Origin of the sequence: Mycobacterium shimoidei (assembly GCF_900417275.1) — a bacterium.
In the GTDB taxonomy this organism is placed as follows: Bacteria; Actinomycetota; Actinomycetes; order Mycobacteriales; family Mycobacteriaceae; genus Mycobacterium; species Mycobacterium shimoidei.
Genome location: NZ_UEGW01000001.1, coordinates 3,333,703 through 3,389,887, shown reverse-complemented (window position 1 = coordinate 3,389,887; position 56,185 = coordinate 3,333,703). Strand labels below are relative to the sequence as shown.

At 66.9% G+C, this 56,185-nt stretch carries 57 protein-coding genes (1 of these 57 cut by a window edge); 16 read left to right on the top strand and 41 right to left on the bottom strand.

Annotated elements, in window-relative coordinates:
* The 3 genes from lnt to MSP7336_RS16350 all read right to left on the bottom strand — a co-directional run.
* Positions 1–511 carry the 5' end (the start) of an apolipoprotein N-acyltransferase gene (gene lnt / locus MSP7336_RS16360; RefSeq protein WP_181786802.1) on the bottom strand. The gene continues 1,403 nt to the left of window position 1, outside the view, so only the first 511 of its 1,914 coding nucleotides appear in the window; its start codon is at positions 509–511; the stop codon falls past the left edge of the window.
* Positions 504–2,036: an amidohydrolase gene (locus MSP7336_RS16355; RefSeq protein ID WP_084226629.1), complete on the bottom strand. Its 1,533-nt coding sequence runs from the start codon at positions 2,034–2,036 to the stop codon at positions 504–506. The genes lnt and MSP7336_RS16355 overlap by 8 nt, the downstream gene beginning before the upstream one ends.
* Positions 2,037–2,106: 70 nt before the next feature.
* The gene (locus MSP7336_RS16350) at positions 2,107–2,553 is read right to left on the bottom strand and encodes an FxsA family protein (protein ID WP_372507685.1); all 447 of its coding nucleotides are present in this window, start codon (positions 2,551–2,553) and stop codon (positions 2,107–2,109) included.
* Between the two features lie 71 nt (positions 2,554–2,624).
* Here MSP7336_RS16350 and MSP7336_RS16345 point away from each other — a divergent pair, with 71 nt between their 5' ends.
* Positions 2,625–3,320 carry a dienelactone hydrolase family protein gene (locus MSP7336_RS16345; RefSeq protein WP_069398002.1) on the top strand — a complete coding sequence of 232 codons (696 nt, stop codon included), beginning with the start codon at positions 2,625–2,627 and terminating at the stop codon, positions 3,318–3,320.
* An 8-nt stretch (positions 3,321–3,328) separates the two neighbouring features.
* On the opposite strand, the gene MSP7336_RS16340 is transcribed toward MSP7336_RS16345, so the two are convergent.
* From MSP7336_RS16340 to MSP7336_RS16330, 3 genes are all read right to left on the bottom strand, one after another.
* Positions 3,329–3,712, bottom strand: coding sequence for a PPOX class F420-dependent oxidoreductase (locus MSP7336_RS16340; RefSeq protein WP_069398003.1), 384 nt, complete (start codon positions 3,710–3,712; stop codon positions 3,329–3,331).
* Positions 3,713–3,721: 9 nt separating this feature from the next.
* A complete protein-coding gene (locus MSP7336_RS16335; RefSeq protein WP_113964969.1) occupies positions 3,722–6,265 on the bottom strand; it encodes a helix-turn-helix transcriptional regulator in 2,544 nt (847 codons plus the stop codon).
* Positions 6,266–6,589: 324 nt separating this feature from the next.
* A complete protein-coding gene (locus MSP7336_RS16330; protein WP_113964133.1) occupies positions 6,590–9,208 on the bottom strand; it encodes a helix-turn-helix transcriptional regulator in 2,619 nt (872 codons plus the stop codon).
* A 166-nt stretch (positions 9,209–9,374) separates the two neighbouring features.
* Here MSP7336_RS16330 and MSP7336_RS16325 point away from each other — a divergent pair, with 166 nt between their 5' ends.
* Positions 9,375–10,766, top strand: coding sequence for an FAD-dependent oxidoreductase (locus MSP7336_RS16325; RefSeq protein WP_113964132.1), 1,392 nt, complete (start codon positions 9,375–9,377; stop codon positions 10,764–10,766).
* A gap of 37 nt (positions 10,767–10,803) precedes the next feature.
* Here MSP7336_RS16325 and dprE2 read toward each other — a convergent pair whose 3' ends face one another.
* Positions 10,804–11,553 (bottom strand): decaprenylphospho-beta-D-erythro-pentofuranosid-2-ulose 2-reductase, encoded by a 750-nt coding sequence (gene dprE2 / locus MSP7336_RS16320; RefSeq protein ID WP_113964131.1) that lies wholly within the window; start codon positions 11,551–11,553, stop codon positions 10,804–10,806.
* Between the two features lie 35 nt (positions 11,554–11,588).
* Here dprE2 and MSP7336_RS16315 point away from each other — a divergent pair, with 35 nt between their 5' ends.
* Positions 11,589–12,002, top strand: coding sequence for a F420-dependent biliverdin reductase (locus tag MSP7336_RS16315; RefSeq protein WP_113964130.1), 414 nt, complete (start codon positions 11,589–11,591; stop codon positions 12,000–12,002).
* Here MSP7336_RS16315 and MSP7336_RS16310 read toward each other — a convergent pair.
* Together MSP7336_RS16310 and MSP7336_RS16305 are read right to left on the bottom strand one after the other, a co-directional pair.
* Complete coding sequence (locus MSP7336_RS16310; protein ID WP_113964129.1) at positions 11,999–12,673, bottom strand: GNAT family N-acetyltransferase; 675 nt, start codon at positions 12,671–12,673, stop codon at positions 11,999–12,001. The two genes, MSP7336_RS16315 and MSP7336_RS16310, sit on opposite strands and share 4 nt — an antisense overlap.
* A 38-nt stretch (positions 12,674–12,711) precedes the next feature.
* On the bottom strand, positions 12,712–13,836 hold the full coding sequence (locus MSP7336_RS16305) for a M24 family metallopeptidase (RefSeq protein WP_244917480.1): 1,125 nt from the start codon (positions 13,834–13,836) through the stop codon (positions 12,712–12,714).
* Positions 13,837–13,945: 109 nt separating this feature from the next.
* Between MSP7336_RS16305 and MSP7336_RS16300 the strand changes: the two genes are divergently transcribed.
* Positions 13,946–14,902 carry a 5'-3' exonuclease gene (locus MSP7336_RS16300; RefSeq protein WP_113964127.1) on the top strand — a complete coding sequence of 319 codons (957 nt, stop codon included), beginning with the start codon at positions 13,946–13,948 and terminating at the stop codon, positions 14,900–14,902.
* Between the two features lie 12 nt (positions 14,903–14,914).
* Here the strand turns inward: MSP7336_RS16300 and MSP7336_RS16295 are convergent, their stop codons facing one another.
* From MSP7336_RS16295 to dop, 12 genes are all read right to left on the bottom strand, one after another.
* Positions 14,915–15,721 carry a DUF4333 domain-containing protein gene (locus MSP7336_RS16295; protein ID WP_069398011.1) on the bottom strand — a complete coding sequence of 269 codons (807 nt, stop codon included), beginning with the start codon at positions 15,719–15,721 and terminating at the stop codon, positions 14,915–14,917.
* 71 nt (positions 15,722–15,792) lie between these two features.
* Positions 15,793–18,591, bottom strand: a complete 2,799-nt coding sequence (locus MSP7336_RS16290; RefSeq protein ID WP_181786800.1) for a DEAD/DEAH box helicase — start codon at positions 18,589–18,591, stop codon at positions 15,793–15,795.
* 99 nt (positions 18,592–18,690) lie between these two features.
* Positions 18,691–19,599, bottom strand: coding sequence for a twin-arginine translocase subunit TatC (gene tatC, locus MSP7336_RS16285; RefSeq protein ID WP_113964125.1), 909 nt, complete (start codon positions 19,597–19,599; stop codon positions 18,691–18,693).
* Between the two features lie 37 nt (positions 19,600–19,636).
* The gene (gene tatA, locus MSP7336_RS16280) at positions 19,637–19,858 is read right to left on the bottom strand and encodes a Sec-independent protein translocase subunit TatA (RefSeq protein ID WP_069398013.1); all 222 of its coding nucleotides are present in this window, start codon (positions 19,856–19,858) and stop codon (positions 19,637–19,639) included.
* A 29-nt stretch (positions 19,859–19,887) separates the two neighbouring features.
* On the bottom strand, positions 19,888–20,850 hold the full coding sequence (locus MSP7336_RS16275) for a helix-turn-helix transcriptional regulator (RefSeq protein ID WP_113964124.1): 963 nt from the start codon (positions 20,848–20,850) through the stop codon (positions 19,888–19,890).
* The gene (locus MSP7336_RS16270) at positions 20,847–21,836 is read right to left on the bottom strand and encodes a helix-turn-helix transcriptional regulator (RefSeq protein WP_113964123.1); all 990 of its coding nucleotides are present in this window, start codon (positions 21,834–21,836) and stop codon (positions 20,847–20,849) included. The genes MSP7336_RS16275 and MSP7336_RS16270 overlap by 4 nt, the downstream gene beginning before the upstream one ends.
* A gap of 44 nt (positions 21,837–21,880) precedes the next feature.
* Entirely contained in the window at positions 21,881–23,239 is a 1,359-nt protein-coding gene (gene pafA / locus MSP7336_RS16265; protein ID WP_113964122.1) for a Pup--protein ligase, read from the bottom strand.
* Positions 23,240–23,309: 70 nt separating this feature from the next.
* Positions 23,310–23,753, bottom strand: coding sequence for a riboflavin biosynthesis intermediates N-glycosidase (locus MSP7336_RS16260; protein ID WP_181786798.1), 444 nt, complete (start codon positions 23,751–23,753; stop codon positions 23,310–23,312).
* Positions 23,754–23,794: 41 nt separating this feature from the next.
* Positions 23,795–24,547 carry a proteasome subunit alpha gene (gene prcA / locus MSP7336_RS16255; protein WP_069398017.1) on the bottom strand — a complete coding sequence of 251 codons (753 nt, stop codon included), beginning with the start codon at positions 24,545–24,547 and terminating at the stop codon, positions 23,795–23,797.
* Positions 24,544–25,428, bottom strand: a complete 885-nt coding sequence (gene prcB / locus MSP7336_RS16250; RefSeq protein ID WP_069398018.1) for a proteasome subunit beta — start codon at positions 25,426–25,428, stop codon at positions 24,544–24,546. Before prcB ends, prcA begins: the two co-directional genes overlap by 4 nt.
* The gene (locus MSP7336_RS16245) at positions 25,425–25,619 is read right to left on the bottom strand and encodes a ubiquitin-like protein Pup (protein ID WP_069398026.1); all 195 of its coding nucleotides are present in this window, start codon (positions 25,617–25,619) and stop codon (positions 25,425–25,427) included. The genes prcB and MSP7336_RS16245 overlap by 4 nt, the downstream gene beginning before the upstream one ends.
* Positions 25,620–25,714: 95 nt before the next feature.
* Positions 25,715–27,223, bottom strand: a complete 1,509-nt coding sequence (dop, locus tag MSP7336_RS16240; protein WP_181786795.1) for a pup deamidase/depupylase — start codon at positions 27,221–27,223, stop codon at positions 25,715–25,717.
* Between the two features lie 249 nt (positions 27,224–27,472).
* Here dop and MSP7336_RS16235 point away from each other — a divergent pair, with 249 nt between their 5' ends.
* Positions 27,473–28,090, top strand: a complete 618-nt coding sequence (locus tag MSP7336_RS16235; RefSeq protein ID WP_113964965.1) for a hypothetical protein — start codon at positions 27,473–27,475, stop codon at positions 28,088–28,090.
* A gap of 94 nt (positions 28,091–28,184) precedes the next feature.
* Here MSP7336_RS16235 and arc read toward each other — a convergent pair whose 3' ends face one another.
* A complete protein-coding gene (gene arc / locus MSP7336_RS16230) occupies positions 28,185–30,023 on the bottom strand; it encodes a proteasome ATPase (RefSeq protein WP_069398028.1) in 1,839 nt (612 codons plus the stop codon).
* 151 nt (positions 30,024–30,174) lie between these two features.
* Here arc and MSP7336_RS16225 point away from each other — a divergent pair, with 151 nt between their 5' ends.
* Genes MSP7336_RS16225 through MSP7336_RS16215 form a run of 3 tightly spaced genes read left to right on the top strand, consistent with a single transcriptional unit; the run spans position 30,175 to position 31,584 of the window.
* Positions 30,175–30,669, top strand: a complete 495-nt coding sequence (locus MSP7336_RS16225) for an MTB12 family secreted protein (protein WP_113964121.1) — start codon at positions 30,175–30,177, stop codon at positions 30,667–30,669.
* Between the two features lie 18 nt (positions 30,670–30,687).
* The gene (lppK, locus tag MSP7336_RS16220; protein ID WP_113964963.1) at positions 30,688–31,281 is read left to right on the top strand and encodes a lipoprotein LppK; all 594 of its coding nucleotides are present in this window, start codon (positions 30,688–30,690) and stop codon (positions 31,279–31,281) included.
* A 9-nt stretch (positions 31,282–31,290) separates the two neighbouring features.
* Positions 31,291–31,584: a DUF503 domain-containing protein gene (locus MSP7336_RS16215; RefSeq protein ID WP_069398021.1), complete on the top strand. Its 294-nt coding sequence runs from the start codon at positions 31,291–31,293 to the stop codon at positions 31,582–31,584.
* 7 nt (positions 31,585–31,591) lie between these two features.
* On the opposite strand, the gene trmI is transcribed toward MSP7336_RS16215, so the two are convergent.
* Entirely contained in the window at positions 31,592–32,419 is an 828-nt protein-coding gene (gene trmI, locus MSP7336_RS16210; RefSeq protein WP_069398022.1) for a tRNA (adenine(58)-N(1))-methyltransferase TrmI, read from the bottom strand.
* A gap of 75 nt (positions 32,420–32,494) precedes the next feature.
* Here trmI and MSP7336_RS16205 point away from each other — a divergent pair, with 75 nt between their 5' ends.
* Together MSP7336_RS16205 and MSP7336_RS16200 are read left to right on the top strand one after the other, a co-directional pair.
* A complete protein-coding gene (locus MSP7336_RS16205; protein WP_113964120.1) occupies positions 32,495–33,370 on the top strand; it encodes a RecB family exonuclease in 876 nt (291 codons plus the stop codon).
* Complete coding sequence (locus tag MSP7336_RS16200) at positions 33,367–34,158, top strand: thioesterase family protein (RefSeq protein ID WP_113964119.1); 792 nt, start codon at positions 33,367–33,369, stop codon at positions 34,156–34,158. Before MSP7336_RS16205 ends, MSP7336_RS16200 begins: the two co-directional genes overlap by 4 nt.
* A 9-nt stretch (positions 34,159–34,167) precedes the next feature.
* Here the strand turns inward: MSP7336_RS16200 and MSP7336_RS16195 are convergent, their stop codons facing one another.
* The 6 genes from MSP7336_RS16195 to MSP7336_RS24700 all read right to left on the bottom strand — a co-directional run bounded on the left by MSP7336_RS16195 (position 34,168) and on the right by MSP7336_RS24700 (position 37,733).
* Complete coding sequence (locus MSP7336_RS16195) at positions 34,168–34,644, bottom strand: glycine zipper 2TM domain-containing protein (protein WP_069398111.1); 477 nt, start codon at positions 34,642–34,644, stop codon at positions 34,168–34,170.
* 73 nt (positions 34,645–34,717) lie between these two features.
* Positions 34,718–35,566: an ATP phosphoribosyltransferase gene (gene hisG, locus MSP7336_RS16190; RefSeq protein WP_069398130.1), complete on the bottom strand. Its 849-nt coding sequence runs from the start codon at positions 35,564–35,566 to the stop codon at positions 34,718–34,720.
* 5 nt (positions 35,567–35,571) lie between these two features.
* Entirely contained in the window at positions 35,572–35,853 is a 282-nt protein-coding gene (locus tag MSP7336_RS16185; RefSeq protein ID WP_069398112.1) for a phosphoribosyl-ATP diphosphatase, read from the bottom strand.
* Positions 35,854–35,895: 42 nt separating this feature from the next.
* Positions 35,896–37,311: a sugar porter family MFS transporter gene (locus MSP7336_RS16180; RefSeq protein ID WP_069398113.1), complete on the bottom strand. Its 1,416-nt coding sequence runs from the start codon at positions 37,309–37,311 to the stop codon at positions 35,896–35,898.
* A 9-nt stretch (positions 37,312–37,320) separates the two neighbouring features.
* Entirely contained in the window at positions 37,321–37,620 is a 300-nt protein-coding gene (locus MSP7336_RS16175) for a VOC family protein (RefSeq protein ID WP_425325751.1), read from the bottom strand.
* The gene (locus MSP7336_RS24700; protein ID WP_425325750.1) at positions 37,587–37,733 is read right to left on the bottom strand and encodes a VOC family protein; all 147 of its coding nucleotides are present in this window, start codon (positions 37,731–37,733) and stop codon (positions 37,587–37,589) included. Before MSP7336_RS24700 ends, MSP7336_RS16175 begins: the two co-directional genes overlap by 34 nt.
* Before the next feature lie 68 nt (positions 37,734–37,801).
* Between MSP7336_RS24700 and MSP7336_RS16170 the strand changes: the two genes are divergently transcribed.
* Positions 37,802–38,578, top strand: a complete 777-nt coding sequence (locus tag MSP7336_RS16170) for an enoyl-CoA hydratase/isomerase family protein (protein WP_069398115.1) — start codon at positions 37,802–37,804, stop codon at positions 38,576–38,578.
* Here MSP7336_RS16170 and MSP7336_RS16165 read toward each other — a convergent pair.
* Both MSP7336_RS16165 and metH read right to left on the bottom strand, forming a co-directional pair.
* The gene (locus MSP7336_RS16165) at positions 38,575–39,600 is read right to left on the bottom strand and encodes an SAM-dependent methyltransferase (protein WP_113964118.1); all 1,026 of its coding nucleotides are present in this window, start codon (positions 39,598–39,600) and stop codon (positions 38,575–38,577) included. The genes MSP7336_RS16170 and MSP7336_RS16165 overlap by 4 nt on opposite strands.
* A gap of 9 nt (positions 39,601–39,609) precedes the next feature.
* Positions 39,610–43,188 carry a methionine synthase gene (gene metH / locus MSP7336_RS16160; protein WP_113964960.1) on the bottom strand — a complete coding sequence of 1,193 codons (3,579 nt, stop codon included), beginning with the start codon at positions 43,186–43,188 and terminating at the stop codon, positions 39,610–39,612.
* Positions 43,189–43,209: 21 nt separating this feature from the next.
* Between metH and MSP7336_RS16155 the strand changes: the two genes are divergently transcribed.
* Positions 43,210–44,148: a PAC2 family protein gene (locus tag MSP7336_RS16155; RefSeq protein ID WP_372507610.1), complete on the top strand. Its 939-nt coding sequence runs from the start codon at positions 43,210–43,212 to the stop codon at positions 44,146–44,148.
* On the opposite strand, the gene MSP7336_RS16150 is transcribed toward MSP7336_RS16155, so the two are convergent.
* From MSP7336_RS16150 to MSP7336_RS16105, 9 genes are all read right to left on the bottom strand, one after another.
* Complete coding sequence (locus MSP7336_RS16150) at positions 44,145–45,047, bottom strand: SDR family oxidoreductase (RefSeq protein ID WP_069398117.1); 903 nt, start codon at positions 45,045–45,047, stop codon at positions 44,145–44,147. The two genes, MSP7336_RS16155 and MSP7336_RS16150, sit on opposite strands and share 4 nt — an antisense overlap.
* Before the next feature lie 154 nt (positions 45,048–45,201).
* Entirely contained in the window at positions 45,202–46,080 is an 879-nt protein-coding gene (locus tag MSP7336_RS16140) for an SDR family oxidoreductase (protein WP_113964116.1), read from the bottom strand.
* Complete coding sequence (gene mshC / locus MSP7336_RS16135) at positions 46,080–47,318, bottom strand: cysteine--1-D-myo-inosityl 2-amino-2-deoxy-alpha-D-glucopyranoside ligase (protein WP_069398119.1); 1,239 nt, start codon at positions 47,316–47,318, stop codon at positions 46,080–46,082. The genes MSP7336_RS16140 and mshC overlap by 1 nt, the downstream gene beginning before the upstream one ends.
* Before the next feature lie 23 nt (positions 47,319–47,341).
* On the bottom strand, positions 47,342–48,118 hold the full coding sequence (locus MSP7336_RS16130; protein ID WP_113964115.1) for a 3'(2'),5'-bisphosphate nucleotidase CysQ: 777 nt from the start codon (positions 48,116–48,118) through the stop codon (positions 47,342–47,344).
* 73 nt (positions 48,119–48,191) lie between these two features.
* On the bottom strand, positions 48,192–49,007 hold the full coding sequence (locus MSP7336_RS16125; RefSeq protein ID WP_276001931.1) for an SCO1664 family protein: 816 nt from the start codon (positions 49,005–49,007) through the stop codon (positions 48,192–48,194).
* Complete coding sequence (locus MSP7336_RS16120) at positions 48,991–49,578, bottom strand: DUF3090 domain-containing protein (protein ID WP_069398122.1); 588 nt, start codon at positions 49,576–49,578, stop codon at positions 48,991–48,993. Before MSP7336_RS16120 ends, MSP7336_RS16125 begins: the two co-directional genes overlap by 17 nt.
* Before the next feature lie 43 nt (positions 49,579–49,621).
* The gene (locus MSP7336_RS16115) at positions 49,622–50,314 is read right to left on the bottom strand and encodes a histidine phosphatase family protein (RefSeq protein ID WP_069398123.1); all 693 of its coding nucleotides are present in this window, start codon (positions 50,312–50,314) and stop codon (positions 49,622–49,624) included.
* Between the two features lie 46 nt (positions 50,315–50,360).
* Positions 50,361–51,191 carry an undecaprenyl-diphosphate phosphatase gene (locus MSP7336_RS16110; RefSeq protein WP_113964958.1) on the bottom strand — a complete coding sequence of 277 codons (831 nt, stop codon included), beginning with the start codon at positions 51,189–51,191 and terminating at the stop codon, positions 50,361–50,363.
* 60 nt (positions 51,192–51,251) lie between these two features.
* Complete coding sequence (locus tag MSP7336_RS16105; RefSeq protein ID WP_069398125.1) at positions 51,252–51,563, bottom strand: hypothetical protein; 312 nt, start codon at positions 51,561–51,563, stop codon at positions 51,252–51,254.
* A 97-nt stretch (positions 51,564–51,660) separates the two neighbouring features.
* Here MSP7336_RS16105 and MSP7336_RS16100 point away from each other — a divergent pair, with 97 nt between their 5' ends.
* The 3 genes from MSP7336_RS16100 to MSP7336_RS16090 are packed head-to-tail and all read left to right on the top strand — an operon-like array spanning position 51,661 to position 54,040.
* The gene (locus MSP7336_RS16100; RefSeq protein ID WP_244917478.1) at positions 51,661–52,722 is read left to right on the top strand and encodes an SMP-30/gluconolactonase/LRE family protein; all 1,062 of its coding nucleotides are present in this window, start codon (positions 51,661–51,663) and stop codon (positions 52,720–52,722) included.
* Positions 52,719–52,976 (top strand): DUF5703 family protein, encoded by a 258-nt coding sequence (locus MSP7336_RS16095; protein WP_113964114.1) that lies wholly within the window; start codon positions 52,719–52,721, stop codon positions 52,974–52,976. Before MSP7336_RS16100 ends, MSP7336_RS16095 begins: the two co-directional genes overlap by 4 nt.
* Positions 52,973–54,040 carry a quinone-dependent dihydroorotate dehydrogenase gene (locus MSP7336_RS16090; RefSeq protein WP_113964113.1) on the top strand — a complete coding sequence of 356 codons (1,068 nt, stop codon included), beginning with the start codon at positions 52,973–52,975 and terminating at the stop codon, positions 54,038–54,040. The genes MSP7336_RS16095 and MSP7336_RS16090 overlap by 4 nt, the downstream gene beginning before the upstream one ends.
* On the opposite strand, the gene MSP7336_RS16085 is transcribed toward MSP7336_RS16090, so the two are convergent.
* On the bottom strand, positions 54,037–54,567 hold the full coding sequence (locus tag MSP7336_RS16085) for a YbhB/YbcL family Raf kinase inhibitor-like protein (protein ID WP_069398128.1): 531 nt from the start codon (positions 54,565–54,567) through the stop codon (positions 54,037–54,039). The genes MSP7336_RS16090 and MSP7336_RS16085 overlap by 4 nt on opposite strands.
* Positions 54,568–54,937: 370 nt before the next feature.
* Here MSP7336_RS16085 and MSP7336_RS16080 point away from each other — a divergent pair, with 370 nt between their 5' ends.
* Entirely contained in the window at positions 54,938–56,164 is a 1,227-nt protein-coding gene (locus MSP7336_RS16080; protein ID WP_181786972.1) for an IS110 family RNA-guided transposase, read from the top strand.
* Positions 56,165–56,185 lie beyond the last annotated feature (21 nt).

Sequence of the window (56,185 nt, the reverse complement as noted above, 5' to 3'; positions counted from 1 at the left end):
GCCCGAAGATGCCGGGAAACACTGCGGAGACTGTCGCCAACGCGATCCACGGGATCGCGCCGACCAGCATGGCAATCCAGGGCAGCAGCGGCAGGTAAAACACCAGGCCCAGCAGAAAGCCGTATCCGAAACCGCCCACCGGCCTGGTTGCGGCGCGGGTCAACACCCAGGCCAGCAGCGCGAATGCGACGACTGCGGCCCACCACCAGTCGGTCGGCGGGAAGCTGGCACAGAGCAACAGCCCGGAGGCGATGGTGGCGCCCAACCGGGTCGCTCGTGGCCGCAGTGCCTTGGCGGTCTTGGGCAGCACACGCTCGCGCAGGATGGGGCCGACCTTCCCAAGTTGCCGGCGCGCCGCCGCCCCGAGTCGCGCAGCAACACTCGGCGATTCGTCGTCGTCGGCGTCCGGTATCGGGACATCCCCGGTGTCGTCGACGTCAACCGCCGGGATGATCTCGGTGACATCGTCGAAGCGCCCCCGCCGAGAAAACCGGCGCTCTCGGTCAGCCATAGATGACCGCACCCCGGCGCACGGTCTGCCGGCAGTGCGGCATAGCGTCGGTGTGACTCAGCCGTGGCAGAGCGGGCACCCGCGAACGCGGGTCCGTCGACCACCGCTGAACGGCGGTATTCGGCGCAGCGACATCGAGCTCACCGACCTCCCACACGGCGTACGACGCGGGCGCGCCGGGCACCAAGGTGCCGGTCAACCCGTCGTGGACCCCGGCCGCTCGCCAACCACCCCGAGTGGCGGCAGCAAATGCCGCCCGCGGTGACACCGCGCTGTCGGGTGTCTGATGACAGACCGCCGCGCGAACACCCAGCCAGGGATTGAGGTCCGTCACCGGAGCGTCGGACCCGAACGCGAGAGGCACGCCTTGGGATGCTAACAGCGCAACTGGATTGAGGGATCTACCTCGATCGATGCCCAAACGTTGGGCATACATGCCGTCGGCGCCGCCCCACCGGGCGTCGAAGTTGGGCTGGATGCTGGCCACGACGCCCCAAGCGCCGAGTCGGGCGGCCTGCTCGGCGGTCACCATCTCCACATGCTCCAACCGGTGCCCGCACCGGGCCACCGCGGCGACGCCGAGCTCCTCGACCACCCGCTCGAAGGCAGCGACCGCCGCCGACACCGCGGCATCGCCGATGACGTGGAAGCCGGCCGTCACACCCGCCTGCGTGCAGGCCCGCACATGCGCGGTGATCGCTTCGGGCTCGAGGTAGCAGTTACCGACGCACTCTGGAGCGTCGGCGTAGGGCTCGCACAGCCAAGCCGTGCGCGAGCCCAGCGCGCCGTCGATGAACAAGTCACCCGCCAACCCGTGCGCCCCGGTTTCAGCTATCAGCTCACGCGCCCGCGCCGGGCTGGTCACCGCCTCTCCCCAGTAGCCGATCACCTCGACTCCGGACTGCTCGGCGCGCAGCTCACGCCAATCGTCCAGTCCGCCGATGTCAGGTCCCGCGCATTCATGCACTGCGACGATGCCGGCCGCGGCGGCGGCCGCCAGTGCTGCGGCACGGGCTGCGGCGCGTTGCGTGCTGGTCAGTAGGTCGCGGGCGGCGGCGCGGATCAGGTGGTGGGCGTCGCCGGACAGCGGTCCGTGTTCGCTGAAGCCGCTGGCCGCCGCCAACTCAGGTACTCGTCGCCGCAGGCCGCTGGAGGCCAGTGCGGAATGCAAATCCACTCGGGTCAGGTAGGCGGGCCGATCGCCGAGCAGCGCGTCCAGCTCGGCCGCGGACGGCGCAGCGCTGTCGGGCCAGCGTGATTCATCCCAGCCGTGGCCCCACACCAGCGGATCGGGATGGCTGGCGGCGTGCTCGGCGATGAGCGCCAGGCAGTGCTCGCGTGATGTTGCCGCGCCCAGATCCAGCCCGGTCAGCAAAAGCCCGGTCGCGGTGAGATGGATGTGGCTGTCGACGAACCCCGGCGCGACGAAGGCGCCGTCGAGGTCGACGACGGTGGCGCCGGGAAACTGGTCGCGGCCGACGGCGTCACTGCCCAACCAAGCGATCACCCCGTCGCGCACCGCCATCGCGGTGGCATCAGGGTGGCTCGGGCTGTGTATCCGCCCGTTGACCAACAAAGTTGTCACAGCCGCAAAACTAAGGCAGCGCAGGTGGCTCTGGATCAGTGGCGTCAGTGACGTCAGTGACCTCGCCGTCGATGACGTCGCGGGTGCGGCGCCGGCCGGCGAACCAGGTTGCGGCTACCAGCGGCCAGCCCAGGCCGCGGGCAGCGATCGCGGCCACCACCGGACGGGCGGCCGTTCGAGTGGGTGGCAACAACAGCAGCAGACCCATCGCGCTGCTGACCAGTCCCGGAACGACGAGCAGCACGGCACCGATAGCGGTCACTGCGGTGTCTGTCACCGGACTTCTGCCTGCCAACACCTCGATTACTTGCCGTTTGATCCGCGAACCGGCCACAGCTATCCCGACGAGGAAGGTGCCGAGCAGCACGAGCAGGGTCCATCCGAGCCCGATCGTGGACGCCAACGCCACCACCACCGCCAGCTCGACGACCACGTAAATCAGAAACAGTCGCGACACCATGCAATGGCAACGTGTCGAGCGTGCACCGGAGTTCCGTCGCGCTCCGGCGCACGGTTAGATATCTTTTCGTGACGACAATCGAAATGGCCGCTCCGGCCGGGCCCATCGACGCGTTGCTCGACATCCCCGACGGGCCGGGCCCCTTTCCCGGCGTGGTGGTGGTCCACGACGCGATCGGCTACGGGCCGGACAAAGAGTCAATCAACGCTCATGTGGCCGCAGCGGGATACATCGCCATCACTCCGAATCTCTTCGCGCGGGGTGGACGTGCGCGCTGCGTCATCAAGGTGATGCGGGAGTTGCTGACCCAGCGTGGCCACTCTCTCGACGACATCCTGGCCGCCCGGGACTACCTGTTGTCGATGCCCCAATGCACTGGAAAAGTCGGCATCGCAGGGTTCTGCATGGGCGGTCAGTTTGCATTAGTCATGTCGCCCAAAGGATTTGGTGCCTCGGCACCATTCTATGGCGCCCCGCTGCCGCGCAACCTCAGCGAAACACTGGACGGCGCCTGCCCGATCGTGGCCAGCTTCGGCGCCCGCGACCCACTGGGCATCGGGGCGCCCAAAAAGCTGCAGCGGGTGCTCGAGCAAAAGGGCATCCCCAGCGATGTCAAGGTCTATCCCCGCGTGGGGCACAGCTTTGCCAACAAGCTGCCCGCTCAGCCGTTGCTGCGAGTCACCGGATTCGGATACAACGAGACGGCAACCCAGGATGCCTGGGCCCGGGTTTTCGGGTTCTTCCGGGAGCACCTGCAGACGTAACGAACTGCCTAGGGACTCAGCCTCAGTTCCACACCCACATTGTTTTGCATGCCGCCGCGCAGCTTGCTGAAGAGGTTGAACACCCGACCGATCAGTCCGTACCGCTTGCCAATGGCGTTGTAGACGGCGCCGTTGTGTGACTTGTCGAGAATCCTCGCCGTGGCCTCGACGGCCTCGCTCTTGGGCCGACCGCGTAGGTCGCACGCCGCCAGCGTCACCCGTGGGGTGTTGCGGATCCGCTTGACCTTCCACGACGTCTCCGGCGTGATGACCAACAACCGCTCGCCGTCCGCAGCGGCCCAAACCGGTGTCGGCTTTTCTCGACCGTCTTTGGTGAACGTGGTCAACAGCACGTATTGGGACTTGGCGAGGTCGGCGAAGGTCGGTTGCATGGGATAAATCTACGGGGTTCGGCCCGCGCTGATAAGGCGCGCGAGCTGGTCGCGTCGTTTGATGTCGAGCTTGGTGAAAATGCGATAGAGGTGTCCTTCCACCGTTCGCACCGATACGGACAACTTGTCCGCTATCTGCCGGTTCGACAGTCCGGCGGCGACCAGCAGCGCTACCTGGTATTCGCGATCACTGATCGGCAGCGGCTGTGCGGCCGCGTTGACTGCAGGTGTTCGTGATTCACTCTGGCTGGCCAGCCAGTACGCACGCGTCGACGACTCTAATTCCTTGCCGCGATGGCCAATCCGTGCATGCTCGCGGGCAGCCTCCGCCGCCGCATCCGCAGCCAGTGCCAAGGCGCCGAGTTCCGCGAACCGTTCGGCCGCGGCGTTCAGCACGTCAGGATCGTGGCCGGCCAGACCACGCGCGTGGTCTGCGACCGTTTGCGCTAATGCGGTGCCGAGGATTTCAGCGAGCTCACCCAGCCGGGCGGCGTGTGAGCCGTCGCCAAGCCGTACGGCGGTATGCAACGCCCGCATCTCGATGGCGTGCATCCCCGCGTTTCGCGCGATCTGCGCTGCGCACACCGAATGATGTTGGGCTGCTGCCGTTTCGCCGGCAGATGCTCTCTCCCACGCGCGGGCGATTTCGAGTTCGGGCGCGAATACCGCCACTTGCGGCCCGTAGGCAGCCTCCGCGCTTTGCAGCGCCGCCGCGGCGGCGGCGCGGTTGCCGCGCGCGCCTTCTGCCTGGGCGTGCCAGGCAGCCACCAGCATCGTCCACGGAGGCGGAACACCTTGCGATAGCGTGGATATCGAATCATCGAATGCGGAGGACGCGTACTGCAGTGCGCCGCCCGCGAGGTGCACGAGGCCAAATATCGCAGCCACCATGGCTTCTGCCGCGGGCGTGCCCGCCGCCATCCGGGCATAGCGTTGGGCGGCCTGTTCGGCTGCCGGATGATCACCGGCGGCCGTGAGTGTCATCACCTCGACCATGCCGAGCGCGAACCGTTGCGCTCCCGCCTCGCCGGACGTCGCGGCCTGCAAGCCCACGTCGATGATGCGCTTGGCTTCACCGAAGCGACCCCCGAAGGTCAGCGCGCAAGCTGTCGGCACTGCCGTCCATACGGTTGCCAGCGGCAACGCGCTGGTTGCGCACAGGTGCGGGCCCATTTCGCTTGTCCCCGCGGCATCGCCGGAAAAGAAGGCAAACGAGAGTTGAATGGCGTTGACCATCGCGGCGCCCAGTTCGGATCCGATGCGAGCCCGCAGGTCTGTCAATACCTGCCGCGCGGGACCGACGCGCCGGCAAACCCAGAACAGGTTTGCCGCGCGCAGACAACCCCATCGCATGGTCATCCGTTCGTCGTCGCCGTTGGGGTTGAACGCCGACAGCACCTCTTCGGCCTCTTCGCCGGCACCTTGCCAACTCAGCGATTCGGCGAGCACGATCGCGGCCGGCAAGCCGGCGCCGCAGTCGTAGGCGAACCGGGCCAATTCCTCGGCGTAGCCATGGTTTGACATCGTCGTCGCGCTTGCCGCGGCAGTGACGATCGCGGCGAGGTCGGGTTCGGCGTCGCTGCGCATCATGTACTGGGCGAGGCGAATCTGGCCGCGCAGGTCGGGTATTCTGCGGTCCCGCCTTTTCGAGCGCAAGTGCTTCTGAAGAGCTTGCGCCAGCTGACCATTGAGCTGTCGCGAACGCGCCACACCGGCGCGTCGGAGTGCCGCGTCACCAAGGACGGGATGATTCAAGCGCACAACGGTGTCCGGCCCGTCATCGGTCAGCTGGATGAGGCCGCGGTCCCGCAACCGACTCAATGCTTCCGACTCGCACAGGACGCGCAAGACCTCCCAATCGAGTAACTCTGCGGTGGCCAGGATTTCTATGGCTTCCAACTCTTTTGGAGCGAGAGACTCCAGTTGTGAGTCGAGCAGGTTGTAAAGCTCGCGATCTGCGCGCAGCGGACCCCGGAGTTGCCAGCGCCCTTCGGTCTGGACCAGAACGCCATTTTCTCGGCCCGCGTTCAGCAGACCGCACAGTAGTAGCGCGTTGCCCCCGCTGCGGTCGTACAGTTCGTCAACCAGGTGAGCATCGGCGGGGCCGCCGAGCGTCTGGCTGGCAAGCTGTCCGGTCTGCTCGCGGCTGAATGGCTGGATATGCAAGCTCAGCAAGAGTCGCTCGTTCAGCAGCGCGCTCACCGGGTCGCGCACCGCTTCGCCCGAACAGATTGTCACGATCAGCCGAGCACTGCGGCTGGCCGCGAGCCGGTACGCCAAGCTGGCCGATGCCGAATCAAGCAGGTGGGCATCACCGACGACGACAACGAGATCGGCTTGCTGCGTGAGAATTTCGTCATATTCGGTTTCGGTGCCTAGCCCGAATCGTACGGTCCGTCCGCTGGCCTCGATCGTCTCGGCGAGCCTGCCGGCAAGGGTTGACTTGCCCACCCCTCTGGCGCCTGTCAGCGCGACGCCCCGAAACTCCCCGTTGTCGTCGAGTGCCGCCAATGCCTGGCGGAACTCGCCGTCGCGGGCCACCGTCAACCACATCGACGCGGTTTCGCTCTGCACCGTATTCAGGAACCTTTCAGCTACGAAGCCTGCGCAGAACGTACCCAAACTTCGCGCCCGGGTTGCCCGGATGTCGATATTGGGAAGAAATTGTGTGGCGCTAGTCCTCGAAATGTCGCTCGCGGTCCCAGCGTTCCAGCCACGACTGCAGGCTATTGAGCCCGAATAGAATAAGAACCAGCATCGCAATTATTAATGCGTCCAATAAGGCGGTCATGGTCGGTCCATCCGTTTGTCGCTGACGAAAGCAACGTATGGCCGTCAATTGACGCCGAGCACGCGTAGTGGACTACCTGTTTTTGCTCAAGGCTGTGCCAGGCCGGCGCGCACGACGCTGCCCAATTCGTCGCGGTTGTTCACGCCGACCCGCTGACAGGCTCGGTACACGTGCCCCTCAACCGTACGCACCGACATCATCAGCCGCTCGGCGATCTCCCGGTTGGTCAAACCCGCCACGACCAGTTCGATCACTTCGCGCTGACGCCCGCTCAACGGAAGCCCGACCGCGCTGCGCAGCGCCGGTGTGCACAAGCCGCCACATTCATCGGACAGTTCGCGCGCTACCGCAGCCGCGTAGAGCCCACGCTGGCGGTGTTGGCTGCTCAGCAGGACCGCGGCCGCCTGCGCAGCGGCGTCGGCGGCCGCCGCCCGATCACCGATCGCCCGGTACCCCGATGCCGCGGCAAGCAAGCCTTCCCCATCGCTGTCGGCCAACGCATTAGCGTGTCGCGCAACGGTATTGGCGAGCGGGAGTGCTAAGGCATCGGCAAGTTCGCACGCTCGGCCGGCCGCCGATGCGTCGCCCCATTGAGCCGCCGCTTGGATGCATGCCAATTCGTGGGTTGGTTGACCACGGTCATGTGCTTCCCGCGCGGCATTGCTCACCTCGGCGACCGCATCGCCGATGAGCCCTTTGGCCGCCAACGTCCACCCAATCGCCAGTGATAACGCGGTCTGCATGAAAAGATAGTCGGGCGGTACGGCCCGCCTCGCCTCGGCGAGCGCTTCCTCCGCAGCATCCGGTTGCCCCAACTTGGCGTAAGCCTCGGCCAACCCAAAGCAACTAGCTGGACGCAAACCAGTCGTCGCACCGTGCTTTTCGATCCCAGCACGAGCTTCCCGCAGCAATCCGACGGCTTTACCGACATCACCGCGGACCAAGTGGGCGTGGCCCACCAAAAAGGCCAGATTAGCGTAGGCGAAGCCGGGAACGTCGCGCGCCGACTCGGCGATCCGCTTCGCCGATTGGACGCCCTCATCGATGCGACCGGTCAATCGGCATGCGCGGGCGTAGACGGCCCCGAACCAGAACCGAGTCGGCGACGATTCGAACGCTGTGATCGCCCGGTTGATCGCTTGTTCGGCGACAACGGTCAGGTCGTCGACATGACCGAGTGCGCCCATCGCCATAACCAGCGCGACCGATGCCATCATTGCGTGAAAGTCCGATAGGGTTTCGGAATCCAGTGCCGCCCTGGCGTTTTGCTCAGCCAACGCACAACGGCCGAATACCGCGTCGACGCATGCCTGCACCGCCAGGCGCGCGTCGCGATCGGCCGGTGTCTCAGCCTGCCCGGTCAGGCCGTCCAGAATCGCGGCGGCTTCGGCGGGGCGGCCGAGCATCCACACCAAGTTGGCGGCACGAACGGTCGACCATCGGTGCTTGTCGGGACGATCGCTTTCACACAGCTCTTGCAGGACTTCCTCGGCCTGCTGCCCAAGGCCGCGCATAACGAGGGACATGCCCCGCATGGGCGCGGCGTCGGGCGCCCCGCAGGCGGCTGCCGCCGCCGCGAAACGGTCGGCCGACTCCGGATCCAGCAGCGTCATCGCGCAGCGCGCGGCCGTCAAGTACAGGTCGGGGTCGGGCGGGAGATCGGATTCGAGAGTGAGTAAGGCCCGTCGTACCGTTGCGCGCATGTCCCGGTCGGTTTCCTGGCCGAGTCGCTGTGCCAGCCGACCGCGCACCTTGGAAAGGTGCATCTCTCCGGCGGTCGCGCGGCGAAGCTCACCGATCAACGGATGGGCGAGCCGGGCCAACCGGTCGCCATCGACTCGCTCGACGGTGACCAGATGCATCTGCTCGGCCGCCTCGAGGTCCGCGCGGCTCACGACGTCGCAGAGCACCGTCACGCTCAACGGCTCGCACTGTGAGAGGGTGTCGACGACACGCGCCACGCCCGGGGTTACCCGCCCAAGCTGTCGGGCCACCATGTCGCTGAGATTCTGCGAGACCGCGACGTCTCCGTCCCACATCCACACTCCGGCGACTTGCCGCATCCGGCCGGCCGCAAGCTGGTCGGCTATCAGCTGCCGCAAAAACAGCGCGTTGCCATCGGTCAGCGTCCAGAACCGCTCGGCGCTACGGGCATCCACCGGCCCGCCGACGCTGGCTTCGATCAACGCGCGGGTCGCCTCAGCGGACAGCGGTTCGAGATCCAGCCGAGTGAGCAGCCCGTCCTTCCACAACGCCGTCACCGCATCGGGTTCTTCAGCGCCGGTGCGTACGGTCACCACCAACCGCGGGCCTCTGGTCTGCGCCAGCTGGTGCACGACGTGCGCGGACAATCCGTCCAGAAGATGCGCGTCGTCGACGCCCACCAAGACTCGGCCCTGGCGCTGTTGGGCCACAAAGGTTTTGATCAACCGTTGCACGTTGGGCACCGGATCAGTGATCGAATCGGTGAGCAGAGCCGTGAACGCACCCAGCGGAAGGGGCCGCGCCGATTCGGTCCCGATGATCCAGTTGGTGCGGTCGCCGGCGGCCGCGGCGCGGGCCAGTACCTCGCGGGCGAGCCGGGTTTTGCCCACACCGGGTGCTCCGGCGATGATCACGCCGGAGTAATTGCCGGACCCTCGCAGTACCCGGCCGATATTGCGCAGTTCGCTGTCTCGGCCGGCCAGCGGATCACCGCTGATCACGCCGGGACTATAACCTCGTTTACCTGCCTGACGAGGCATTTCAGCACCTATTCAAAACCTATTCAAACCAGGGCGCTCAAGGTCGAGTAGTCGGCTACGCTGTCCGGCGCCGCTCACCCACCTGACCATTGCTTTTGTCAGACAACTCGACGAAAGCGGGTGCGCAATGGCCAAGGTTGGTGACCACGCGGTGGTACTGGGTGCGAGCATGGCAGGGCTGGTGACCGCGCGGGTGTTATCCGACTTCTTCGACACGGTCACGGTAGTGGAACGCGACACGCTGCCCGACACGGCCGCCAACCGCCGCGGCGTTCCGCAGGGGCGCCATCTGCATGCCCTATTAGCCAGGGGCGCCGATGTTTTGGACGAGCTGTTCCCCGGCATCTTGAACGAACTCACGACCGGCGGTGTGCCGTACTTCGACGGCCAGGACTTGTCGAAGTTGCACTACAACCTGGGCGGTCACCGGGCCATCAGCGCGGGCTCAACCGAAAAGTTCAACCTCTATCTGACCAGCAGACCCTTCCTGGAGCACCACGTCCGCCGGCAGGTGCGTCACATCGCCAACATCACCGTGGCCGAGGAACACGATGTGGTGGATCTGACGTCGACACCGGACGGCGCCCGCGTCACCGGCGCCCGGATCGTCGACCGGCGTAGCCGGCACGAAGCGACCTTGGCGGCCGAACTGGTCGTCGACGCCACTGGTCGTGCCGCCCGGACGCCGACGTGGCTGGAGCAGCTGGGCTATGGCCGTCCAGTCGAAGACCACGTAACGATGCAGCTGGCCTATTCCAGTCAGCTGATGCGGATACGCCCCGGCGCGCTGCACGAAATGGGCGTGATCGTGGGCGTTGTGCCCGGCCGACCCACCGGAATGGGCCTTTTCGACTGTGAGGACGGCAAGTCGGTCATGACCGTGATGGGAATGGCCGGCCGGGTTCCGCCTCGCGAGTTCTCCGCGTTGTGCGAATGGGTGGAGGAATTCGCGCCCCCGCATGTGCTGGCCGCGGTGCGCGACGCCGAACTCATCGGCGACGTAGCCCATCACCGCACTCCGTGCAGCCAGTGGCGCCGCTATGACAAGATGCGGCGGTTCCCAAAGGGACTGCTCGTCATCGGTGACGCGATCTGCAGCTTCAACCCGATCTACGGGCAGGGTATGACGGTTGCCGCGCTGGAGGCTCTGGCCCTGCGTGACTGTTTGGCCTGCGGCACAGACGATCTGGCGCGGCGATTCTTCAGGGCCGCGGCACGGCCGATCCGGCAGGCCTGGCAACTGGCGGCCGGCGGTGACCTCGCGCTGCCCGAGATCCCGGGCGAACGGTCACTGATCACACGGCTGCTCAACGGTTACGTGGATCGGGTTCTCGCCGCCGCAGAATTCGATGCTGCCGTATTCAGTCAGTTCGCCAGGGTAACCAGCCTGATGGATCCGCCGACCAGACTGCTGCGGCCGGCCATGTTGTGGCGGGCAGCATCAGCCGACTACCGCCGGCGGCATCGGCGCGGCGAGGCTGTGGAGCCGGTCGGCGTGGCCGAGACGATTCCGATTTGAGGGGTATCGGCGTCGTCTCGGCCATTCGATCGGTGGATCATCGCGGCATCCGTCGCCAAATGAACTGGGGCAGCATTCGCATCACCACCGACGCAGGCCGCAACGTCCGCGGGATCCACACCGTGCGGCGACCTTTGGCGAGCGCCCGCGCCGTCGCCGCCGCGACTTGCGCGGGAGTGCTGGGCAGCGGTGCCGGCGTCATACCCTGCGTCATGCGCCCGATCACGAATCCCGGTCGCACGATAAGCACCCGAACGCCGGTGCCGTGCAACGCATCAGCCAGTCCGCTGGCGAAGCCGTCCAACCCGGCTTTGGCCGAGCCGTAGACGTAGTTGGCGCGACGGACCCGCACCCCGGCGATCGAGGAGAACACCACCAGCGTTCCGTGGCCGGCCGTGCGCATGGCCGCCGCCAGATGGGTCAGCAGGCTGACCTGAGCGACGTAGTCGGTGTGCACGATGGCCACCGCATGCCTGGCGTCGGTTTCGGCGCGGGCCTGCTCGCCGAGGATGCCGAAGGCGAGCACCGCGATATCGATCGGCCCGTGGGCTGCAACGACCGAGGAGACGAGCGGGCCGTGGGAGTCCAGGTCGTCGGCGTCGAACTCGCGAGTATGCACCGCCACCGCCCCGGCGGCGCGCACCACAGACACCTGATCGGAGAGCCGGTCGGCGCCGCGCGCTGCCAGCACCACCGTCGCACCGGGTGCGAGGCGAAGCGCGAGTTCGGTTCCGATTTCGCTGCGGCCGCCGAGGATCAGCACCGTGCCGGCGCCCGTGTCTTTCACGGAAGCGATTATGTCCTGCGCTAGCGTGAGCAGTAATGGCGAACACCACCACCCGCTTGACCAACGACGCGTTGGCGTTCCTCACCGAACGCCATCTGGCCATGCTGACCACGCTGCGTGCGGACAACTCGCCGCATGTGGTGGCGGTGGGTTTCACCTTCGACCCCAAGACACATATCGCCCGGGTGATCACCACCGGCGGTTCTCAGAAGGCGGTCAACGCTGAGCGGGGCGGAGTCGCGGTGCTCAGCCAGGTCGACGGCGCGCGGTGGTTGTCGTTAGAGGGCAAAGCCAGTGTGAACAAAGACATCGACGCCGTCCGCGATGCCGAACTTCGCTATGCCCAGCGTTACCGCACACCACGGGAGAATCCGCGCCGGGTGGTCATCGAGGTGCGGGTGGAGCGGGTGCTCGGATCAGCGACCCTGCTCGACCACCGCAAGCGCTAGCTGGTGCGGGCGTCGCGGGCGCCGGGTGCCCGGATGACGAGCGGCACTGCCGGGAAGTAGGCTGCCATCTCCGGCCGCGACTTCGCCAGTGCGGCGGTGCCGTAACCGCGGTGCCGGCACTCCGGGTGGATCCAGATCCGGACATGCACCTCGTGGCCGATCAGCTCACCGAACACCATGCCGACCTTCTTGGTGCCGTCGACCGCGACAAACCAGGCGGCGTCCTCGGCGTCGATCCTTGCCAGCGCCGAGCGGATCTCGTCGTCGAGGCTCCCGGCCGGGCCGCCTGAGCCGTCGCCGGCGCCGCCCATCTCCTCGGTGCGGGCGGCGAAGATGTCGCGATCGGGTTCCCCGGCGAAGGGGCGTAGCACCAACGTGTCCCCGGAGCTCGCCGGCCGCTCCTTGAGGGTGAAGCTCAGCTGGGTGTTCAGATCTTCGAGCTCGGCGGCGATCCTCTTACGCGAGTCTTTGGTGAGCTGATCGAATGACATCCCCATCACCGCTTCGCTACCCCGCCGCGAGGTCCCCAGCAATTCCGCGATTGCGTCGACTGCGGCCGGCCGATCGTCGGCTTCCACGATGGCGTCGAGCACCTCGTGGCGACGTTCGAGGGCGACGAGCAGCGCGTCGGCGATCTCCCGACGGGCAGCTGCGCGGTCGTGATTGCTCATCGCTTGAGCGTACGCCGACTGGGCGCACGCCGATTCGCTCAGCTGATCGGCACCACGATCAGCTCGTGCGGTCGGTTGTTGACCGGCTCCGCGCCGTTCTCGGTGACCACGACGATGTCTTCGATGCGGGCCCCCCACCGGCCGGGGAAATAGATGCCCGGCTCCACCGAGAACGCCATGCCGGCGGTCAACGGCAGAGTATTGCCGGCGACGATGTAGGGCTCTTCGTGCACCGACAAGCCTATTCCGTGTCCGGTGCGGTGCACGAAATACTCGCCGAGCCCGGCCTCGGTCAACACGTCGCGTGCGGCGGCGTCCACTTGTTCGGCGGTCACTCCCGGGCGCACCGCATCGACCGCTGCTTGCTGAGCCCGCTGTAACACCGAATAGTGTTGCGCTACTTCAGGGCTGGGCTCTCCCAAGCTGTAAGTGCGCGTCGAGTCGGACTGATATCCCGGTTCGTAGCACCCGCCGATGTCGACAACCACGATGTCGCCGGCGCGCAGTTGCCGGTCCGAGCACCCGTGATGCGGGTCGGCACCGTGCGGCCCGGAGCCGACGATGATGAATGCCACCTCCGAATGGCCTTCGGCGACAATCGCTTCCGCAATATCGGCGGCGACGTCGGCCTCGGTTCGGCCGGGAGCCAGGAACTCCGGCACCCGGGCGTGCACCCGGTCGATGGCCGCACCGGCTTTGCGCAACGCGTCGATTTCGGCGTCGTCCTTGACCATCCGCAGCTCGCGCAGCACACCGGTGGCCAAAATCGGTACCACGCCAAGGACATCGGCGAGCGGCAGCAAGTGCAGCGCAGGCATCGAATCGGTGACCGCAATGGCCGCCGGTGCGCCGCCGAGTGCGGTGGCGACCAGTTGATAGGGGTCCTGGCCGTCGACCCAGTCGGCCACCGCCACACCCAAGTCGGCGGCGGCGGATTCCTTGAGCGCGGCCAACTCCAACCGCGGCACCACCACGGTCGGCTCACCGGCGACGGGCAGCACCAACGCGGTCAGCCGCTCGAAGGTTTGCGCGCGTGAACCGATCAGATACCGCAAGTCGTAGCCCGGGGTGATGACCAGGCCGGCGAGTCCGGCGTCGGCGGTGGCAGCGGCCGCCGCGGCCAACCTGCGGGCATACACGTCTGTGGGGAATCGAGGGTTCACCTCAGCAAGGCTAGCGAGCGCCGCATTGCAATGACTCTGCGCACACCGCGGAGAAGTTCGAGTAGCCCGCGCGGTGAACGCAGAGTCAGCGCGAAATAGGCTCACCCGCATGTCTGCTCCCCTGCTGTTGCTGGACGGCGCCAGCATGTGGTTTCGCTCTTACTACGGAGTGCCGTCGTCGATCACGGGCCCGGACGGGCGCCCGGTGAACGCGGTCCGCGGCTTTTTGGATTCGATGGCGCTGGTGATTACCCGGCAGCGGCCGACCCGATTGGTGGTGTGCCTGGATCTGGACTGGCGCCCTCAGTTCCGGGTTGACCTCATCCCGTCGTACAAGGCGCACCGAGTCGAGCAACAGAAGCCGGCGGGCGAACCCGACGTCGAGGAGGTGCCAGATGAGTTGTCCCCGCAGGTGGAGATGATCGAGGAAATTCTCGACGCGTTCGGCATCTGTACCGGCGGGGCGGCAGGTTTCGAAGCCGACGATGTGATCGGCACGCTGGCCGCGCGGGAACGTCGCGACCCCGTCGTCGTTGTCAGCGGCGATCGCGACCTGCTGCAGGTGGTCGCCGACGATCCGGTGCCGGTGCGGGTGCTCTACCTGGGCCGGGGGCTGACCAACGCCACGCTACTGGGGCCGGTCGAGGTGGCCGAACGTTACGGGGTGCCCGTCGAGCGGGCCGGACCGGGCTATGCGGAGCTGGCGTTGCTGCGCGGAGACCCCTCCGACGGCCTACCCGGGGTACCGGGTGTCGGCGAGAAGACCGCCGCCATGCTGCTGGCACACCATGGCTCGTTGGCGGCGATCCTGGCCGCGGTGGATAACCCGAAATCGTCACTGTCTAAGGGTCTTCGGCGAAAACTGCGCGAGGCGGCCGACTATCTCGAGGCCGCCGAAGCGGTCGTGCGGGTGGCGACCGACGCGCCGGTCGAGTTGTCGACGCCGACCGATGCGCTGCCGTTGACGGCGGCCGATCCCGCGGCCACCGCAGAGTTGGCCGGCCGCTTTGGCGTCACGTCATCGATCGCCCGGCTGCAAAAGGCGCTCGATTCGCTGCCCGGATGAGCTAGTCGTCAGCTACTTGGGCCGGCCGACCTCGTAGGTGCCCTTGTTGTCCTGAAAGGTCACCGTCAACTGCCGCTTGGCGCCGTCGATGCTGACGCTGCACTCGAAGCTGTTGCCCTTTTTCACGACGGGGTCTTCCCCGTCGTTGCACTTGACGTCTTTGACGTTCTTGGCGCCGTAACCGTTGGTCTCGTCGGACAGGATCTGCTGCACGCCGGCCTGCGCCTTGTTGATGTCGAGCTTGGTGGTCACGAAGAAGCCGGGCTGCCAGAAACCCAGCACCAAGACGACCGCGACCACGATCGCGGCGAACACCCCGATCACCGTGCCGATCACCGCGCGCGAACGCGGGGAACCGGCGGGCGTCGGACCGTATTGACCGGGCTGCTGTGGATATTGGCCGGGTGGGCCGTACGGGGCCGGCTGCGTGTACTGGCCGGGTTGGGTGTACTGCCCCGGCTGACCGTACTGGCCCGGCTGCGTGTATTGGCCGGGCTGCGTGTACTGGCCCGGTTGCGCATATGCGCCTTGCTCGCCGTATTGGCCGGGCTGCGCGTAGGCGCCCGGTTGCGGATACGCCGGGTAGTACTGCCCCGGCTGCTGATACGGCGAGTACTCGGTGGGCGTGTACGCGGGCTGCTGCCAGGCCGGCTGCTCACCGGTTGGCTGCTGCCAGGGCGATCCCTGCGTGGTGGGCTGTTCGCCGGACGGCTGCTGCCAGGGCGACCCCTGCTCGGTTGACTGGTCGTTGGTTTGCTGATCGTCACCCTGGGGCGGCTGCCACGGCTGCGTCGGGTCAGGTCCTTGTGGTCCGCTCATCGGTGTTCTGGGTCCTCTCAGTCCTGGCAGTACCTAAATGCAGGCCTATCTAACCGTAGCCGCGGCACAGCCTACCCGGCATCAACCGCGACGACGCCGCGCCGAATTGCGTCGATCGCCCGTTTGGCGCAGACACTGAGCTCCGGTTGCGGAGCGGCGTTGCGGACCTGGTCCAGCAGGTCGAGCACCTGCCGGCACCACCGCACGAAATCCCCGGCGGACAATGGCGAGCCGCTGCTCTCGGCGTCGGCGGCGGACAGCGCCGCAGCCAGGTCACCGCTACTGGCCCACCGGTAGATCGCGGCCACAAAACCCTCGTCGGTCTCGCGGCTCGGCGTGATGCGGTGTCGTTGCTCGTCGGCGCGCAGCTCCTCAGACAGCCGGCGTGTTCGATTCAGCGCCCGTCGCAGCGGCGCGGGCAGCGACTCCGGGCGCCCCGCCGGCCCCCGACCGTCGCCACCGCGGGATTCGTAGAGCACCGCGGAGAGCACCGCGGCCAATTCCGCGGGGCGCAGATCGGTCCACGCCGCAGTGCGCAGGCACTCGGCGACCAGCAAATCGCTTTCGCTGTAGATCCGGGCCAGCAGCCGGCCATCCTCGGTCACCCGCGGATCGTCGCCGGCAAGCTCATTGCGCCGCTCTCCCCCGCAAGCGGGAGGTGCCCCCGCCTCATCGCTGCGCTCTGCATCGTCGCCGGCGCGCTCGATGAATCCACGCTCGGTGAGCAACCCGACGATGCGGTCGAAGGTGCGGGCCAACGAATTGGTGGCGGCGGCCACCTTCTTCTGCAGCTGGGCGTTGTCCCGTTCGATGCGCAGGTAACGCTCGGCGACCCGCATGTGGGCCTCGCGGTCGGCCATCCGGTGGGCCGGGTGGCGGCGTAGCTGTTCGCGCAGCGCCGCCAACTCCGGATCGATGTCGGGACCATCGGATGCGGCGCCCTTTCGTCGGCCGCGGTTAGGTGCGGGCACCAGCCCGGCGGCCGCCGACCGCAGCGCCGACGCCAAGTCCCGGCGTACCCGCGGCTGACGGTGTTCGACCCGCTTGGGCAACGTCATCGAGCCGACCGGTGTCGCGGCGCCGGAGTAGTCGGCCGACGAAATCCGGCCCGCCCAGCGGTGTTCGGTGAGCACCAACGGGCGTGGATCCAGGCTGTCCTTGTCCGACTCGAGCACCACGGCCAGACCGTTGCGACGGCCGTGCGGGATAGTGATGATGTCGCCGCGGCGCAGCGCCGCCAGCGCATCGTTGGCCGCCTGCCGTCGCTGCAACCGCGACGCGCGGGCCTGCGCACGCTCGCGTTGCGAGATCTGTTCGCGCAGCCGGGCATAGGAGAGGATCGGCGCGTCCTTACCGCCTAACTCGGCGGCGATCTCGTCGAGCATCCGCTCGCCGCGCTCAACGGCGCGGACCAGGCCGACAACCGAACGGTCGGCCTGATATTGCGCAAACGACCGTTCCAGTAGCCGGTGGGCTTGTTGCGGCCCCATCCGGTGGACCAGGTTGATCGTCATGTTGTACGACGGGGCGAACGAGCTACGCAGCGGAAAGGTGCGGGTGGAGGCCAGCCCGACGACTTCGGCCGGTTCTATATCGGGATGCCAGATCACCACGGCGTGGCCCTCGACGTCGATACCGCGCCGGCCCGCCCGCCCGGTCAGCTGGGTGTACTCCCCCGGTGTCAGCGGCACATGCTGCTCACCGTTGAACTTGACCAGCCGCTCGAGCACCACGGTCCGCGCCGGCATGTTGATTCCCAACGCCAAAGTCTCGGTGGCGAACACAGCCTTGATCAGTCCGGCGGTGAACAGCTCCTCGACGGTGTGCCGGAACACCGGTAGCAGCCCGGCATGATGGGCTGCCAAACCCCGCAACAGACCCTCGCGCCACTCGTAGTAGCCGAGCACATCCAGATCGTCGTCGGCCAGATCGCCACAGCGGTGGTCGATTACCTCCGCAATCCGCGCCCGGTCCTCTTCGGTCGTCAACCGCAACGACGAGCGCAGACACTGGGCGACCGCAGCGTCGCATCCAGCGCGAGAGAACACGAACGTGATCGCCGGCAGCAGGCCGTCGCGGTCCAGTGCCGCAATGACATCCGGCCGCGACGGCGGACGGTACATGCTGGGCCGACCGCGGCGCCGAGGCCCACGCCAATCGGCCAACCGCTCCGCTTCCCGGCGATGTGCGATGTGGCGCAACAAGTTTGGATCGACCCGAGGTTTGGCCTTGGTGTCGGCGGCGTCGTAGTCGAACAGGTCGAAGAGACGCTTGCCGACCAGCATGTGCTGCCACAGCGGCACCGGGCGGTTCTCGTCGACCACCACCGTGGTGTCGCCGCGCACCGTCTGAATCCAGCCGCCGAACTCCTCGGCGTTGCTCACCGTTGCCGACAGGCTGACCAGGCGCACCTCGTCGGGCAGATGCAAGATGACCTCTTCCCACACCGCGCCGCGCATCCGGTCGGCGAGGAAATGCACCTCGTCCATGACCACATGCGAAAGCCCTTGCAGCAGAGGTGAATCAGCGTAAAGCATGTTGCGCAGCACTTCGGTGGTCATCACCACTACCGGCGCATTGGCGTTGATGGACAAATCGCCGGTAAGCAGCCCGATGCGGTCTTTGCCGTAACGCGCGACAAAGTCGGTGTGCTTCTGATTGGACAGCGCCTTCAGTGGCGTGGTGTAGAAGCATTTGCCGCCCGCGGCCAACGCCAGGTGCACCGCGAATTCGCCGACCACGGTCTTGCCGGCTCCGGTGGGCGCGCATACCAGCACACCGTGGCCGCGTTCGAGGGCCGTGCACGCCTGCTGCTGGAAACCGTCGAGCGGAAAAGGCAGCTCGGCGGTGAACCGGGCCAGTTCGCTCACGGGGCTTCCCTCCCCGGCCAGGGGGCACAGTTGTACGTTGCCACCGGCGTGTCGGCGTACAAACACGCCCGCTCGCGGCAATGGCGAAGGGGAACGGGCTTAGGTGACGTCTTCATGCAGGACCGACGGAGGCTCGATGGTGGAGGCTTCCTCGTCGGGGATCGCAGCGAGCGCCTCGCGCTTGGCTTTCCGCTTGTCGTGCACCCGGGCGATCTGGATGGACAGTTCCAGCAGCAGGGTCAGTGCCAGCCCCAGCGCCGTCATCGAGAACGGGTCGGATCCGGGTGTGAAGACCGCCGCGAAGCAGAACATCGCGAAGATCAGCCCGCGCCGCCACGACCGCAGACGTTCATAGCTGAGCACCCCGACCAGATTGAGCATGACGATCAGCAGCGGGAATTCGAAGCTGATCCCGAACACCAGCAGCAGGTTGATCAAAAAGCCGAAATACCGGTCGCCGGACAGCGCGGTCACCTGCACGTCGCTGCCGACGGTCAACAAGAAGCGCAAGGCTTTGGCCAGCACCAGGTAGGCCAGCACCGCCCCGGCCACGAACAGCACCGCCGCCGGGACCACGAACGCCACCGCGAACCGGCGCTCCTTGCGGTACAGGCCCGGCGTGATGAACGCCCACAGTTGATACAGCCACATCGGGCAGGCCAGCACGATGCCGGCGGTCGCCGCCACCTTGAGCCGCAACATGAATTGGTCGAACGGGGCGGGGGCCAGCAAGCGGCATTGCCCGTCGGCGCTGATGTCCGCGCGCGCCGACGGCGGTAACGCGCAGTAAGGGTGGCGCAGCCATTCGCCGAGGCTTTCCAGCCCGAACGGTCCGTGCGAATACCAGACGAATCCGACCGCGGTGGTGGCCAGGATGGTGCCCAGTGAGATCAGCAGCCGGGTGCGCAACTCCGTCAAGTGGTCGACCAGCGACATCGTTGCGTCGGGATTGGTGCGGCTGCGCCGCAAGCGCGGATCGAGCCGCCTGAATAAACCGGTGGTGCGCACGGTCAGTTAGGCGCGACAGCGCCGTGGCGATGCCGGGCTATGCCGATCGCCCGTCGGCCGCCGGCGGATCGACCCGCTCAGCCTGCACGTTGGCGGTCGTTTCCGACTTGTGTTCGTTCTGCAGCTCACGGACCTCGGATTTGAAGATTCGCAACGACTTGCCCAGCGAACGCGCGGCGTCAGGGAGCCGCTTGGCACCGAACAGCACGACCACGACGACCGCGAGGATCGCCCAGTGCCACGGACTTAGACTGCCCACTTTGGTTACCTCCAGACGTCCACTCGATGCTACCGCGCCGCGGCCTGGTAGACCGTCAGGGCGGCCGCGGCGGCGTCGCGCACCCGCTGGGCCAGCCCCTCCGGGGCCAGCACCTGCACCGTCGCCCCGAGCCCCAGCACCAGGCGTGTCAACCAGTCGTCGGAGGCATAAGTCATTTCGGCCTCGCAGTAACCGTCAGGGAGGTCGCGCAGCAGCCGCATCGGGTAGTACTCGAACATCCACGACGCCTGCGGCGCCAGTCGCAGCGTGGCCGACGGCAGCGACGGATCAGCGTTAAACAGCGAGGTGTCCGGGGGTGCCTGCAGCGTGGGCTCCGGGGGCGCCGCCGGCTCGTCGAGGACGGTGGCGTCGACGATCCGGTCGAATCGAAACAGCCGGACCCCTTCGGCTTCCCGTGACCAGGCCTCCAGGTAGCTGTGGTCGCCGATCACCACCACCCTGATGGGGTCGACGACCCGGGTGGACAGCGTGTCGTGTGAGGCGGCGTAGTAGTCCATCGTCAACGCGTGGTTGGTGCGCACCGCTTCGCGTACCGCGGCGGCGGCCTGGCTTTCGATGGGCGCCTGCTCATCGACCGCCGCCGCGGCGCCGCGGGCGGCGACGCCGGCCGCGGTTTCGATCTTGGCGATGGCGCTGCGGGCCGCGTCCGGATCGAGCACGCCGGGGATATCGGCGAGTGCTCGCAGCGCCACCAGCAGCACGGTTGCTTCCGGCGACATCAGCCGCAGCGGCTTGTCGACGCCGGCCGAGAACGTCACCTCGACGGTGTCGCCGGAGAAGTCGAAATCGATCAGGTCGCCGGGGCCGTAGCCGGGCAGGCCGCACACCCACAGCTGATCGAGGTCTTTCTCGAGTTGCTCGACGGTCACGCCGAGGTCACTGGCGGCCTCTGCCTTGGTGATCCGCGGGTTGGCCTGAAAATACGGCACCATGTTGAGCAGCCGCACCAGCCGCGTCGACACGGGGGTCATGTAGCCGCCTCCAGGTGGGCTTGGAGGCGCGCCAACACTTCCTCGCGCAGCGACTCCGGTTCCAGCACAACCGCATCGGCGCCGTAGCCGGCGATTTCGCGGGTCACCCGATCGGTGGATCCGACGTCGAGTTCGATCACTTCTCCGTCGCGGCCCGCCAACTGGCGCGGCCCAAGCGATGTCCCGGCGCGCCGCAGCGCGGTGGCCCGTCCGTCAGCGACCCACACTTGGGCCCGCACTCCGCTGGGCGTCTCAGCCACCGCGTCGCGCACGATCGCGCGCACGTCGACGCCGTCCGGGCGGATGACGGCCCCGCGCGGGCCGACCGGTGTGACGGGTTCGCCGATTCGGGACAACCGGAACACCCGGGTGGCGTCGCGGTCGCGGTCGTGCCCGACCAGATACCAGCGACCCTTGTCGGTGACCACTCCCCAGGGTTCGACGGTGCGGACGGTGTAGGGATCGGTGCGCGACGACCGGTGCGGAAATTGCACGGCTTGACCGGCGTCGATCGCCGACAGCAGGGCGCCCAGACAGCTCTCGGATCCGCGCACGCCGGCCGGCGCGCCCGCCGACGCGATGGTCACCGGCGCGTCCGGGTCGACATCGACCCCTGCGGCCCGCAACTTGAGCAGCGCGCTCTGGGTGGCGGTGATCAACTCCGGCGACTCCCACAGCTGGGTGGCCACCGCCACCGCGGCGGCTTCTTTCGGGGTCAGCTCGACGGCGGGCAGCGCATAGGCGTCCCGGTTGATGCGGTAGCCCTCGACGGGATTCAGCGGGGACACCTTGCCCGTCTCCAGCGGGATGCCCAGATCGCGCAACTCGTTCTTGTCCCGTTCGAACATTCGCGAGAACGCTTCGTCGCTGGGGCTGTCGCCGTAACCGGCCACGCTGGAACGGATCTTCTCGGCGGTGAGATAGCCGTGGGAGGACAACAAAGCGATGACGAGATTCACCAACCGTTCGACTTTGGAGATCGCCACGGACCCACCTTAAATGCCCGTGCTCTGCATCGTCGCCGGGCGAGTTACATGCTGGCGATCAGGCGCTTGACCCGTTCATCGACGGCCCGGAACGGGTCCTTACAGAGCACGGTGCGCTGCGCCTGGTCGTTCAGTTTGAGGTGCACCCAGTCAACGGTGAAGTCGCGGCCCGCGGCCTGTGCCGCACTGATGAACTCACCGCGCAGCCGGGCGCGAGTGGTCTGCGGCGGCGTGTCGACGGCGTCCTCGATTTCCTCGTCGGTGGTGATGCGTGCCGCCAGCCCCTTGCGCTGCAGCAGATCGAACACCCCGCGGCCGCGTTTGATGTCGTGATATGCCAGGTCGAGCTGCGCGATCTTCGGATCGGACAGCTCCATGTTGTAACGGTCCTGGTAGCGCTGGAACAGCTTGCGTTTGACCACCCAGTCGATCTCGGTGTCGACCTTGGCGAAGTCCTGGCTCTCCACGGCGTCGAGCTGCCGGCCCCACAGGTCGACGACCTGCTCGATCTGCGCGTTGGGCTCACGGGTCTGCAGGTGTTCGACGGCGCGGGCGTAGTACTCGCGCTGGATGTCCAGCGCGCTTGCCTGGCGACCGCCGGCCAGCCGCACCGGGCGCCGGCCGGTGATGTCGTGGCTGACTTCACGGATGGCCCGGATCGGGTTGTCCAGCGAGAAATCCCGGAAAGCCACGCCGGCTTCGATCATCTCCAGCACCAACGCCGCGGTGCCCACCTTGAGCATGGTGGTGGTTTCACACATGTTGGAGTCGCCGACGATGACGTGTAGGCGCCGGTACTTCTCGGCGTCGGCGTGCGGCTCGTCCCGGGTGTTGATGATCGGCCGGCTGCGGGTGGTCGCGCTCGAAACACCCTCCCAGATGTGCTCGGCGCGCTGGCTCAGGCAGAAGGTGGCCGCCTTGGGCGTCTGCAGCACTTTGCCGGCTCCGCAGATGAGTTGGCGGGTGACCAGGAAAGGCAGCAACACATCGGAGATCCGGGAGAACTCGCCGGCCCGCACGATCAGGTAATTCTCGTGGCAGCCGTAGGAGTTACCCGCCGAGTCGGTGTTGTTCTTGAACAGGTAGATATCGCCGCCGATGCCCTCGTCGGCGAGGCGCTGCTCGGCGTCGACGAGCAGGTCTTCCAGCACCCGCTCGCCGGCGCGGTCGTGGGTGACCAGCTGGACCAGGCTGTCGCACTCGGCCGTCGCGTACTCGGGGTGGCTTCCCACGTCCAGGTACAGCCGCGCCCCGTTGCGCAGAAACACGTTGGAGCTGCGCCCCCAGGACACCACCCGGCGGAACAGGTAGCGAGCAACCTCGTCGGGGCTGAGACGTCGATGCCCGTGAAACGTGCAGGTGACACCGAATTCGGTCTCGATGCCCATGATTCGCCGCTGCACGTGATCGAGCGTACTGGTTGTCAGACGGCGGCGGTGGCGCGCCGCGCGCGGAAGCGTGTTTTCGTGCCGGTCAGGGCGCCGCCGCCAAGCGCATCCGGACGGCCATCAGGATGACGCCGAGCGCGTTTCCGCCGGGAAGGGCCCGGTGCTCCTCGCAACTACACGACCCCCACACCTGGTCGTGCCAGGTGTTCCCCTCGACCAGCAGCGACCCCTGCGTCGCCAGCAGCCGGCGCGCCAACTCGGGGTTGTGGTCGAACTTGGCAGTGACCACCTCTTCCATCACCGCAAACTTCTGAACGTCCCAACCGTCGACATACGGCGCGGCCCGGCCGAGGGCCTTGGCACGGGCCGGGTCGTCCGCGGCGCGGATGGCCGCGATCGCGGCGGGATCACGGGTTTTGGCGGCCGCGAAAGCGTGCTCACTGGTCGGGTACAGCCAGCCCCGATGCGGCGTGGGCGCCGGCGCGAAGTTCGACAAAAACAGGTATTCCCCGCTGAAAGAGTCGATCACCGGGATGCGCAGCGTGCTCGTCGGGCGCCTCCAGGTCGTGTCTAGCCGTCCGCTTTCTCGTCCTGCGCCGATTTCTTCGACGCCGAATTCGATTCGGGCAGCAGCGCTTCCAGTGCCGACCCGGTAATGCGACGGAATGCGCGGCGCGGCCGGTTGGCATCCAAGATCGCCACCTCTAAGAGCGACACGCCCAGCGCGGGCTGATCACCGCCGTTGCCGCTGCCCGCCCGCAGCGCCCCGACCGCCATGCGCACGGCGTCACCCAAGTCGGCGTTTTCGGCGTAGGAGTCTTTGAGCGCGGCAGCGATCGGCTCCGTCGTGCCGCCCATCACCACGAAGTGCGGCTCGTCGTTGATCGACCCGTCGTAGGTAATCCGGTACAGCTCAGGCGGCTTCGACTCGCCGTAATGCGCGACCTCAGCCACGCACAACTCCACCTCGTAGGGCTTGGCCTGTTCGGTGAAGATGGTGCCCAGGGTTTGCGCGTAGACGTTGGCCAACTGCCGGCCGGTGACGTCACGCCGGTCGTAGGCGTAGCCGCGGGTGTCGGCGAATTGGATGCCGCCGCGACGCAGGTTGTCGAATTCGTTGAACTTGCCGGCGGCGGCGAAACCGACCCGGTCGTAGAGTTCGCTGATCTTTTGCAGTGAGCGCGACGGGTTTTCGGCCACGAACAACACCCCGCCTGCGTAGGCCAACGCGACTACGCTCTTGCCCCGGGCGATGCCCTTGCGCGCGAGCTCGCTGCGCTCGCGCATCGCCTGCTCGGGTGAAATGAAATACGGGAAGCTCATGAGTCACCACGCTTCGCGTCGGGGCCGAAAGTATCTGCACGAGACCGACTTTCGATGACCTCACGTGCCAGTTCGGCGATACGCGACTCGGGTACGTCGACGGCACCCTCAGCTCCGATGGTGACCGCGGTGGGATAGATCCCGCGGACCAGATCCGGTCCGCCGGTGGCCGAATCGTCGTCGGCGGCGTCGTAAAGGGCTTCGATTGCGACCCGCAGCGCGGAGTCGACGTCGGTGACCTGCGAGTACAGCTTCTTCATCGACGACTTGGCGAAGATCGACCCCGATCCCACCGCCTGGTAGCCCTCTTCCTCCAGGTTCCACCCGCCGGCTGCATCGAATGACACGATTCGGCCGGCCTTGTCCGGCTCCGGGTCGTCGATGTCATAGCCCACCAGCAGTGGCAGCGCCACCAGGCCCTGCAGCGCCGCCCCGAGATTCCCGCGCACCATGATCGCCAGCCGGTTGACCTTGCCGGCGAACGTCAGCGGCACACCTTCCAGCTTCTCGTAGTGCTCGAGTTCCACCGCGTACAGCCGGGCGAACTCGACGGCGACTGCGGCCGTTCCGGCGATCCCGGTCGCGGTGTAGTCATCGGTGATGTAGACCTTTTTGACGTCCCGGCCGGCGATCATGTTGCCCTGCGTCGAGCGCCGGTCCCCGGCGATGAGAACCCCGCCGGGATATTTCACCGCGACGATCGTGGTGCCGTGCGGGAGCGGTCCGGCACCACCGGGTTCGGCACCGGACGCGCCCGTCGGCAGCAATTCGGGCGCCTGACGGCGCAGCAAGTCAGCGAACGAGGACAGGTCTATTGGGGTAGCGGGAACTCCGGGGAGTGCTGAATTGGTGGCCGGGCGATTCTGAAACGGCCAGGTCACTGTCCGCCCTTTTGGACGTACGCGCGCACAAAGTCCTCGGCGTTCTCTTCGAGAACGTCGTCGATCTCGTCGAGCAGATCGTCGGTTTCCTCGGTCAGCTTCTCGCGACGCTCCTGGCCCGCGGCCGTGCTGGCGATCAGGTCGTCGTCCTCACCGCCGCCACCGCCACGCTTGGTCTGCTCCTGAGCCATCGCTGCCTCCTGCGTTGTCATCGGCGGGCGCATCACGCGCCCACCGGTCCTTCTAGCCTACCGGTCGACTACGACCTTTCCCCGGGTAACGAAGCTCACGTCGTCAGTTGTTCCACCAGTTCCACGGCGCTGTCCACCGAGTCCAGCAGCGCTCCGACGTGCGCCTTGCTGCCCCGCAGCGGTTCCAGTGTCGGGATACGGACCAGCGAATCGCCACCCAAATCGAAGATCACCGAGTCCCAGCTGGCTGCCGCGATGTCGGCCCCGAATCGGCGCAGGCACTCACCGCGAAAGTAGGCCCGGGTGTCCGTCGGAGGGTTGTCCACCGCGTTGAGCACCTGCTGTTCTGTGACCAAACGGCGCATCGAGCCGCGGGCCACCAGGCGGTTGTACAGCCCCTTGTCCAGCCGCACATCGGAGTACTGCAGATCGACCAGGTGCAGCCGGGGCGCCGACCAGCTCAGGTTTTCCCGGTGCCGGAACCCCTCGAGGATTCGCAGCTTGGCCGGCCAGTCCAGCAGTTCGGCGCAATCCATCGGATCGCGCTCAAGCTGATCGAGGACCTGAGCCCAGGTTTGCACGATGTCCGCGGCCCGCGGATCCGGGTCGCGAGAGTCCACCAGCTTAGCCACCCGATCCAGGTAGATCCGTTGCAGCGCAAGGCCGGTCAGTTCACGTCCGTCGGCCAGCGCAACAGCGGTGCGCAGCGACGGGTCCCGGCTGATGGCGTGCACCGCGTGCACGGGCCGGGCCAGCGCCAGGTCGCTCAGGTCTAGGTTGTGTTGCGGGCCTTCCTCGATCAAATCGAGGACCAGCGCGGTGGTGCCCAGCTTCAGATATGTCGAGGTTTCGGCGAGGTTGGCGTCGCCGATGATCACGTGCAGCCGGCGGTACCGATCGGCGTCGGCGTGCGGTTCGTCTCGGGTGTTGATGATGCCGCGCTTGAGCGTGGTTTCCAGCCCCACCTCGACCTCGATGTAGTCCGCGCGCTGCGACAGCTGGAAGCCCGGCTCGTCGCCGGACGGCCCGATACCGACACGACCAGACCCGGTGACCACCTGGCGGGACACCAGAAACGGGGTCAGCCCGGCGATGACGGCCGAAAACGGCGTCTGGCGGCTCATCAGGTAGTTCTCGTGTGAACCGTAGGAGGCGCCCTTGCCGTCGACGTTGTTTTTGTACAGCTGCAGCTTGACCGCCCCCGGCACGCTGGCGACGTGGCGGGCCGCGGCCTCCATGACCCGCTCGCCGGCCTTGTCCCAGATCACGGCATCCAGCGGGTCGGTGCACTCCGGGGCCGAATATTCCGGGTGAGCGTGGTCGACGTAGAGCCGTGCGCCGTTGGTGAGGATCATGTTGGCCGCGCCGACCTCGTCGGCGTCGACAACCGGTGGCGGGCCGGCCGAGCGGCTCAGGTCGAAGCCGCGGGCGTCGCGCAGCGGCGACTCCACCTCGTAGTCCCAGCGGGTGCGTTTGGCCCGCTGAATGCCGGCGGCCGCGGCGTAGGCCAATACCGCCTGGGTGGAGGTCAGGATCGGGTTCGCGGTCGGGTCTGACGGCGACGAAATGCCGTACTCGACCTCGGTCCCGATAATCCGTTGCATGCCATAAAGCCTAGGCGTGGCGACGACGCGGGCCGGTTGCGGCCCGCTGAGAAGCCGCGCAATCCAATCCAGCGTGGCGACGACGCGGGCCGGTTGCGGCCCGCTGAGGAGCCGCTGTGGGGGTACCGCCCAGCGTTGCGCCGGCCTGTGAGCTGGCAACAGTTTGCGAAACCTTCGCTAACGGGTGAGCGTAACCATTGACGCAGGTGACACGGATTGATTACCTTCGCGCTGGTGTCCGCAGACGCGCTGCGCGAACCCGTAACCGGCTTGTCGGGGAAGCGTTACGGCGAGGTGCTCCTGATAACCCCCGGTGAAGCGGGCCCACAGGCGAGCGTGTACAACAGCTTCCCGCTCAACGACTGTCCCGCCGAACTGTGGAATGCCCTCGATCCGCGCGCCATCGCGGCCGAAAACGGGGTGGCCGCAGCCCTGCTCAACGGGCCGCGGTATTGGCTGATGAACAGCATCGAGAAGGCGCCCCAGGGTCCGCGGCTGATCAAGAATTTCGGTGGCATCGAGATGGAGCTGCAAGCCACCGTCTTGCTGACAGCACTGAACCCGGTGCCCTACACCGCAAATCAGGTCAACCGTCACACCGTCTTCACTTTTGACGCCGGCGAAGAGATCTACGAACTGCACGACCCCGCTCTGCGGCGCTGGGTGATGCAGACCTGGAGCCAGATCGTGGATCCCAACCTGTCGCGGGCCGACTTGCCCAAGCTCGGCGAGCGGCTCAACCTGCCGGAGGGATGGACCTACCAGTCACGAGTGCTGGACAGCCCGTTGCGGATTGACACGACCACCCACGCCGCCCAAGTCCTGCAGGACGATCTGGCCAACAGCTATTCGCTGTTCAGCGGCTAGGCGCGCGACCGCCCTTCGCCGCGAGCGTGCACAACCGTACGGGATTTACGGCGTGCCGGCGTGCAACCGCGCACGCTCGCGGGGAAAAGGGGCGCTACAGGTACTGGCCCAGGTTCGATTCGGTGTCGATCGCGCGAGACGCGCTCGAGCTCTTGCCGGTGACCAGGGTGCGGATGTAGACGATCCGCTCGCCCTTCTTGCCCGAAATCCGCGCCCAGTCATCAGGATTCGTGGTGTTGGGCAGGTCTTCGTTCTCGGCGAACTCGTCGACGATCGAGTCGAGCAGGTGTTGGATGCGCAGACCCGGCTGCCCGGTTTCCAGCACCGACTTGATCGCGTTCTTCTTCGCCCGATCGACGACGTTCTGGATCATCGCCCCGGAGTTGAAGTCCTTGAAGTACATGACTTCCTTGTCGCCATTGGCGTAGGTGACTTCCAGGAACCGGTTGTCGTCGATCTCGGCGTACATGCGGTCGACGACCTTTTCGATCATCGCCTTGATGCACAGCGAGCGGTCGCCGCCGAACTCGGCCAGATCGTCGGCGTGCACCGGCAGATCCTCGGTCAGGTACTTCGAGAAGATGTCTTGCGCGGCCTCGGCGTCCGGGCGCTCGATCTTGATCTTGACGTCGAGACGGCCCGGCCGCAGGATCGCCGGATCGATCATGTCCTCGCGGTTGGAGGCGCCGATGACGATGACGTTCTCCAGGCCCTCCACACCGTCGATCTCGCTCAGCAACTGCGGAACGACCGTCGTCTCCACATCGGAACTCACCCCGGTGCCGCGGGTGCGGAAGATCGAGTCCATCTCGTCGAAGAACACGATCACCGGCGTGCCCTCCGAGGCCTTCTCGCGGGCCCGCTGGAAGATCAGCCGGATGTGCCGCTCGGTCTCGCCGACGAACTTGTTCAGCAGTTCGGGCCCTTTGATGTTCAGGAAGTACGACTTGGCCTCGCGCGCGTCGTCACCGCGGACCTCGGCCATCTTCTTGGCCAGCGAGTTGGCGACGGCCTTGGCGATCAACGTCTTCCCGCAGCCGGGCGGGCCGTAGAGCAGCACGCCTTTGGGCGGGCGCAGCGCATACTCGCGGTACAGCTCCTTGTGCAGGAACGGCAGCTCCACAGCGTCGCGGATCTGCTCTATCTGGCGGGTCAGGCCGCCGATGTCTTCGTAGGTGACATCCGGCACCTCTTCCAGCACCAGGTCTTCGACCTCGGCCTTGGGGATGCGCTCGAATGCGTACCCGGCCTTGGTGTCCACCAAGAGGGAATCGCCTGGCCGCAGCTTTCGCGGCCGGGTGTCGTCGTTGAGCGCGTCCGGAACGCCGTCGGGCAAGTTCTCGGCCACCAGCGGCTCAGCCAGCCAGACAATGCGCTCCTCGTCGGCGTGCCCCACGACCAGTGCCCGATGGCCGTCGGCCAGGATTTCACGCAGGGTGGAGATCTCGCCGACCGATTCGTAGTTCCCGGCCTCGACGACGGTCAGCGCCTCGTTGAGCCGAAGCGTCTGTCCCTTCTTGAGCGTCTTGACGTCGATGTTCGGCGAGCACGTCAACCGCATTTTGCGCCCGGAGGTGAACACGTCGACGGTGCCGTCGTCGTGGGCGCCCAACAGCACGCCGTACCCGCTGGGCGGCTGCCCGAGCCGGTCGACCTCTTCGCGCAGCGCCAGCAGCTGCTGCCGGGCTTCCTTGAGCGTTTCCATCAACTTGGAGTTGCGTGCCGCGAGCGAGTCAATGCGTGCCTCGAGCTGGTGCACGTCGCGCGCGCTGCGTGCCGCACCTTGTGACCCGACGGCGTTCTCTAGCTGCTCGCGCAGCATCGCCGCCTCGCGCCGCAACTCTTCCAGCTCGGTGGCGTCGTCGTCCGACAGGTCGCTGGACAAGTCCCGATCGCGCGGGGCTCCGAACGCTTCACGCTCTGATTCACTCATGTGGCGCTCCTTTCCCGCACCGGAAAATGGCACGGCGGATACTCCAACGCTACCGGCGATTTCCGTTTCATGCGGGATCTCGAAATAGGGCACGCTCGCATCAGAGTTAACATGACATTCCGTTCGTCTGATCGAGAGGACAACTGTGCTCGTGAAATCCTTTGCCACCAGTGTTGCTGCCGTCGCCGCGGTCGGTACAGCAGCCGCCGGTGTGACTTTTGCTGCATCCGTCGGCACAGCCGAGCCACAGGTGCAGCCAGTGGTCTTCGGTGCGCCATTCCCGCAGGATCCAGCGGCCGACGTACCCAGCCCGGGCGAGCTGATTACTGTCCTCAACGGATTGCAAAACCCCGGTGTTCCCTTTGCGAACAAGAGCTATTTGGTCGAGGGCGGCGTCGGCGGCGTCGAAGCGCGCCTCGCCGATCGGGAACTTCAGAAGGCCGCCCAAAAGGGCTCGTTGCCACTTTCATTCAACGTGGCCAATATCGTCCCGGTCGGTCCGGGTGCGGCCTCGGCCGACGTCACCGCGTCCGGTCCGAACACCGCGCCGACCACCCAGAACATCACGTTCGTGAACCAGGGTGGCTGGAAGTTGTCCCGCGCCTCGGCGATGTCGCTGGTGCAGCAATTCCAGGCAGCGGCCTGACTACGGCAGGATGCCTTGCTGGTTTCCAGACCACGCGTAGCCGCTTTGAGCGCCGCCACGGTTGTGGCGGCGCTCGGGCTATCGGCGTGTTCCGGGAACTCCGCAGCTCCGCGGCCAACCGACCCGCTTGCCGGAAACGGTGAGTCCGACTCGGTCGCGTCGGCGACCGCGTCTCCGCTGCCGCCGTCGCCGGTGACGCCGACGCCCGCACCGGCTGCCCCGATGCCGGCGCCCGACGCCCTCACCGAGGTGCTGTATCGCCTGGCCGACCCGTCCGTGCCGGGTACTGAGAAGCTGAACCTCGTCGAAGGTGCAACGCCGGACAACGCCGCGACGCTGGACAAATTCGCTACCGCGCTGCTCGACGGCGGATATGCCCCGATGACCTTCCTCGCGCGCGACATCGTGCGGTCCGACCGCAACCCGGCCGACGTGGTGGCCACCGTCGACGTCACCACACCCAGCGGGGACGCGAGTGGTTTCTCATTCCCGATGGAATTCAAGCCCTACCAGGGCGGCTGGCAACTCTCGCAGCGCACCGCACAAATGCTGCTGGCGTTCGGCTCCTCGCAGACCGCACCTACCCCTCCACCCCCTTCACCAAGCCCGTAATCGGTCGAAATGTGGCTCGGCTGGCTCGAATTCGATTTGCTGCTCGGTGATGTCCGGTCACTGAAGCAGAAGCGCTCGGTAGTCCGCCCGCTGGTGGCCGAGCTGCGGCGAAAATACTGCGTGTCCGCCGCCGAAACCGGATCGCAGGACCTGTACCGGCGGGCGGGAATCGGCGTGGCCATCGTGTCGGCCGACCGCGGGCACACTGTCGAGGTGCTCGACGCGGCCGAGCGGCTGGTGGCCGCACATCCGGAGTTTGCGTTGCTGTCGGTGCGCCGCGGGTTGTCGCGCAGCGACGACTGAATTTTGCTCAGCGCTTGCGACGCAACGGGGTCGGTGCGACGGTGCCGGGAGCGAGCCGGCGCGCCGACACCAGAAATCCGGTATGGGCTCGCATGTTGTGCTGCGGGCGTACAGCCAGGCCGACGACATTCCACTCGCGCTGCAGCGACTCCCAGGCGCGTGGTTCGGTCCAGCACTGCTGCTCGCGCAGTGCCTCCACCGTCTTGGACAGCTGCGTGACGGTGGCCACGTAGATCATCAGCACACCGCCGGGAATCAACACCCGCGCGACCGCGTCGAGCACGTCCCATGGCGCCAGCATGTCGAGCACGACCCGGTCGATCGACCCGGCCGCAAGGTCACATTCGGCGAGGTCTGCGACCACCAGCTGCCAGTTGTCCGGTGGCCCGCCGGCGAACGCCTCCACATTTCGGCTGGCGTGCTCGGCGTGGTCGGCACGTATTTCGTAGGAGATCACCTTCCCGTGCGGCCCGGCCGCGCGCAGTAGCGAGCAGGTCAACGCGCCCGAACCGGCGCCGGCTTCCAGGACTCGCGCGCCGGGAAAGATGTCGCCCTCGTGCACGATCTGGGCCGCGTCTTTGGGATAGACCACCTGGGCGCCCCGGGGCATGGACATGACGTAGTCCACCAGCAGCGGGCGTAGCACCAGAAACTGGTCACCGTTGCTGGATTTGACCACGCTGCCCTCGGGCAGCCCGATCACCGTGTCGTGTGCGATGGCGCCGCGATGGGTGTGAAATTCGCCGCCGGGAGTCAGCAACATCGTGTAATGGCGGCCCTTGGCGTCGGTCAGTTGAACGCGATCGCCGACGGTGAACGGGCCGCTTGCGGACACAATTGCCTAGCCTGCCAGCCGACGCGCCGACGTTGCTGCGCGGGGTTGTCGTGCCCCGGCTCTAGGCTGCCGGTTATGCGTGAGCCGGACGGTGCCAGGCCGCGGCCGGCGCTGTCACCGTCACGTGCGGCTGATTTCAAGCAGTGCCCGCTGTTGTATCGATTCCGTGCCATCGACAAGCTGCCGGAGCCGCCGTCGACCGCCCAGCTGCGGGGATCGTTGGTACACGCCGCGCTGGAGCTGCTGTACGGTCTGCCGGCCCCGCAGCGGGTCCCCGACACCGCCCGGGCGCTGGTGACCCCGGCCTGGGAGCAGCTGGTCGCCGAATACCCCGACTTGGCCGGGGAGTTCAGCGCCGATGACTGTGCCGTTCTGCTCGACGAGGCCCGCGCGCTGCTGTCCGGTTATTACCGGCTGGAAGACCCGACCCGGTTCGACCCGCAAAGCTGCGAGCAGCGCGTCGAGGTCGAACTCGCCGACGGCACACTGCTGCGGGGGTTCATCGACCGGATCGACGTGGCCGCCACCGGCGAGCTACGGGTGGTGGACTACAAGACCGGCAAAGCGCCGCCGGAGGCGCGCGCGCTCGCCGAATTCAAGGCACTGTTTCAGATGAAGTTCTACGCCGTCGCGGTGCTGCGCTCCCGGGGCCTGCTGCCTAAGCGGCTTCGGCTTATCTACCTCGCCGACGGCCAGCTGCTGGACTACACCCCCGACGAAGACGAGTTGCTGCGCTTCGAGAAGACGTTGATGGCGATCTGGCGGGCTATCCGAACAGCCGCAGCCACTGGCGATTTCCGGCCCCGGCCGTCGAAACTGTGTGACTGGTGCGCCCATCAGGCGCACTGTCCGGAATATGGTGGAACACCGCCGCCCTATCCCGGCTGGCCGGAGCATCCCGAAGAGGGCGGGCAGGACGCGGTTTTGCGCCGCGCGGATCCCGCGGCGTGAACCACTGTCACTACCGCCGGCTGCCCGGCGAGGGCGAGTTCTTGCGGTTCGAGTCCACCGACTTCACCCGCAGCAACTGGGCGGCTGACCTTCAGCACGGCTCACCGCCACTGGCGCTGCTTACCAAGGCCATCGAGGAGCGGTTGACCGATTCCCCGCTGCGGATCGCCCGGCTCAGCCTCGATATCCTCGGCGCCATCCCGGTCGCCCCGGTCGCGGTGCGAGCTTGGGTGGAACGGCCCGGCAGGCGAATCTCCTTGCTGGCCGCCGAAATGCGGCACGGTGACCGCGCGGTGGCACGGGTGAGCGCCTGGGCGCTTGCCACCAGCGACACCGCCGACGTAGCGACCGACCGGTACCCACCGCTGGTGGAGGGCCCCACCGAGCCGCTGCCGCCGCACTGGTGGAACGTCCGCGGCTACCTGGAATCGGTACGGTGGCGCCCACAGCCCGACGATCCAACAGGGTCGGCGGTGTGGTGGCTGAGTCCGCGGGTCAATCTCGTCGACGCCGAGGACACCACGTCGTTGCAGCGGCTGGCCATGGTCGTCGACTCCGCCAACGGCGTGGGTGCGGCGCTGCACCCGGCGCAGTTCGTCTTCATGAACACCGACACCGTCGTGCACCTGCATCGGGCACCGCAGGGCGCAGACTTCGGGTTGCGAGCCCGCGGCTCGATCGGGCCCGACGGTATCGGGGTGACCACCGCCGAAATCTTCGACCGCACCGGGTTTATCGGGACTTCAGCGCAGACGCTTCTGGTCCAGCGCAGGCAAGAAATGGCTTGAAATGCCTTGTTACAGAACGCCTGTCGTCGCGGCGATAGCGAATCCACCTAGCACCGCAACCGCATCCTCGAGCAGCGCGACCGGCAGGTCGCGGCCACGCGATGCCAGCCGGGTGCGCGCTTCGTAGCCGCCCAGGGTGCCCAGGACCGCACCGATCGCGCCCGCTCCGAGTGCACCCCATTTGTAGCCCCATGCTGTGCCGATGACCGCGCCGGCAAAGGCGCCCAAGACGATCCGGGCCGCGAACGACGGCGCCGAAGTGCGACTCGGTGCTTTGGGAAGCTTGTCGAGGACCAGTTCGCCGACCGCCAGGATGCTGAGGACGGCCACCGTGATGGGATGGCCCACCCAGGCCGCCCACGTCCCGTCCAGGTTGATCCAGTGCAGCACGGCCGCCCATGCCACGACCGCCGGCGCGGTCAGAGACCGTAATCCGGCGACAACACCGATCAACAGAGCTAGCAGCAGGACATACACGTGCGTCACGGATAACCTCCTGGGCGTCGGCCCCTTAGCCGGACGCTAACACAGCGAGGACATTCAGACGGGGTGGACAAGATCAAAATCGGCAAAACCTGATGTCGGACGCCAAAATCGCCTTGGCTCCGATCGCGGCGAGTTGGTCCATGATCGCGTTGACGTCACGACGCGGGACCAGCGCACGCACCGCCACCCACTCCGGGTCGGCCAGCGGTGCGATCGTCGGAGACTCCAGCCCGGGTGTGATCGATGTGGCGTCGTCGAGCACCGACCGCGGACAGTCGTAATCCAGCATCAAATACTGCTGGCCGAACACCACGCCCTGCACCCTGGCTACCAGTTGGTCACGGGCCGGGCTGCTTTGCGCGCCGCCGTCGCGTTCGATAAGCACTGCCTCCGAATCACACAGCGGCTCACCGAATGCCGCCAAGTTGTGCAGACTCAACGTTCGGCCCGACCCGACCACGTCGGCGATGACGTCGGCGACCCCCAGCTGCACTGAAATCTCCACCGCTCCGTCGAGTCGGATGACGGTCGCTTCAATCCCCTTGGCGGCCAGATCTTTACGCACCAAATTGGGGTAAGCCGTCGCGATCCGTCGCCCGGCCAGGTCAGCGGTAGTCCAGTCACGACCGACGGGGGCGGCGTAGCGAAAGCTGGACGACCCGAATCCCAAAGCCAACCGCTCGCGCACCGGCGCTTCGGACTCGCGGGCCAGATCGCGTCCGGTGATGCCGAAATCGAGCTCCCCCGACCCCACATAAATCGCGATGTCTTTGGGCCGCAAGAAGAAGAATTCGACATTGTTCACCGGGTCGAGGACGGTCAGATCCTTGGGGTCGGTGCGACGACGATATCCGGCCTCGGCGAGGATTTCGGTGGCCGGTTCGCTCAGCGCTCCCTTGTTGGGAACGGCGATCCGCAGCATTCCCATCACAGCTTCCGATACACGTCGTCGAGCGTGAGGCCGCGGGAGATCATCAGCACCTGCGTCCAATACAGCAGCTGGCTGATCTCCTCCGCGAGTGCGTCATCGGATTCGTGTTCGGCGGCCAACCACACCTCACCGGCCTCCTCCAGGATCTTCTTGCCCAGCGTATGCACCCCGGCGTCCAGCGCGGCGACGGTGCCGCTGCCGGCCGGGCGGGTGCGGGCGCGTTCGCCGAGTTCGGCGAACAGATCCTCGAAGCTCTTCACGGGCAGCGATTGTTTCATGCGGCGGTCAGCAAAGTCACGGCAGTTTCGGTCGGTGGGACGTCAGGCCTCGTGTGGCCAGTCGGCGGGCATGTCCTCCAGCGACACGCCGTTGGTCTCGGGCACCCAGCGCCACACGAACAGAAACGACACCACCGCAGCCAGCATGTAGAACGCGTACGCGCCGCCGAGCATGTGGCGCAGCGCCGGGAAAGTTCCGGTCACCATCGCGTTGGTGACCCACTGTCCGGTGGCCGCGAGCCCCGCTGCGGCGGCCCGGATGCGGTTGGGGAACAGCTCACCCAGCAGCACCCACAGCACCGGGCCCCAGGAGACCCCGAACGCGACGACGAAAAGATTCGCCGCGACCAACGCAACCACCGCAGACGTTCCGGCGAGGTGCGGCTTGCCGTCGAGGATCGGCGCGCCGCCGAAGACAACCGTGAGCGTCGCCAGCATCACTGCCATGCCCGATGACCCGAAGAGCAACAACGGTTTGCGGCCAACCTTGTCGATCAAAACGATCGCCACCAAGGTGATGACGACGTTGACGATGGCTGTGATCACAGCGATGGTGAACGACCATTCCGCGCCGAAGCCGACGTGCTCCCACAGCGCATCGGAGTAGAAGAAGATGACCGTGATGCCGACCAGTTGTTGAAAAACCGCCACACCCAGCCCCACCCACACGACGCCGTACAGACCACCGGTCGGTTTGCGCAGATCGCGCCACGACGGTGGCGCTTCTCGCCGCAGCGTCTCGGCGATCCGTGTGATGGTGGTGTCCACGTCATCCTCACCGAGCAGCATCGATAGCACCCGGTGAGCTTCTGGAATACGTTGGGAAGCAACGAGATAGCGCGGCGACTCCGGAATGGTGAATACCAGTACCCCATACGCGATCGCCGGAACCGCCTCGCCGAGGAATGTCCATCGCCAGGCCGGCAGCCCCAGCCACCAGTCGCCGAGCGGGCCGCCCGCGAGGTGAAATGGCAGCCAGCTCACCGCCAGAGCCAGGAAAATGCCGGAGACGATGGCCAGCTGCTGCAGCGAGCCGAGCCGGCCGCGGATGCGCTCCGGCGAGATCTCGGCAATGTAGGCCGGGCCGATGACCGACGCCACCCCGATACCGAGGCCGCCCACCACGTGGAACGTGATGAACATCCAGATGCTGTTCGCCAAGCCGGTGCCCAGGCCACAGGCCAAAAACAGGACCGCGGCGAGCTTCATCAGCGCCAACCGCCCGCTGCGGTCCGCGATCCGCCCGGCGATCGTTGCGCCCACCGCGGCCCCGAGCAATCCCGAGGCCACCGCCAGCCCGAGCGCGGCGTTGCCAATCTTGAACTGAGCCTCCAGCGCTTTCACCGCGCCATTGGTCACCGAAACGTCGTAGCCGAACAACAGCCCGCCGATCGCGGCCACCGACGCGAACCGAAGGGCGTGACCGGACGTATCCCCGGCGGAAACGTCGTCAACCATCCCGGTGCCCTATCTGTCGCCGTGGCCGAGCCGGGCCTCGGGGATGGTGGGTTCGAAGAGTTCAACCGGGTTCCCCGACGGATCCTCGAGGAGGATCTGCTTCCCGCCTACGCCGGTGACGATGTCATTGCGGAAACGGGCTCCCGCCGCGCGCAGCCGGCCCACCATGGCGTCCAAATCGGTCACCTCGATCGAGAAGCGGTTCCACCCGCCCGGTGTGGGCAGCGTGCCGTCGGGCATGGCCTGACCGCCACCGGGACCACCGCCCGGCCTGCTCAACACGAGGCGCAGATCTCCGCGAGACAGCATCGCGAAGGTGGGCGCGGGGTGCACATGTCTTCATGAAATCCCAGGTGCGTGCAGTAGAAGGCGATGGCGGCGTCGACGTCGTTCACGATGTAGCGCACGCTGACCGTTGCCATCGTCAGGTACCTCCCGTGCCGACCCGCCAGAGGATACGTCCCATTTCCCCGCGACGTTACGGTGTGGCATGGACTTCTCCCAGATCGAGGTCACGGTCGACGGCGCCCGGGCGGCGATCACGCTCAACCGGCCGGACAAGCTCAACCCGCTCAGCACCACCGCCCTGCGCGAATTGGCGCAAGCCGCCCGGCAGCTGGACACCCTGGCGGGCGTGAAGGTCGTCGTAATCGCCGGCCGCGGGCGGGCCTTCAGCGCCGGAGCCGACCTCGCTTCGTTCGCGTCGGCGCCCGAGGACGGCTTGTCACCGCGTGAGGCAGCCGACACCGGCCGGCAGATGGCCGAGGCGATCGAGGCGATGCGCGCGGTGACCGTCGCCCGCATCCACGGCCATTGTGTCGGCGGCGGGGTGGTCCTCGCAGCAGCGTGCGACCTGCGGATTGCCGCCGACGACACCCGCTTCTCAATCCCGGAAGTCGACCTGGGGATTCCGCTCACCTGGGGAGGCATCCCCCGGCTGGTCCGCGAGATCGGCGCGGCCCGCACCAAGGAGCTGGTGATGACCTGCCGGCCCTTCAGCGCCGGCGAGGCATTGGCGATGGGCTTCCTCAACCGGGTGGTCGTCGCATCCGAACTCGACTCCGCGATCGACGAGCTGGTCACCACGCTGACCGGCAAGTCGGCGCTCACCCTGACCGCGACCAAGCGGCACACCAACGCGGTCGCCGACGGCATGGTCGGCACCGCACGCGCCTGGAACGACGCCGACTCGCTGGTCAGCGCGTTAGGTGACGCCGAATCACGCGCGGCGGCGCTGGCCTATCTCGAACGCCTGGGCCACCGCTAGCGCGGGCCGGCCTCGGCGACCACACCGAAGAGCGGATCGGTGGCCAGCAGCCGCTGGAATGCGACGGCCCGATAACCCGCGTCAGTGAGCGCATCGGCGAGTTCAGCACGCTCGGGCAGCGGCCAACACCCCGCAGTCGCACGCAACACGAGATCCAATTCGGCTGCAGCGAGCGAATTTCCGGCAAACATCGAGGTCAGGATCAGCCGGCCGGTCGGTGCAAGGCGCCGACGCAGATCCGCCAGCAAGCTCGGCCATTCCGCTGGCGAGAAGTAATAGATGTTGTTGTGCAGGGTGATCATGTCGAAAGGGCCGGCGAGCTCAGCGCGGTCCGAGTCCCGGATGTCGGCATGCACTACAGCGCATCGCTCGGCCAGTCCCCACGCCCGAAAGTTGGCCGATGCGAGGTCGACGGCCCGCTCGGACATGTCGATTGCGACCGCGGACAGCTCTTCGCGGGCCTGCACCGCGTGCCGCACATATATGCCCGTACCGCAACCGATTTCCAGCATCGTGCGAACCGGCCGCGCTTCGACGACTTGTCGCACAAAACGGGCGATGAATGGTTCGACCAGCCGTGAACCCTGCGCGACCACTTCGTCGTATTGGTCCAGGTATGGGCCACGCTCGCCGCTTTGCAGCCGCGCGGGCAAGTCGCGATAGACGTCGCCGCGGTAGTCGGCCAGCTCCGCGGTGAACCCGCGAAGTGCCACTGCGTCTTGCGACGCCATTGCACGGATTCGGTTGCCTTTGAGGCTGTATCGACCCTTGCGGCATCGCAGTTCGCCGACGGCGACACCAACGTCCAGCAATCCGTCGAGGAGGTCGGTGTCGGCGGTGCCGATGGACTGTTTGATTTCGTCGAGGGTCGCCGGCTTGTGCAGCGCCGCGATCAAACCAATGCGCTCGGCGGCGCGCAGGAAGCGGATGCGGCTCAGCGCACGCGAATCGGCAAGGATTCCCAGCGTGGCGCGCAGGTTCTTCAGCGCTTCCGCCGGGGGAAGCCACCATGTCGCACGCATGTGGAGAACTCAGACGTTGAAGTACTTGGCTTCCGGGTGGTGCAGGACGAAAGCGTCGGTGGACTGCTCGGGATGTAGCTGCATCTCCTCCGACAGCAGCACGCCGATGCGCTCGGGCTCCAGCAGCGCCATCGTTTTGACTCTGTCCTCCAGGTCGGGGCAGGCGCCGTAACCGAACGAATAGCGGGCGCCGCGATAGCCCAACTTGAAGTAATCCTCAACGGCCGCAGGATCTTCGGCCGACATCGCCCTGTCACCGGAGAAACGCAGCTCCTCGCGGATTCGGCGGTGCCAGTACTCGGCCAGCGCCTCGGTGAGCTGCACGCCGATGCCGTGCACCTCCAGATAATCGCGGTAGGAGTCGCCGGCGAACAGCTCGTTGGCGAAGTCGGCGATCGGGTTGCCCATCGTCACCAGCTGGAACGGCAGCACGTCAACCTGGCCGCGCTCGGTGGCCAGCTCGCGCGAGCGGATGAAATCGGCGATGCACAAGAACCGGTCACGCTGCTGGCGCGGGAAACTGAACCGGAACCGCTCCTGCGCGTCCGGACGCGGCTCAGACAGCACGATCACGTCGTCGCCTTGCGACACCGCCGGGAAGTAGCCATAGACCACTGCCGCGTGTGCGAGTACACCATCGGTGGACAGCCGGTCCAGCCAGTACCGCAGCCTGGGACGGCCTTCGGTTTCGACGAGTTCTTCGTACGATGGTCCCTCGCCGCCCCGTACCCCACGTAATCCCCACTGTCCCAGGAACAACGCCCGCTCGTCGAGGGTTTGGCTGTAGTCGGCCACGGACAATCCCTTGACGATGCGCGATCCCCAGAACGGCGGTGTCGGCACCTCGACATCGGCTGCTACATCGGAGCGCTCCGGCACTTGCACCGGCGTCTCTTTTGCCTTGCGTTCGGCGGCAATACGTTTCGATCGCTGATGACGAGCCTTACGTTCGGCCTGCTTCTCTCGCGCGGCGACGGCTTCCGGGCTTTCCGGGTCGGGGCCCACGCCCCGCTTGACACTCATGATGGTGTCCATCAGCTTGAGGCCCTCGAAAGCGTCTCGCGCGTAATGCACTTCGCCCTCGTAGAGTTCGGCAAGGTCGTCCTCGACGTAGCTGCGAGTCAGCGCGGCGCCGCCGAGCAGCACCGGGAACCGGCTCGCCACCCCGCGGTTGTTCATCTCTTCGAGATTTTCTTTCATCACCACAGTCGATTTCACCAACAGCCCCGACATGCCGACCACGTCGGCGCCCTTGTCTTCGGCGACTTCGAGGATGCTGGCGATCGGCTGTTTGATGCCGAGATTGACCACTTCGTAGCCGTTGTTACTCAAGATGATGTCGACCAGGTTCTTGCCGATGTCGTGCACGTCACCCTTGACGGTGGCCAGCACGATCCGGCCCTTGCCGGCGTCGTCATCGGTGCGCTCCATGTGCGGTTCCAGATACGCGACGGCAGCCTTCATCACCTCGGCTGACTGCAGCACGAACGGCAATTGCATTTGACCCGAGCCGAACAGCTCGCCGACCGTCTTCATGCCGGCCAGCAGATCGGCGTTGATGATCTCCAGCGGCGGCTTCTGCTTCATCGCCTCCTCGAGATCGGCTTCCAAGCCGTTGCGTTCTCCGTCGACGATCCGCCGTGCCAGCCGTTCGAACAGCGGCAGCTTGGCCAGTTCGGCGGCGCGGGTTTCCTTCGACGACGCCGCCGAAACGCCTTCGAACATGCCCATCAGCTCTTGCAGCGGGTCGTAGCCGTCGCGGCGCCGGTCGTAGACCAGATCCAGTGCGACCTCGCGCTGGTCCTCGGGAATGCGGTTCATCGGCAGGATCTTCGATGCGTGCACGATCGCCGAATCCAGCCCCGCCTCCTGGCACTCGTGCAAAAACACGGAGTTAAGCACCTGGCGCGCAGCGGGATTGAGCCCAAACGAAATGTTGGACAACCCCAGTGTGGTTTGCACGTTCGGGTGCCGCTTCTTCAGTTCGCGGATCGCCTCGATGGTTTCGATGCCGTCCCTGCGCGACTCTTCCTGGCCGGTGGCGATGGTGAAGGTCAAGCAGTCGATCAGGATCGACGACTCCTCGACTCCCCAGTTGCCGGTGATGTCGTCGATCAGCCGCTCGGCGATCTCAACCTTCTTGGCGGCGGTGCGCGCCTGGCCCTCCTCGTCGATGGTCAGCGCCACCACCGCGGCGCCGTGCTCGGCAACAAGCTCCATGGTCTTGGTGAACCGCGACTCCGGACCGTCGCCGTCCTCGTAGTTCACCGAGTTGACCGCGCAGCGACCTCCCAGATGCTCCAAACCCGCTTTCAGCACCGGGGTTTCGGTGGAGTCCAGCATGATCGGCAATGTCGACGCGGTGGCCAGTCGGCTGGCCAGCGCAGTCATGTCGGCGACGCCATCGCGGCCGACGTAGTCGACGCACAGATCCAGCATGTGCGCGCCGTCGCGGGTCTGGTCCTTGGCGATGTCAAGGCACTTCTGGTAGTCCTCGGCGATCATCGCTTCGCGGAAAGCCTTGGAACCGTTGGCATTCGTCCGTTCGCCGATCACCAGCACCGACGCTTCCTGCGCGAAGGGGGTGGAGGTGTACAGCGACGACACCGACGGCTCGCGGGTGACCTGGCGCTCGCAACGCTGGACGGTGCGTACCGCCTCGGCCACCGCACGGATGTGCGCCGGAGTGGTGCCGCAGCAGCCGCCGACCAGCGACAGCCCGAACTCGGAGATGAAGCCGGCCAGCGCCTCGGCCAATTCGTCTGGCTGCAGCGGATATTCGGCACCGTTGGAGCCCAGTACCGGCAGGCCCGCGTTGGGCATCACCGACACCGGGATACCGGCGTGCCGCGACAGGTGGCGCAGATGCTCGCTCATCTCGGCGGGCCCGGTCGCGCAGTTCAGCCCGATCATGTCCACACCGAGCGGCTCGATGGCGGTGAGCGCCGCGCCGATCTCGCTGCCCAGCAGCATGGTTCCGGTGGTTTCCACCGTGACGTGGGTGAACACCGGAATGCGCCGGCCGGCCCGGGCCATCGCCCGTCGCGAACCCAGCACCGCGGCCTTGAGTTGCAGCAGATCCTGGCAGGTCTCCACCAGGATGGCGTCCGCGCCGCCGTCCAGCATTCCCAACGCGGCTTCGGTGTAGGCGTCGCGAATCAGCGCGTACTCGGTGTGGCCCAGGGTGGGCAGCTTGGTGCCGGGTCCCATCGACCCGAGGACGTAGCGCTTGTGGTCCGGTGTGGCCAGCTCATCGGCGACCCGGCGGGCGATCGCGGTGCCCTTCTCGGACAACTCCCGGATCCTGTCGGCGATGTCGTAGTCACCCAAGTTGGACAGGTTGCAGCCGAAGGTGTTGGTTTCGACAGCATCGGCGCCAGCCTCGAAATAGCCCCGGTGGATGGTCTCCAGCACGTCCGGACGGGTCTCGTTGAGGATCTCGTTGCAGCCCTCTAAGCCCCGGAAGTCGTCGAGCGTCAGGTCCGCGGCTTGAAGTTGGGTGCCCATCGCGCCGTCGCCGACCATGACGCGCTGCGACAAAGCCTCGAGGATGTCGGTGTCGTAGCCGTGATTGCTGGCAGAAGTCATCGCCACAAGCATAGCCGGTCTATGAAATTCGGTCGTTTCATCGCCACGTCGCCAGCTTCGCACAGGCCGTACGCTGATTTTGTGACCTCGCCGGATCCCCACCTCGTGCTGCCCGAGCTGCACAACACCATCGTCGTGGCGGCCTTCGAGGGATGGAACGACGCGGGCGATGCCGCCAGCGACGCGCTGGAACATCTGGACGCGATCTGGGAGGCCGAGCCCGTGGTGGAGATCGACGACGAGGCCTACTACGACTATCAGGTGAACCGGCCGGTGATCCGCCAGGTCGACGGGGTCACCCGCGAACTTGTGTGGCCGTCGATGCGGATCACCCACTGCCGCCCACCGGGCTGTGATCGCGACATCGTGTTGATGCACGGGGTGGAACCCAACATGCGGTGGCGCACATTCTGCGCCGAGCTGCTGGCGATCGCCGACAAACTCAACGTCGACACCGTGGTGATCCTCGGGGCGTTGCTGGCCGACACGCCGCATACCCGGCCGGTGCCGGTGTCCGGTGCCGCCTACTCCCCCGAGTCCGCGCGCCGGTTCGGTCTGCAGGAAACCCGCTACGAGGGACCGACGGGCATCGCCGGGGTATTTCAGGACGCCTGCGTGGCCGCCGGGATCCCGGCGGTGACGTTCTGGGCGGCGGTGCCGCACTACGTATCGCAGCCGCCCAACCCGAAGGCGACGGTGGCGCTCCTGCGCCGCGTCGAGGAGGTGCTCGATATCGAGGTACCGCTGGGCGACCTGCCGGCCCAGGCCGAGGAGTGGGAGCAGGCCGTCACCGAGATGACAGCCGAGGACGACGAGATCGCCGAGTATGTGCAGGCTCTGGAACAGCGCGGCGACGCCGACGTCGACATGAACGAGGCACTGGGCAAGATCGACGGTGACGCGCTGGCCGCCGAGTTCGAGCGCTATCTGCGTCGCCGCCGCCCCGGATTCGGGCGCTAAGGCCGGTCGGTGATCGCGGTCAGCCCTTTTTGCAGGGCCTGAGTGCGGGCGCTCACCGAACGGCCCAGCGTCGCGACCTCCGCGTCCAGCCGCGCCAGTCTCGGCGGGACCGTTCTGAGGATCTGACGCTCACCGACCCGGCTGGTGAACAGCGGCTTCAGCCACCGGAACAAGCCCACCCATCGCGGGCAGCTGACGTGCCGCTTGCGGCGCTCCATCCCGCGGACCAGCGCCGCCCCGCATTTTTTCACCGCCGTGGGCTGACCGAGCGAGGCCGGCAGTGCGTCAAGGACGTCGCGAAGCGTCGACAGGTCCGCCTTGCTGTCTCGCACCAGCGGTGTGTCGACCCACGACAGGTGCGCCGAGCCGACGTCGACAGCCAGGTCGGCGACCTCCAACCGAAACACGTTGGCGAAATGCTCCACCGCCGCTTTCGATGCGCTGTAGGGAACCGTGCCCGGGTACGCGAAGTATGCGGCGCCCGAGGAAACGAACATCACGTAACCGGCGCGCTCGATCACCGATGGCAGGGCCGCGCGGACCGTGTTGAAGACGCCGACGACGTTGATGTCGATCAGGGCCCGGAAGGCATCGGGATCGACCTGGCGCACCGACCCGTAGGCCGTGATCCCGGCGTTGGCCATCACGATGTCGATGCCGCCGAACCGCTCGATGCCCAAAGCGGCGGCGGCTTGCATCGCCGAGAATTCGCGCACATCGGCCACGACAGTGAGTGCCCGGTCGTCGTCCAACGAGATGGCCGTCTTGATGAGTTGGGTTTCGTCGAGATCTATCAAGACCAGCCTGGCGCCCTTGTCGTGCAATCGGCGGGCCACCTCCGCCCCGATCCCGTTGGCAGCGCCGGTAATCAATGCGACTTTGTCGCGAACAGAGCCCACAGCCGCTCAACGTACCCAAATTAACGACACAGTAAAACATCTAGCGCCCAAAGACTTTCAGCGCTTTGGCAATACCCCTTTGCTGGCGCGCCTAAAGCGTCCGGCCGGGCCCGGCGGAACCGCCGCATCCAGCCGGGGCGCACCGGCAGTCAGCTCACGGCTTTTCGATGGCCTTGGTGTGGGAGCTGACGGACCGGCCCAACGCGGCGACTTCGGCGTCGATCCGCGGCAACAGCTCGGGCACCAATTGCTGCACCGGTAACTCACCCACTCGGGTGGAGAACACAGGCTTCAGCCAGCGGGCGGCGGCAACCCAACGCGGGACGTTGATGCGACGCTTGCGCCGCTCGATGCCCTTGACGAAGGCCTGAGCGCAGGTATGTACCGACGTGGTGCGGTTGAACGGAAACGGCAGTCTGCTCAGCATCTCGCTGAACGCCGAGAACTCGGCTCTGCTGTCCTGCACCATCGGCGTGTCGATCCACAACATGTGCGCCGCGCCGACCGCGACACCCAAGTGCGCGACTTCGAGCCGCAACGCATTGGCGAAAAGCTCCACGCCGGCCTTGGAGGCGTTGTAGGGCGCCAGTCCGGGAGCGGCGGTGTAGGCAGCCATCGACGACACGATCAGCACATAGCCGCGGCGCTCGATCACCGAAGGCAACGCGGCCCGCACCGTGTGGAATACCCCGAGCACGTTGACATCGATCAGGCGGCGGAAAGCCTCGGGGTCGACGTGCAACACCGATCCGTGGCTGATGATGCCGGCGTTGGCCACCACGGTGTCGATGCCGCCGAAGCGTTCGACGGCCGCGTCGGCGGCGGACTGCATCGCCGCCAGATCGCGCACGTCGGCGACGACGGTCAGCACCCGGTCGTCGCCCAGTTCGCGGGCCAGCGTCTCCAGCTGCACCCGGTCCAGATCCGTCAGCACCAGTTTGGCGCCCTTGGCGTGCAGACGACGCGCCAGCTCCGCGCCGATGCCGCCCGCACCACCGGTGATGAACACGACTTGCGAATCGACGGATGCCATTACAGGTCCACTCCTAGCAGTGCGTCGACAACGGTTGCCACGGCCCGCGGCGCGCCCGCGTCGTGGCCGCCGTACTCGAGCGCGTCAGTAGCCCAAGCATCAAGTGCAGCAAGCGCTTTAGGCGTATTCAGATCATCGGCCAGATAGCGGCGAACCCGCGCGATGGTGTCGGTGGCGTCCGGGCCGGCCGACAGCGCGGTCGCGCTGCGCCAGCGATCCAGCCGCGCTACAGCCTGCTCAAGCACTCGCGCGTCCCAGTCCCGGTCGGCGCGGTAATGGCCGGCCAGCAGGCCCAGCCGGATCGCCATCGGCTCGACGCCCTGGGCACGCAAGTCCGAGATGAGGACCAGGTTCCCGCGGCTCTTGGACATCTTGTGCCCCTCCCAGGCGATCATCCCGGCATGCACATAGTGGCGGGCGAATCGCCGCTCGCCGCTGACGCATTCGGCGTGCGCCGCGGTGAATTCGTGATGCGGGAAGATCAAATCCGTGCCGCCACCCTGGATGTCCAGGCCGGTGCCGATGCGGCTGAGCGCGATCGCGGCGCATTCGACGTGCCACCCCGGCCGGCCCGGCCCGAATGGCGACGGCCAACTGGGCTCCCCCGGCCGCGCGGCACGCCACAACAGCGCGTCGAGCGGATCGGTCTTGCCGGGCCGGTCCGGGTCGCCGCCGCGCTCGGCGAACAACTGCAGCATGGTGTCGCGGTCGTAGCCGGATTCGTAGCCGAATTGCAGCGTGGCGTCGGCGTGGTAGTACACGTCGGGATAGTCGCCGTCGTCGACGGCATAAGCGGCCCCGGAGGCCAGCATCTTCTCGACGAGTTCGACCACCTCGTCGATCGCCTCGGTCGCTGAGACGTATTCATGCGGCGGCAGCACCCGCAGCGCGGCCATGTCGTCGCGGAACAACGCGACCTCACGGGCTGCCAGGTCGCGCCATGGCACCCCGTCGCGTTCGGCGCGCTCGAATAGCGGATCGTCGACGTCGGTGATGTTCTGGACGTAGTGCACGTCGTGCCCGAGGTCCAGCCACAATCGGTGAATCAAATCGAACGCCAGATAGGTGGCGGCATGGCCGAGATGGGTGGCGTCATAAGGGGTGATCCCGCAGACATACATGGTCGCGGTGTGACCGGTAGCCACCGGACGTACCTGCCGATCGGCGGTGTCGTAGAGCCGCAGCTCCGGGCCGCGTCCCGGCAGCGCCGGCGGCGAAGCGAAAGCCCAGGACTGCATACCGTCGACTCTAAAGCGTTGCGTCAGCCGGCCAACCGAATGGCACCCAGCAGCACATCGGCCAGCTCCGGGCGGCACATCAGGAAATCCGGCAGGTACGGGTCGGGCCGGTTGTAGATCAGCTCGGAACCGTCCAGCCGCGAGGCGTGCAGGCCTGCCGCCAGCACCACCCCGGCCGGAGCGGCAGAATCCCACTCCCACTGCCCGCCGGCGTGGATGTAGGCGTCGGCGTCACCGCGCACCACCGACATCGCCTTGGCCCCCGCCGAACCGATCCGCACCAGTTCGATGTCGAGGCGCTGAGCCAGGTAATACAGCACCGCCGGTGGCCGGCTGGAGCTGGCGGTGATCCGGATCGGTCCGGAATGGGTTGGCGTGAGGGGGTTTTCTCTGCGGACCGTGTCACTGCGGTAGAGCTCCCCCATCGCGGGCAAGGCGACCGCGGCGTCGGTGATGGCACCGTGCGGACCGCCATCGCGCCGCCACAACGCCACATGCACGGCCCAGTCATCTCTGCCGGGTGTGGAGAACTCGCGGGTGCCGTCCACCGGGTCGATGATCCACACCCGATCGGCCCGTAGCCGGGTCAGGTCGTCATAGGCCTCCTCCGACAGCACCGCATCGGCCGGCCGCTGGGCCGCCAGCCGCCGCAGCAACAGCGCGTTGGCGCTGGTGTCGCCGGCATCCCCGAGCAGCCACGGCGCGTCGAACCCGGCCTTGTCGCGCAACGCCAGCAACAACCGCCCAGCCTCGGCGGCCAGGTCGGCGGCCAGCGCCGCGTCGGTCAGCTCGGAGGTCATCGGACGGATCCTATCTGCGTTCACTCGGCGTCCACCGCGCAAACCGCGGGTTGGGGCCGACGGTGGCGCAGACTCAAAACGCCGGCCAGGGAATGGGGCGGTGCCGGTCCGGGCTGGGCATGACGGGGTTGTCGAGCAGTCCGCGTGCCCGCCGGCTCAGTGCCGCGATTTCGGCGGCGGTCAGGTGGCCGGCCAGCTCCTCGCACAGCGGTCCCCGCAACGCGTCGGCGAGGCGTGCCACCGCGTCCAGCGTCTCGTCGTCGATGGGTTTTCCCGCCCAGCCCCACAACACCGTGCGCAGCTTGTCTTCGGCATGCAGACACACGCCGTGGTCGACACCGTAAACGTGCCCGTCGATGTCCCGCAGGATGTGCCCGCCCTTGCGGTCGGCGTTGTTGACCAAGATGTCGAACACCGCCATCCGCCACAGCCGGATGTCGTCGGCGTGCATCAACACCACTTCATCCCCGGCATAGTCGTAGGCCCGCAGCACCGGCAGGTAACCCGCCGGTGGCTTGGCGGCCGGAAACAAGTCGACCAGATCCGGGCCGGGTTCGCGGTCGGTGTCGCCGACGTCGCCGGGCTGGTCAACCCACAGTTGCAGCATGCCGCGGCCGGCTGGTCCGACCCGAATGATGGTGTAGGGCACGATATTCCAGCCCAGCTGCTTCGAAATCAGGTACGCGCCGAGCTCTCGGCCGGCCAAGGTGCCGTCCGGAAAGTCCCACAGCGGCTGCTCGCCCGCGACCGGCTTGTAGACGCAGTGCACGCTGCGACCGTCCAGCGCGGATTCGCATAAGAAGGTGGCGTTGCTCGCCGAGCGGATGCGTCCAAGGACCGTCAGCTCGCCGCGTCGCAGCACCTCACGAGCGTCAGTCCTCGGCGTCATCGTCAGACCCGAGCAACGCGCTACGCCGGTAGCCGTTGGTGCGCGCGCAGATGTGTCCCTCGGGGTCCAACGGTTCATCGCACAACGGGCACGGTGGCCGGCCCGCGGAGATGACGCGGTTGGAGCGAACGGCGAACTGCCGAGCCGACTCGGGCGTCAAGAACACCCGCACCGCGTCGGGGCCCTCTTCGGTGTCGTCGAGGACCACTGATGCGTCGAACTCGGTGTCGGTGACGGCCAGCAGTTCTACTACCACCGTCTGCGCCTCGGAGTCCCAACCCAGGCCCATGGTGCCGACCCGGAATTCGGCGTCGACCGGGGTGATCAGCGGACTGAGGTCTTCGACCTCGTTCGGTTCCGGCGGGACCGGGGTGCCGAATCTGCGGTTGACCTCGAGCAGCAGCGCGCCGATTCGTTCGGCAAGCACCGCGACCTGCTGCTTCTCCAGCACCACAGACACCACCCGGGAGTCGTGCACCGCCTGCAGATAGAACGTGCGGTTTCCAGGCTGGCCGACGGTCCCGGCAACGAACCGGTCCGGTGTTCGGAAAACATGGATTGCACGAGACATGGCATCTCCAAAATACCGGCTGTCGGTGCTGCGCCGTAAGACGTTAGTCGGTGCTGCCACCGACGATGGCGTCGCCGGCCGGCGTGGCACCGTCCGGGGATGCCGGCGCCGTCAGCGCGGACGTCAGCCGGACACCGGTGTGGTTGACGTGCATCACGAATGGGCGCAGCGGTGTGTAGCGGATCACGCTCATCGAGGCCGGGTCGGCGCTGACGCGCTGGAAGCCGTCCAGGTGCAGGCCGAGCGCATCGGCCACGACGGCCTTGATGACATCGCCGTGGGTGCAGGCCAGCCACAGCGCATCGCCGCCGTGCTGTTCGGCAAGTCGCCGATCATGCTCGCGGACGGCGGCCACCGCACGCGTCTGCACCTGGGCCAGGCCCTCGCCGCCGGGGAACACCGCCGCGCTCGGATGGGCCTGCACGACCGCCCACAGCGGCTCTTTGGTCAGCTCGGAGATCTTGCGGCCGGTCCACTCGCCGTAGTCGACTTCGGAGAGGCCTTCGTCGATGAGGATTTGCAGGCCCAGCGCTTCGGCGAGTGGTTCGACGGTGCGCCGGCAACGCAGCAGGGGCGAACAAACCACCGCCTGGATCGCCAAGTCTCCGATCCGCTCGATCAATTCGGCGGCTTGCCCGCGGCCTTTGTCGTCGAGGTCGACGCCCTCGGACCGACCGGCCAGAACATGCGCGGTATTGGAGGTCGAGCGCCCATGGCGCAACAGGATGACGGTCATATGCGCCGCTCCTCAGCATCGCTCCGCTCTGCATCGTCACCGGCGGTCATCTGGCGCTCACCGTTCCGGTGGCCAGCAGGCCGAGCACAACCACTCCGGCGATCACCCGGTAGCCGACAAACCAGTACATGTTGTGGCGCACCAGGAATCGCAAAAACCAGGCGACTGCGGTCAACCCCACGACGAACGCGATGACGGTGGCCACCAGCAACTGGGGTCCGGTGGCGCTCATCCCTTCCCGCGCCGGATGGAACGCGTCCGGTAGCGAGAACAAGCCGGAGGCGAACACCGCCGGGATGGCCAGCAAGAAGCCGAACCGGGCGGCCAGTTCGCGCTCGAGTCCGAGGAAAAGCCCGGCGCTGATGGTGGCCCCCGAGCGGGAAACCCCAGGTATCAGCGCCAGCGTCTGGGCGATGCCCACCGTGATCGCGTCGCGCCAGCTGAGCTGGTCGATGCGACGGGTCTGGCGCCCGAAATGCTCGGCAAGCGCGATCACCGCCGAGAACACCACCAGTGCGCTGGCCACCACCCATAAGTTGCGCGCCCCGGAGCGGATCTGGTCGGTGAACACCACGCCGAGCACGCAGATGGGGATGGTGCCGATCACGACATACCAGCCCAGCCGGTAATCGGCGTTGCGGTGGGCGGTTACCACCAGCCCATTGATCCAAGCTTTGATGATGCGCACGATATCGCGGGCGAAGTAGACCAGCACGGCAAGCTCGGTACCAAGCTGGGTGACGGCGGTGAACGACGCGCCGGCATCCCCGCCGAACAACAGCCGCGACACCACCGCCAAGTGCCCCGACGACGACACCGGCAGAAACTCAGTCAGACCCTGGACCACCGCCAAATCGACGACCTGCCACCAAGACATCGCCGAGGCCGCCGTCACGACGACGACCGTACCCGGTGCGGCCGCGCGCTACGGGACGGGTCAGACCGGCTGGGCTGCCGCGACCGCGTCACGCACGGCAGCGGCGAGGCTGCGCTCGTCGGTGATGTCGATGTCGACCAGGCTTCGCCGCGATGATGCGACCACGTCTTCGGGCTGCGGAACCGGCCCGCTCAACCGCGGCCGGTAGATCTCCACCAGGAGCCATCGACGCTCGACTCGGAATGCGAAACTGCGACCATCGCCGACTTGGCCGAACCCACTGGCAAAGGCTTTGGCCGGGGAAACCCCGTTCCACATCTCCTCGATGACGAACTCGGACTCGGCGAACTGACGGTCTTCAGCGACGGTCATGCAGCGACCATACCTTTCCGGTAAAACGTGGCATCTGCGTTGGGCCGAGGCCTTATCCGCCGACGATCCCTAGAATCGGACTCCGATTCGGCCGCCCATGACACGTACGGAAAGTTACCCCTTGTCGCGATTTTGTAAACCCGCAATTTACCGACGCGTCGCTGGCCTGCTGCTTTCGCTGACGGTGGTGACCGGGTGCACGTCCACCAAGCTCGACGCGGCGCCGCCCACCATCCAGCCCGCCCAGCCGGCCGCGTCGCCGCCGGTGACCGCCAGCCCGGCGGGTACGGTACGGCCGTTGGCAAAACCTGCGCGGGCTGCGACCTTCGATCAGCGCACCCAGCAACTGGTCGTGCTGACGCCCGGTGCCCAGCCTGAGGCCCCCGCCACGGTGTATTTGCTACAGCGCGAGCAAACACCGCCGAGAGCCGTTGCAGTGCCCGGGCCGGCAACCGCGCTGACCGGAACCGGCGACGGCACCGCGTACCTGGCCGGGCGCGGCGGCTATTTCGTCGTCGATCTGGCCGCGGGCGCGGTCTCGCGGGTGGATGTCGACGGCGCACGCGACGCCGACTTCACCGCGATCGCCCGGCGCGCCGACGGCGCGGTGGTATTGGGCACCGCCGATGGCGCGGTCTATACGCTCTCGCCGGGGACCGGTGTCGTCAACCGCGCCAAGATTGCCGTTCACGTCGATTCCCTTGCCGCACAAGGCAATACCGTCGTCGTTCTGGATCGAGCCCAGACCTCGGTGACCGCGATCGGCGCGGACGGCACCGTCGGGCAGGCGCTGCGCGCGGGCCAGGGCGCCGCCAGCATGGCCGCCGATCCGTTGGGCCGGGTGCTGGTCGCCGATACTCGCGGCGGCCAGCTACTGGTGTACGGCACCGACCCGCTGATCTTGCGCCAGGCCTACCCGGTGCGGGATGCGCCCTACGGCCTGGCCGGGTCGCGTGGGCTCACCTGGGTGTCGCAGACGGCGGCGAATATGGTGATTGGTTACGATCTGTCCACCGGAATCCCCGTGGAAAGGGTGCGTTACCCAACCGTGCGGCAACCCAACTCGCTGGCGTTCGACGACGTGACAGACACGTTGTACGTCGTGGCGGGCCTGGGCGCGGGAGTCCAGGTCATCGAGCACGCTGCGGGGCCGCGTTGACCGCGGCGCGGCGCGGCCGATTGCCCGCAGGGTGGGACACCGAGATGTCCGACGAATACGAGTGGGCGCCGCTGCGCCTGCCGCCGGAGGTGACCAGGCTCAGCGCGTCGACCCGGCTGTCGATCGAAGCCGAATACCGCGGCTGGGAACTGACCCGGGTGCGGCTTTACACAGACGGTAGTAGGCGAGTTTTGTTGCGTCGCAAGAAGTCTCGTGTCAACAGCGCCGAGTGGACCGACCAGCCGGAATTGTGACGGGGTACGGCGCGCTTCGCCGCGTGCTGTTCGCGCTGCCACCGGAGCGCGTCCACCGGCTGGTGTTCGCGGCGCTGCGCTCGGCCACCGCCTCGCCCGTGCTGCGCCGCCAATTGCGCCGGCGGCTGGCGCCCACCGACCCGCTGCTGGCCAGTACGGTGTTCGGGGTCCGCTTCCCCGGTCCGCTCGGCCTGGCCGCGGGATTCGACAAGGACGGACTCGGATTGGCGACCTGGGGTGCGCTGGGCTTCGGGTACGCCGAGGTCGGCACAGTGACCGCCGCACCGCAGCCCGGCAACCCCGCGCCGCGGTTGTTCCGGCTGCCCGCGGATCGTGCCCTGCTCAACCGGATGGGCTTCAACAACGCCGGCGCCGCTGCGCTGGCCGCCCGGCTGAGGCGACGGCACGCCGACGTGCCGATCGGCGTCAACATCGGCAAGACCAAGACGGTGCCACCCGAAAACGCCGCCGAGGACTACCGGCTCAGCGCCCGTCTGGTCGGACCGCTGGCGTCGTATCTGGTGGTCAACGTCAGCTCACCCAACACTCCCGGGCTGCGGGACCTGCAGGCCGTCGAGTCGCTGCGCCCGATCCTGTCGGCGGTGCTCGCCGAAACCGCCACGCCGGTGCTGGTGAAGATCGCGCCGGACCTGGCCGACTCCGATATCGACTCCGTCGCCGACCTGGCCGTCGAGCTGGGCCTGGCCGGCATCGTCGCCACCAACACCACGGTGTGCCGCGACGGACTGGCCACCCCTGGTGTCGACACGCTCGGCCCCGGCGGGATCTCGGGGCCGCCGCTGGCACGCCGGTCCGTCGAAGTGCTGCGCCGGCTTTACGCGCGGGTCGGTGATCGGCTCGTGCTGATCAGCGTCGGGGGTATCGAGACCGCCGACGATGCGTGGGAGCGCATCACCGCGGGCGCGTCGCTGATCCAGGGCTATACCGGCTTCATCTACGGCGGGGGCTTGTGGGCCAAGCACATTCACGACGGCGTCGCCCGTCGGCTGCATGACGGCGGGTTCGCGTCGCTGAGCGACGCTGTCGGCTCGGCGGCTGGTTAACGCTGCTCGTAGGTGCCGTGGATAACGGCCCGGGCGATCGCGTGCTGGAAAAGGTTGAACCCGAGAAATGCCGGGCTGGCGTTTTCGCCGATATCGAGCTTGTCGACGTCGACCGCATGCACGGCGACGTAGTAACGGTGCGGCCCGTGGCCCTTCGGCGGGGCGGCGCCGACGTAGCGGCGCAAACCGGCATCGTTGACCAGGGTCAGTGCCCCACCGGGCAATTCGCGGCCATCACCGGCATTTTCGGGCAACTCGGTGACATCGGCCGGCAGGTTGGCCACCGCCCAGTGCCAAAAGCCGGACAGCGTCGGCGCGTCGGGGTCGTAGACCGTGACGGCGAAGCTGCGGGTGTTTTCGGGGAAGCCCGACCAGCTCAAGTGGGGACTGGCATCCTGGCCGCCGGCGCCCATGATCCCGCTGATCTGTGCGGTGGCCAGCGGCTGCCCATCGGTAATGGAATCCGAGCGCAAACGAAACGACGGCAGCTTGGGCAGCCTCGCGTACGGGTCGGGCGGTGTGCTCATGGTCAGTCCTAATCGTTTAGTAGGGATGGATTGCTGGTCGTGGTGGCGACCAGGGTCTGTTTCCTGGTTGGTCTGCTGTCAGGTGATGCCTGGTTTGTCCCGACGCTCGACGTCTAGAGAAAGAACGGCGCGCCTGACGGCAGATCACCTCCGGTGGTGGTGGGATGCCGTTGCCCGAGCCCACCGCAGGGTTGACCTCCCGACTGTGTTTCCCGAGCCTTGAGCTCTTCGATAGAACGAGGTCCTGCGGTGAGCTGGAGTCACGGACGGCTAGTGAGATGACGGACCTAAGAGTCCCGCGATTAGGGCGCCGCGTGAGTCCACCGGTGACGGCATAACCATCGATCGAAGGAGTGATGACACCTTGGGCTTGTTTTGTGGAATTGATTGGGCCACTGAACATCACGATGTCGCCGTCATCGACGACGACGGGCGTGTGGTGGCCCGCGGACGGGTCAGCAATGATGCGGCCGGGTTCGCGGCTCTGTTGACGCTGCTGGCTGAGGCCGGTGACAGCGCCGCGCATCCAATCCCGGTGGGGATCGAAACCGATCGCGGACTGTGGGTGGCCGCGCTGCGCGAAACCGGCCGGGTGATCTACCCGATCAACCCACTGGCGGCCTCGCGGTACCGGGCACGGCATGCAGTGTCGGGGGCCAAATCCGATGCCACCGATGCGGTGCTGCTGGCCAATATCGTGCGCACCGATGCCGCCGCGCACCGACCGCTGCCCGCCGACACCGAGCTGGCCCAAGCCATCCGGGTGCTCGCCCGCGCCCAGCAAGATGCGGTTTGGGCGCGTCAGCAGATCGGCAACCAGATCCGCGACCTGCTCAAAGACTTCTACCCGGCCGCCATCGCCGCGTTCGCCGGGCTGCCCGAGGGTGGACTGGCCCGCGCCGACGCCCGCACCATCTTGGCCGCTGCGCCGACCCCAACGCAGGCGGCGACGCTGACTCCCGCCCGGCTGCGCCGACTGCTGACCAAAGCTGGCCGCCGACGCCATCTCGACCGCGATATCGAGCGGTTGCGCGCCGTGTTCACCGACACCTACCTGCACCAACCGCCGGCCGTGGAAAACGCGATGGGCATCCAACTGGCGGCGTTGTTGCGCCAACTCGAGGCCGCCTGCACCGCGGCCGACGAGCTGGCCGAGGCGGCGATCGCCCATTTTGAGCAACACCCGGACGCCAAGATCATCACCAGCTTCCCCGGCCTGGGGATGTTGGCCGGCGCCCGGGTGCTCGCCGAGATCGGCGATGACCGAACCCGCTTCGCTGATGCCCGCGGACTCAAAGCCTTCGCCGGATCCGCCCCCATCACCCGCGCCAGCGGCAAGAAAACCGTTGTCCTGCATCGCCACATCAAGAACCGGCGACTGGCCGCCGTCGGCCCGATCTGGGCACTGGGATCGCTGCGCGCCTCGCCGGGCGCGCGCCGCCACTACGATGCCCGCCGCGCCGCCGGAGACTGGAACCACCAAGCCCAACGGCACCTGTTCAACAAGTTCCTCGGCCAACTCCACCACTGCCTGCAGACCGGCCGGCTCTACAACGAACACCTGGCGTTTCCACCTCCTCTCTCGCTCGCGGCTTGACTCTTAACTTCGTGAGATGTC

What these genes read in the sequence shown, in the direction of transcription:
- MSP7336_RS16355 (WP_084226629.1), bottom strand. Translation starts at nt 2,036, where the DNA reads ATGGCGGTGCGCGACGGGGTGATCGCTTGGTTGGGCAGTGACGCCGTC.
- MSP7336_RS16340 (WP_069398003.1), bottom strand. Translation starts at nt 3,712, where the DNA reads ATGCAACCGACCTTCGCCGACCTCGCCAAGTCCCAATACGTGCTGTTG.
- MSP7336_RS16335 (WP_113964969.1), bottom strand. Translation starts at nt 6,265, where the DNA reads ATGTGGTTGACGGTGGCCCGCGACGGCGAGTTCCGCCAGGCATTGGCG.
- MSP7336_RS16325 (WP_113964132.1), top strand. Translation starts at nt 9,375, where the DNA reads ATGGCCAAGGTTGGTGACCACGCGGTGGTACTGGGTGCGAGCATGGCA.
- MSP7336_RS16315 (WP_113964130.1), top strand. Translation starts at nt 11,589, where the DNA reads ATGGCGAACACCACCACCCGCTTGACCAACGACGCGTTGGCGTTCCTC.
- MSP7336_RS16310 (WP_113964129.1), bottom strand. Translation starts at nt 12,673, where the DNA reads ATGAGCAATCACGACCGCGCAGCTGCCCGTCGGGAGATCGCCGACGCG.
- MSP7336_RS16300 (WP_113964127.1), top strand. Translation starts at nt 13,946, where the DNA reads ATGTCTGCTCCCCTGCTGTTGCTGGACGGCGCCAGCATGTGGTTTCGC.
- MSP7336_RS16295 (WP_069398011.1), bottom strand. Translation starts at nt 15,721, where the DNA reads ATGAGCGGACCACAAGGACCTGACCCGACGCAGCCGTGGCAGCCGCCC.
- MSP7336_RS16275 (WP_113964124.1), bottom strand. Translation starts at nt 20,850, where the DNA reads ATGACCCCCGTGTCGACGCGGCTGGTGCGGCTGCTCAACATGGTGCCG.
- prcA (WP_069398017.1), bottom strand. Translation starts at nt 24,547, where the DNA reads ATGAGCTTCCCGTATTTCATTTCACCCGAGCAGGCGATGCGCGAGCGC.
- MSP7336_RS16245 (WP_069398026.1), bottom strand. Translation starts at nt 25,619, where the DNA reads ATGGCTCAGGAGCAGACCAAGCGTGGCGGTGGCGGCGGTGAGGACGAC.
- dop (WP_181786795.1), bottom strand. Translation starts at nt 27,223, where the DNA reads ATGCAACGGATTATCGGGACCGAGGTCGAGTACGGCATTTCGTCGCCG.
- arc (WP_069398028.1), bottom strand. Translation starts at nt 30,023, where the DNA reads ATGAGTGAATCAGAGCGTGAAGCGTTCGGAGCCCCGCGCGATCGGGAC.
- MSP7336_RS16215 (WP_069398021.1), top strand. Translation starts at nt 31,291, where the DNA reads ATGTGGCTCGGCTGGCTCGAATTCGATTTGCTGCTCGGTGATGTCCGG.
- MSP7336_RS16205 (WP_113964120.1), top strand. Translation starts at nt 32,495, where the DNA reads ATGCGTGAGCCGGACGGTGCCAGGCCGCGGCCGGCGCTGTCACCGTCA.
- hisG (WP_069398130.1), bottom strand. Translation starts at nt 35,566, where the DNA reads ATGCTGCGGATCGCCGTTCCCAACAAGGGAGCGCTGAGCGAACCGGCC.
- MSP7336_RS16185 (WP_069398112.1), bottom strand. Translation starts at nt 35,853, where the DNA reads ATGAAACAATCGCTGCCCGTGAAGAGCTTCGAGGATCTGTTCGCCGAA.
- MSP7336_RS16180 (WP_069398113.1), bottom strand. Translation starts at nt 37,311, where the DNA reads ATGGTTGACGACGTTTCCGCCGGGGATACGTCCGGTCACGCCCTTCGG.
- MSP7336_RS16175 (WP_425325751.1), bottom strand. Translation starts at nt 37,620, where the DNA reads ATGCTGTCTCGCGGAGATCTGCGCCTCGTGTTGAGCAGGCCGGGCGGT.
- MSP7336_RS24700 (WP_425325750.1), bottom strand. Translation starts at nt 37,733, where the DNA reads ATGGCAACGGTCAGCGTGCGCTACATCGTGAACGACGTCGACGCCGCC.
- MSP7336_RS16170 (WP_069398115.1), top strand. Translation starts at nt 37,802, where the DNA reads ATGGACTTCTCCCAGATCGAGGTCACGGTCGACGGCGCCCGGGCGGCG.
- MSP7336_RS16165 (WP_113964118.1), bottom strand. Translation starts at nt 39,600, where the DNA reads ATGCGTGCGACATGGTGGCTTCCCCCGGCGGAAGCGCTGAAGAACCTG.
- metH (WP_113964960.1), bottom strand. Translation starts at nt 43,188, where the DNA reads ATGACTTCTGCCAGCAATCACGGCTACGACACCGACATCCTCGAGGCT.
- MSP7336_RS16155 (WP_372507610.1), top strand. Translation starts at nt 43,210, where the DNA reads ATGAAATTCGGTCGTTTCATCGCCACGTCGCCAGCTTCGCACAGGCCG.
- MSP7336_RS16140 (WP_113964116.1), bottom strand. Translation starts at nt 46,080, where the DNA reads ATGGCATCCGTCGATTCGCAAGTCGTGTTCATCACCGGTGGTGCGGGC.
- mshC (WP_069398119.1), bottom strand. Translation starts at nt 47,318, where the DNA reads ATGCAGTCCTGGGCTTTCGCTTCGCCGCCGGCGCTGCCGGGACGCGGC.
- MSP7336_RS16130 (WP_113964115.1), bottom strand. Translation starts at nt 48,118, where the DNA reads ATGACCTCCGAGCTGACCGACGCGGCGCTGGCCGCCGACCTGGCCGCC.
- MSP7336_RS16125 (WP_276001931.1), bottom strand. Translation starts at nt 49,007, where the DNA reads ATGACGCCGAGGACTGACGCTCGTGAGGTGCTGCGACGCGGCGAGCTG.
- MSP7336_RS16120 (WP_069398122.1), bottom strand. Translation starts at nt 49,578, where the DNA reads ATGTCTCGTGCAATCCATGTTTTCCGAACACCGGACCGGTTCGTTGCC.
- MSP7336_RS16115 (WP_069398123.1), bottom strand. Translation starts at nt 50,314, where the DNA reads ATGACCGTCATCCTGTTGCGCCATGGGCGCTCGACCTCCAATACCGCG.
- MSP7336_RS16110 (WP_113964958.1), bottom strand. Translation starts at nt 51,191, where the DNA reads ATGTCTTGGTGGCAGGTCGTCGATTTGGCGGTGGTCCAGGGTCTGACT.
- MSP7336_RS16105 (WP_069398125.1), bottom strand. Translation starts at nt 51,563, where the DNA reads ATGACCGTCGCTGAAGACCGTCAGTTCGCCGAGTCCGAGTTCGTCATC.
- MSP7336_RS16100 (WP_244917478.1), top strand. Translation starts at nt 51,661, where the DNA reads ATGACACGTACGGAAAGTTACCCCTTGTCGCGATTTTGTAAACCCGCA.
- MSP7336_RS16085 (WP_069398128.1), bottom strand. Translation starts at nt 54,567, where the DNA reads ATGAGCACACCGCCCGACCCGTACGCGAGGCTGCCCAAGCTGCCGTCG.